The organism is Pseudomonas sp. H3(2019), assembly GCF_007713465.1.
Lineage (GTDB): Bacteria > Pseudomonadota > Gammaproteobacteria > Pseudomonadales > Pseudomonadaceae > Aquipseudomonas.
Map to the genome: position 1 here is coordinate 1 of NZ_VMSG01000018.1, position 57,671 is coordinate 57,671.

At 57.2% G+C, this 57,671-nt stretch carries 47 protein-coding genes and 3 pseudogenes (1 of these 50 running past the window's edge); 37 read left to right on the top strand and 13 right to left on the bottom strand.

All coding sequences use genetic code 11. The annotated features are described in order from the left end of the window. The first annotated feature begins 369 nt into the window (after positions 1-369). The 6 genes from FPT12_RS18245 to FPT12_RS18270 all read left to right on the top strand — a co-directional run bounded on the left by FPT12_RS18245 (position 370) and on the right by FPT12_RS18270 (position 6,718). Positions 370-963, top strand: coding sequence for a cytochrome b/b6 domain-containing protein (locus tag FPT12_RS18245; protein ID WP_145018136.1), 594 nt, complete (start codon positions 370-372; stop codon positions 961-963). 2 nt (positions 964-965) lie between these two features. Continuing rightward, the gene (locus FPT12_RS18250; RefSeq protein WP_145018139.1) at positions 966-1,739 is read left to right on the top strand and encodes a molybdopterin-dependent oxidoreductase; all 774 of its coding nucleotides are present in this window, start codon (positions 966-968) and stop codon (positions 1,737-1,739) included. 222 nt (positions 1,740-1,961) lie between these two features. Further along, positions 1,962-4,373 carry a heavy metal translocating P-type ATPase gene (locus tag FPT12_RS18255; protein WP_256676802.1) on the top strand — a complete coding sequence of 804 codons (2,412 nt, stop codon included), beginning with the start codon at positions 1,962-1,964 and terminating at the stop codon, positions 4,371-4,373. 47 nt (positions 4,374-4,420) lie between these two features. Then, positions 4,421-4,807 (top strand): zf-TFIIB domain-containing protein, encoded by a 387-nt coding sequence (locus tag FPT12_RS18260; protein WP_145018142.1) that lies wholly within the window; start codon positions 4,421-4,423, stop codon positions 4,805-4,807. Positions 4,808-4,989: 182 nt separating this feature from the next. Continuing rightward, complete coding sequence (locus FPT12_RS18265; RefSeq protein WP_145018144.1) at positions 4,990-5,904, top strand: cation diffusion facilitator family transporter; 915 nt, start codon at positions 4,990-4,992, stop codon at positions 5,902-5,904. Between the two features lie 292 nt (positions 5,905-6,196). Then, on the top strand, positions 6,197-6,718 hold the full coding sequence (locus tag FPT12_RS18270) for an ATP-dependent zinc protease (protein ID WP_145018147.1): 522 nt from the start codon (positions 6,197-6,199) through the stop codon (positions 6,716-6,718). A gap of 158 nt (positions 6,719-6,876) precedes the next feature. On the opposite strand, the gene FPT12_RS18275 is transcribed toward FPT12_RS18270, so the two are convergent. Next, positions 6,877-8,301: a heavy metal sensor histidine kinase gene (locus FPT12_RS18275; protein WP_145018150.1), complete on the bottom strand. Its 1,425-nt coding sequence runs from the start codon at positions 8,299-8,301 to the stop codon at positions 6,877-6,879. Then, the gene (locus FPT12_RS18280; protein ID WP_145018152.1) at positions 8,298-8,972 is read right to left on the bottom strand and encodes a heavy metal response regulator transcription factor; all 675 of its coding nucleotides are present in this window, start codon (positions 8,970-8,972) and stop codon (positions 8,298-8,300) included. The genes FPT12_RS18275 and FPT12_RS18280 overlap by 4 nt, the downstream gene beginning before the upstream one ends. Positions 8,973-9,468: 496 nt before the next feature. Here FPT12_RS18280 and FPT12_RS18285 point away from each other — a divergent pair, with 496 nt between their 5' ends. The 6 genes and pseudogenes from FPT12_RS18285 to FPT12_RS18310 all read left to right on the top strand — a co-directional run bounded on the left by FPT12_RS18285 (position 9,469) and on the right by FPT12_RS18310 (position 17,896). Beyond that, on the top strand, positions 9,469-10,686 hold the full coding sequence (locus tag FPT12_RS18285) for a TolC family protein (RefSeq protein WP_256676803.1): 1,218 nt from the start codon (positions 9,469-9,471) through the stop codon (positions 10,684-10,686). A gap of 50 nt (positions 10,687-10,736) precedes the next feature. Beyond that, the gene (locus tag FPT12_RS18290) at positions 10,737-11,948 is read left to right on the top strand and encodes an efflux RND transporter periplasmic adaptor subunit (protein ID WP_145018154.1); all 1,212 of its coding nucleotides are present in this window, start codon (positions 10,737-10,739) and stop codon (positions 11,946-11,948) included. A gap of 39 nt (positions 11,949-11,987) precedes the next feature. Continuing rightward, positions 11,988-15,143, top strand: coding sequence for a CusA/CzcA family heavy metal efflux RND transporter (locus FPT12_RS18295; RefSeq protein ID WP_145018156.1), 3,156 nt, complete (start codon positions 11,988-11,990; stop codon positions 15,141-15,143). 148 nt (positions 15,144-15,291) lie between these two features. Then, positions 15,292-15,492, top strand: coding sequence for a co-regulatory protein PtrA N-terminal domain-containing protein (locus tag FPT12_RS18300; protein WP_145018158.1), 201 nt, complete (start codon positions 15,292-15,294; stop codon positions 15,490-15,492). A 485-nt stretch (positions 15,493-15,977) separates the two neighbouring features. Then, positions 15,978-17,400 (top strand): annotated as a pseudogene (ltrA, locus tag FPT12_RS18305) (group II intron reverse transcriptase/maturase). 163 nt (positions 17,401-17,563) lie between these two features. Continuing rightward, positions 17,564-17,896: a DUF2790 domain-containing protein gene (locus FPT12_RS18310; protein WP_145018162.1), complete on the top strand. Its 333-nt coding sequence runs from the start codon at positions 17,564-17,566 to the stop codon at positions 17,894-17,896. Between the two features lie 373 nt (positions 17,897-18,269). Here the strand turns inward: FPT12_RS18310 and FPT12_RS18315 are convergent, their stop codons facing one another. Next, a complete protein-coding gene (locus tag FPT12_RS18315) occupies positions 18,270-19,595 on the bottom strand; it encodes an OprD family porin (protein WP_145018164.1) in 1,326 nt (441 codons plus the stop codon). Positions 19,596-20,134: 539 nt separating this feature from the next. Here FPT12_RS18315 and FPT12_RS28025 point away from each other — a divergent pair. Next, on the top strand, positions 20,135-20,428 hold the full coding sequence (locus FPT12_RS28025; RefSeq protein ID WP_256676806.1) for a group II intron maturase-specific domain-containing protein: 294 nt from the start codon (positions 20,135-20,137) through the stop codon (positions 20,426-20,428). 82 nt (positions 20,429-20,510) lie between these two features. Beyond that, positions 20,511-20,702: pseudogene (locus FPT12_RS18325) on the top strand (transposase domain-containing protein); the annotation flags it as partial. Positions 20,703-20,862: 160 nt separating this feature from the next. Here the strand turns inward: FPT12_RS18325 and FPT12_RS18330 are convergent. Then, positions 20,863-21,369: a hypothetical protein gene (locus FPT12_RS18330; protein ID WP_145018166.1), complete on the bottom strand. Its 507-nt coding sequence runs from the start codon at positions 21,367-21,369 to the stop codon at positions 20,863-20,865. A gap of 1,227 nt (positions 21,370-22,596) precedes the next feature. Here FPT12_RS18330 and FPT12_RS18340 point away from each other — a divergent pair. Genes FPT12_RS18340 through FPT12_RS18380 form a run of 9 tightly spaced genes read left to right on the top strand, consistent with a single transcriptional unit; the run spans position 22,597 to position 31,239 of the window. Further along, positions 22,597-23,604 (top strand): 3-oxoacyl-[acyl-carrier-protein] synthase III C-terminal domain-containing protein, encoded by a 1,008-nt coding sequence (locus FPT12_RS18340; RefSeq protein ID WP_145018168.1) that lies wholly within the window; start codon positions 22,597-22,599, stop codon positions 23,602-23,604. Then, positions 23,601-24,617, top strand: a complete 1,017-nt coding sequence (locus tag FPT12_RS18345) for an NAD(P)-dependent oxidoreductase (protein ID WP_145018169.1) — start codon at positions 23,601-23,603, stop codon at positions 24,615-24,617. The genes FPT12_RS18340 and FPT12_RS18345 overlap by 4 nt, the downstream gene beginning before the upstream one ends. Then, the gene (locus FPT12_RS18350; RefSeq protein ID WP_145018171.1) at positions 24,610-25,416 is read left to right on the top strand and encodes an MBL fold metallo-hydrolase; all 807 of its coding nucleotides are present in this window, start codon (positions 24,610-24,612) and stop codon (positions 25,414-25,416) included. Before FPT12_RS18345 ends, FPT12_RS18350 begins: the two co-directional genes overlap by 8 nt. Next, positions 25,413-26,696 carry a F390 synthetase-related protein gene (locus tag FPT12_RS18355; RefSeq protein WP_145018173.1) on the top strand — a complete coding sequence of 428 codons (1,284 nt, stop codon included), beginning with the start codon at positions 25,413-25,415 and terminating at the stop codon, positions 26,694-26,696. The genes FPT12_RS18350 and FPT12_RS18355 overlap by 4 nt, the downstream gene beginning before the upstream one ends. After that, positions 26,693-27,310: a phosphatase PAP2 family protein gene (locus FPT12_RS18360; RefSeq protein ID WP_145018176.1), complete on the top strand. Its 618-nt coding sequence runs from the start codon at positions 26,693-26,695 to the stop codon at positions 27,308-27,310. The genes FPT12_RS18355 and FPT12_RS18360 overlap by 4 nt, the downstream gene beginning before the upstream one ends. Then, entirely contained in the window at positions 27,310-28,449 is a 1,140-nt protein-coding gene (locus tag FPT12_RS18365) for a sterol desaturase family protein (protein WP_145018179.1), read from the top strand. The genes FPT12_RS18360 and FPT12_RS18365 overlap by 1 nt, the downstream gene beginning before the upstream one ends. Next, positions 28,442-29,548 (top strand): acyl-CoA desaturase, encoded by a 1,107-nt coding sequence (locus FPT12_RS18370; protein WP_145018182.1) that lies wholly within the window; start codon positions 28,442-28,444, stop codon positions 29,546-29,548. Before FPT12_RS18365 ends, FPT12_RS18370 begins: the two co-directional genes overlap by 8 nt. Next, complete coding sequence (locus tag FPT12_RS18375; protein WP_145018185.1) at positions 29,548-30,633, top strand: acyl-CoA desaturase; 1,086 nt, start codon at positions 29,548-29,550, stop codon at positions 30,631-30,633. Before FPT12_RS18370 ends, FPT12_RS18375 begins: the two co-directional genes overlap by 1 nt. Positions 30,634-30,687: 54 nt before the next feature. Beyond that, positions 30,688-31,239, top strand: a complete 552-nt coding sequence (locus FPT12_RS18380; RefSeq protein ID WP_145018188.1) for a metal-dependent hydrolase — start codon at positions 30,688-30,690, stop codon at positions 31,237-31,239. A gap of 185 nt (positions 31,240-31,424) precedes the next feature. On the opposite strand, the gene FPT12_RS18385 is transcribed toward FPT12_RS18380, so the two are convergent. Beyond that, entirely contained in the window at positions 31,425-31,655 is a 231-nt protein-coding gene (locus tag FPT12_RS18385; protein ID WP_145018191.1) for a hypothetical protein, read from the bottom strand. 162 nt (positions 31,656-31,817) lie between these two features. On the opposite strand from FPT12_RS18385, the gene FPT12_RS18390 reads away from it, so the two are divergent. Further along, positions 31,818-33,476 carry a SulP family inorganic anion transporter gene (locus tag FPT12_RS18390; protein ID WP_145018193.1) on the top strand — a complete coding sequence of 553 codons (1,659 nt, stop codon included), beginning with the start codon at positions 31,818-31,820 and terminating at the stop codon, positions 33,474-33,476. Between the two features lie 64 nt (positions 33,477-33,540). Here the strand turns inward: FPT12_RS18390 and FPT12_RS18395 are convergent, their stop codons facing one another. After that, entirely contained in the window at positions 33,541-33,726 is a 186-nt protein-coding gene (locus tag FPT12_RS18395) for a ribbon-helix-helix protein, CopG family (RefSeq protein WP_103314849.1), read from the bottom strand. Positions 33,727-34,362: 636 nt separating this feature from the next. Here FPT12_RS18395 and FPT12_RS18400 point away from each other — a divergent pair. The 5 genes from FPT12_RS18400 (at position 34,363) to FPT12_RS18420 (ending at position 41,236) form a co-directional block, all read left to right on the top strand. Continuing rightward, positions 34,363-36,105 carry an ABC transporter permease subunit gene (locus FPT12_RS18400; RefSeq protein WP_145018196.1) on the top strand — a complete coding sequence of 581 codons (1,743 nt, stop codon included), beginning with the start codon at positions 34,363-34,365 and terminating at the stop codon, positions 36,103-36,105. Between the two features lie 14 nt (positions 36,106-36,119). Continuing rightward, on the top strand, positions 36,120-37,442 hold the full coding sequence (locus FPT12_RS18405) for an AAA-associated domain-containing protein (RefSeq protein ID WP_145018199.1): 1,323 nt from the start codon (positions 36,120-36,122) through the stop codon (positions 37,440-37,442). A 43-nt stretch (positions 37,443-37,485) separates the two neighbouring features. Continuing rightward, positions 37,486-38,388, top strand: coding sequence for a LysR substrate-binding domain-containing protein (locus FPT12_RS18410; protein WP_145018202.1), 903 nt, complete (start codon positions 37,486-37,488; stop codon positions 38,386-38,388). A gap of 130 nt (positions 38,389-38,518) precedes the next feature. Further along, positions 38,519-39,142: a glutathione S-transferase family protein gene (locus tag FPT12_RS18415; protein ID WP_145018205.1), complete on the top strand. Its 624-nt coding sequence runs from the start codon at positions 38,519-38,521 to the stop codon at positions 39,140-39,142. A gap of 63 nt (positions 39,143-39,205) precedes the next feature. Beyond that, complete coding sequence (locus tag FPT12_RS18420; RefSeq protein WP_145018208.1) at positions 39,206-41,236, top strand: pyridoxamine 5'-phosphate oxidase family protein; 2,031 nt, start codon at positions 39,206-39,208, stop codon at positions 41,234-41,236. Positions 41,237-41,257: 21 nt separating this feature from the next. Here FPT12_RS18420 and FPT12_RS18425 read toward each other — a convergent pair whose 3' ends face one another. The 6 genes and pseudogenes from FPT12_RS18425 to FPT12_RS18450 all read right to left on the bottom strand — a co-directional run bounded on the left by FPT12_RS18425 (position 41,258) and on the right by FPT12_RS18450 (position 47,002). Then, on the bottom strand, positions 41,258-42,388 hold the full coding sequence (locus FPT12_RS18425; RefSeq protein WP_145018211.1) for a glycosyltransferase family 1 protein: 1,131 nt from the start codon (positions 42,386-42,388) through the stop codon (positions 41,258-41,260). Further along, positions 42,372-43,739: a glycosyltransferase family 1 protein gene (locus tag FPT12_RS18430; protein WP_145018214.1), complete on the bottom strand. Its 1,368-nt coding sequence runs from the start codon at positions 43,737-43,739 to the stop codon at positions 42,372-42,374. The genes FPT12_RS18425 and FPT12_RS18430 overlap by 17 nt, the downstream gene beginning before the upstream one ends. Continuing rightward, complete coding sequence (locus FPT12_RS18435; RefSeq protein ID WP_145018217.1) at positions 43,736-44,989, bottom strand: ABC transporter ATP-binding protein; 1,254 nt, start codon at positions 44,987-44,989, stop codon at positions 43,736-43,738. Before FPT12_RS18435 ends, FPT12_RS18430 begins: the two co-directional genes overlap by 4 nt. Then, positions 44,989-45,786, bottom strand: coding sequence for an ABC transporter permease (locus tag FPT12_RS18440; RefSeq protein WP_145018220.1), 798 nt, complete (start codon positions 45,784-45,786; stop codon positions 44,989-44,991). The genes FPT12_RS18435 and FPT12_RS18440 overlap by 1 nt, the downstream gene beginning before the upstream one ends. Further along, positions 45,787-46,037 (bottom strand): annotated as a pseudogene (locus FPT12_RS18445) (mannose-1-phosphate guanylyltransferase/mannose-6-phosphate isomerase); the annotation flags it as partial. Between the two features lie 44 nt (positions 46,038-46,081). Next, complete coding sequence (locus FPT12_RS18450) at positions 46,082-47,002, bottom strand: GDP-mannose 4,6-dehydratase (protein WP_145018223.1); 921 nt, start codon at positions 47,000-47,002, stop codon at positions 46,082-46,084. Positions 47,003-47,432: 430 nt separating this feature from the next. On the opposite strand from FPT12_RS18450, the gene FPT12_RS18455 reads away from it, so the two are divergent. The 7 genes from FPT12_RS18455 to FPT12_RS18485 all read left to right on the top strand — a co-directional run bounded on the left by FPT12_RS18455 (position 47,433) and on the right by FPT12_RS18485 (position 56,771). Then, the gene (locus tag FPT12_RS18455) at positions 47,433-48,998 is read left to right on the top strand and encodes a glycosyltransferase (RefSeq protein WP_145018226.1); all 1,566 of its coding nucleotides are present in this window, start codon (positions 47,433-47,435) and stop codon (positions 48,996-48,998) included. Beyond that, complete coding sequence (locus FPT12_RS18460) at positions 48,992-50,296, top strand: glycosyltransferase (protein WP_145018229.1); 1,305 nt, start codon at positions 48,992-48,994, stop codon at positions 50,294-50,296. The genes FPT12_RS18455 and FPT12_RS18460 overlap by 7 nt, the downstream gene beginning before the upstream one ends. Next, complete coding sequence (locus tag FPT12_RS18465) at positions 50,293-51,186, top strand: class I SAM-dependent methyltransferase (RefSeq protein ID WP_145018232.1); 894 nt, start codon at positions 50,293-50,295, stop codon at positions 51,184-51,186. The genes FPT12_RS18460 and FPT12_RS18465 overlap by 4 nt, the downstream gene beginning before the upstream one ends. Then, positions 51,180-52,019 (top strand): class I SAM-dependent methyltransferase, encoded by an 840-nt coding sequence (locus tag FPT12_RS18470; protein WP_145018235.1) that lies wholly within the window; start codon positions 51,180-51,182, stop codon positions 52,017-52,019. Before FPT12_RS18465 ends, FPT12_RS18470 begins: the two co-directional genes overlap by 7 nt. A gap of 93 nt (positions 52,020-52,112) precedes the next feature. After that, a complete protein-coding gene (locus FPT12_RS18475) occupies positions 52,113-53,321 on the top strand; it encodes an acyltransferase (RefSeq protein ID WP_145018238.1) in 1,209 nt (402 codons plus the stop codon). A gap of 116 nt (positions 53,322-53,437) precedes the next feature. Next, the gene (locus FPT12_RS18480) at positions 53,438-54,637 is read left to right on the top strand and encodes a DUF3142 domain-containing protein (RefSeq protein WP_145018241.1); all 1,200 of its coding nucleotides are present in this window, start codon (positions 53,438-53,440) and stop codon (positions 54,635-54,637) included. Continuing rightward, a complete protein-coding gene (locus FPT12_RS18485) occupies positions 54,624-56,771 on the top strand; it encodes a hypothetical protein (RefSeq protein WP_145018244.1) in 2,148 nt (715 codons plus the stop codon). The genes FPT12_RS18480 and FPT12_RS18485 overlap by 14 nt, the downstream gene beginning before the upstream one ends. Here FPT12_RS18485 and FPT12_RS18490 read toward each other — a convergent pair. Beyond that, entirely contained in the window at positions 56,768-57,397 is a 630-nt protein-coding gene (locus tag FPT12_RS18490) for a LysE family translocator (RefSeq protein ID WP_145018247.1), read from the bottom strand. The two genes, FPT12_RS18485 and FPT12_RS18490, sit on opposite strands and share 4 nt — an antisense overlap. A gap of 144 nt (positions 57,398-57,541) precedes the next feature. On the opposite strand from FPT12_RS18490, the gene FPT12_RS18495 reads away from it, so the two are divergent. Then, positions 57,542-57,671, top strand: the 5' end (the start) of a protein-coding gene (locus FPT12_RS18495; protein WP_054594814.1) for an Lrp/AsnC family transcriptional regulator. Its footprint extends 344 nt past the window's final position; 130 of the gene's 474 nt are visible here — the first part of the coding sequence; its start codon is at positions 57,542-57,544; its stop codon lies beyond the right edge, outside the window.

Below are 57,671 nucleotides of genomic sequence, written 5' to 3' on the forward strand. Positions count from 1 at the left end.
AAAGCCCGGCCAATGCTCAGGAGTGGGCGATGGCGACTATCAAGCGTGACGTCTATCTGTCGCAAGACGAAGGCAAAACCTGGAAAGCTATCGCACAGGCGGGGCAAACGTTGGAATAAGCCCCCTGAGCGACGTATCGCCTGGATCAAGCCGGCCAGCACTGATCAGGCTCTGCGCATCTGCACAAAGTGCCAGGATGAATAATGTAAAACAGCGTCTATAAGCCGATGCTAGTCTTGATAGATATGTAGCCAGGTCGGCGCTGTTTGCGACTCCATTGGAGTTGCTGGTTAACAATGGGGGATTGAGCCAACACATTTCGTGGTGGTCGGGGGGATTCGCCGGCACTGTACCGGCAGGATAGAAATGATGAGTAGCCCCCAAACTATTCACCCGATTTGGCTCCGGCTGACCCACTGGATCAACGTCATCGCAGTGCTCGTTCTGGTGATGAGCGGCTGGCGTATCTATAACGCCTCGCCAATTTTTTCCTTTCAGATTCCCGCCAGTATCACCCTGGGCGGCTGGTTGGCGGGTGCGCTGCTTTGGCACTTTGCAGCGATGTGGATATTGGTCATCAACGGCATTGTTTACCTGCTGCTGAATATCTTCTCCGGCCGCATCGTCTACAAGTTCTTCCCCATCCGCCCCACTGACGTCTTTCATGATTTCCTAGCGGCTCTCAGAGGCAAGCTCGCTCATGCGGACTTGCGGCAATACAACGCCCTGCAAAAGCTCGCCTACCTGTTTGTTGTGCTCGATCTCATTGTGCTCGTGCTGTCGGGACTGGTGATCTGGAAGTCAGTGCAGTTTCCTTTGCTGAGGGAGCTGATGGGCGGTTATGACTCAGCGCGCATCGTGCATTTTGTCTGCATGGCCCTGTTGGTCGCCTTTATCGTGGTGCATCTGGTGATGGTGACCCTCGTGCCGCGCACCCTGATTGCCATGCTGCGCGGGCACTAACCATGATCGGAGAAACGGGAAAAGGCGGGCTTGATGAGTCCGCCATCATCAAGTCGGTGGCGCAAGAACTTGATCTGCCCGCACGCAGACAGTTTCTTCGCCATGCCTGGACGCTGGGGGGGATTGTATTGCTGACGGGCTGTCGCCTGGATGACAGCGACTCGGTGGAGTCCATGTTGAAAATGGTCTCGCGCTTCAATGACAAGGTTCAGGCGGCGCTATTCGATCCGAGCAGACTGGCACCAACCTACCCTGAGTCGATGATGACGCGGCCGTTTCCCTTCAATGCCTACTACGACCGCAACAGCATCCCGAATATCGACGGTGATGGTTTCAAACTCGTGGTGGGTGGATTGGTTCAGGACAAGCACAGCTGGACCCTTGCCGAATTGAACCGGTTGCCACACACCAGTCAGGTCACGCGGCTGATTTGTGTGGAGGGCTGGAGCGCCATTGGCAAATGGGGCGGAGTGATTTTTTCGACCTTTCTGCAACGTGTGGGTGCCGATACCAGCGCCAGATATGTGGGGCTCAAATGCGCTGATAACTATTACACCAGCATCGACATGCCCACGGCTCTGCACGCGCAGACGCTGCTGACCCTGAGTTACGACGATCAGGTTTTACCGCCGGAATACGGTTACCCCCTGCGGCTGCGTATGCCAACCAAACTGGGCTTCAAGAATCCCAAGCATGTTGTGGAGATTTTTGTGACCAATGACTACCCCGGAGGTTATTGGGAGGATCAGGGTTACAACTGGTTCAGTGGCAGTTGAGCAATCGGCTGTCCTGAAAAACGGCGCGTCGCCACCTAGGGGCGTTTCAGGACCATTAGTTCCCTCTGATTGTCGAACGGACTAGAAAAAACGGCTCTACCAAAAACCATAGGGATCAAGGTATGAAACAGCTGTTTGCGTGCTTAGTACTAAGTCTTCGCTTGACCCTGTAGTAGGTACAGGCTGTTGAATGGCGCCATTGTTCTTACCGGTAGAAGCACCATGAGTCAGGAAAGCAAGGCTAAGCCGATCCTCCATCTTCACGTTCAGAAGAAAGACGATTGTTGTGGATCTAACCATCAGCATGCGGTCGCTAAGGCTGTTGAGCCCGCCCATCACAAAGCGCACCAGCATGATCACGCCGCGCATGTCCACGATCATGGCTCGCAAGCCACAGAAAATTTAGCGACTAGCAAGCACGATCACGCCGCGCACGATCACGATCATGCCGATGCGTGCTGCGCTCATGGTACTCAAGCAACAGAAGGTTTTGCGACCAGCAGGAGCAATCCAGCTCCGGAAGGGACTAGCAATGTTCGGTATCGCATCGACAAAATGGATTGCCCCACAGAGGAGCGCCTGATCCGTAACCGGCTGGAACCCATGTCCGGAATTGTCCGACTCGACTTCAATCTCTTGAATCGTGAGTTGACCGTGCATCACCGCTTGGATGATCCGCAGTCAATCGTCACCGCATTAGTCGCGTTGGATATGGGGCCGAGCCTGATTGAAGCCGGTGCCGCGCCATCGGCGATTCCCCCAGCGCTGAGTGCAAAATTGAAAGGGTTGTTGGCCATCAGCGGCGTGGCGGCTATCGCCGCTGAAGTCATTGCGTGGACAACCGGGCAAGAAGGCTCTTGGCCAGTGATAGTACTGGCTGCTCTATCTATCCTGAGCGCTGGTCTGCCTACACTTAAAAAAGGGTGGATTGCGGTCAAGAACTTCACGCTGAACATCTATTTCTTGATGTCGTTGGCTGTCGTTGGTGCCCTCGTCATCGGTAAATGGCCCGAAGCAGCGATGGTGGTTTTCCTTTTCGCCATTGCTGAAGCTATCGAAGCGCTTTCTCTAGAGCGTGCGCGCAACGCGATCAAGTCGCTGACCGCATTGGCGCCAGAAACCGCTGAAGTCATGACTGACGGCGGGTGGAAGGACCAGCCGGTGGCGAGTGTATTACTCGGTAGCCGCATTCGGGTTCGCACAGGTTCGCGAGTGCCTTTGGATGCCAGCGTCGACTCTGGTCGCGCAGCGCTGGATCAGGCTCCAATTACCGGCGAAAGCCTACCTGTTGATAAGCAGATCGGGGACCCACTTTATGCAGGCAGCATTGTTACCGACGGAGTGGTTGAAGCTACCGTGACTGCCGTAGCAGGGGAAAGCACTCTTGCTCGTATTGCTGCGGCCATACAAGACGCGCAATCTCAACGAGCACCTACTCAACGGTTCGTCGATCAGTTTGCACATTATTACACCCCCGCCGTGGTGGTTCTTGCCCTCATGGTTGCTGTATTAGGCCCTGTTCTGATCGGTGGAGCCTGGGGCGATTGGCTCTATCAGGCGCTGGTCTTACTGGTAATCGCCTGCCCGTGCGCCTTGGTTGTTTCAACACCAATTACTGTAGTCAGCGGGTTAGCCGCAGCTGCCAGACATGGCATCTTGATCAAAGGTGGTGCGTACCTTGAAAGCGGCCGACTGCTTAAGGTTGTGGCACTCGACAAGACCGGCACCTTGACACAAGGCAAGCCGGTATTGACCGATACCGAGCCGTTTGGTGATCTGCCCATCGAGACGGCTTTGCAGATCGCAGCTAGTCTCGACGAACACAGTACACACCCAGTGGCGAAGGCCTTGGTCAGCGGATGGAAATTACAGCAACCGGATGCAGCGACTCTGCCGGTTGAAGACTTCGGCGTACTCAACGGTCGTGGCGTCAAAGGCGTTATCGATGGCCAATCATGGCACTTGGGTAACCACCGCTTGGTTGAAGAGCTGGGCGTATGTTCCCCGGCCCTTGAGGCCCGATTGTCGCTGCTGGAAAACGCGGGCAAGACTGTAATCGTGCTCTGCGCAGCCAACGGCCCAGTGGCGATTTTTGCTGTAGCTGACACAGTAAGGCCTGAAAGCTTTGCGGCCGTGACCGCTCTGAAAGCACTGAATGTCGTACCTGTGATGCTCACGGGGGATAACCCAGCAACGGCCAAGTCAATTTCCGATCAGCTGGGCATACAGGATGCACGTGGAAACCTCATGCCGGAGGATAAACAAACCGCCGTCGCTGAACTCAAACGCCGTTTTGGTTCTGTTGGCATGGTGGGCGATGGCGTGAACGATGCTCCGGCATTGGCGCAAGCCGACATTGGTTTTGCGATGGGGGCTGCTGGGACTGCCACAGCGCTTGAAACGGCTGATGTCGCCATCATGGATGACGATCCACGCAAGATTGCTGATTTTATTAGCCTGAGTCGTCGATGTGCCTCTGTCTTGAAGCAAAACATCGGACTGGCCTTGGGCATCAAAGTTGTTTTTCTGGCGCTTGCGTTGTCCGGCCACGCAACGTTGTGGATGGCTGTTTTCGCCGATATGGGGGCGAGCCTGCTCGTCGTATTCAATGGACTGCGACTACTGCGTCGGTGATGCGAAAGCTGCATCGTCAATTGACTACTTACATAAGGAATTAAATTATGCAATGCCCCATCTGCAAAGATACAGCTCTGGTAATGACTGAGCGCCAGAGCATCGAAATTGACTATTGCCCACAATGCCGTGGTGTTTGGCTCGACCGAGGTGAACTCGACAAAATCATTGAGCGCAGCCAACAACAGGAGGCCGTCAGGTTTCTTCCACAGAACCTAACCTCACCTGTGCAAAGTCCTCCTCCAGCAGAACAACCTGGTTACAACCAACATGGGAATAGCCAAGCTCATGGAGATCAGCGAGGAAGTCACAGCGGCGGATGGAGAGATGGTGGCCATCAAAGCGGTCATCAGAGTGGCCATCAAAGTCAGGGTGGGCATCAGGGGCAACAGCCGTACCGCAAAAAATCGTTTTTGCAGGAAATGTTCGATTAAGACTGCGATTTCGCGCTTTTGATTGAATTCTACCTCAAACCAGTACCAACCCTGGAATGTAGTGTTTCATGACATGGAACGGTTTGGGGTATCAGCAGGTCTTTATATTCTGCAATCGACTCGTAGCAAGGGTGCTACCAGGATGGTTGGAGTTTCAGCGAGCGGCGTTTGGGGAAAAGGTCATGAGTTCAGGGCACAGTCACGGCCAAGTACGTGCGGGGCACGAAAAGATGTTGTGGATCGCACTTGCCCTGACGACAAGCTTTATGATTACTGAGGTTATCGGAGCCTTTGTCACCGGCAGCCTGGCCTTACTGTCAGATGCGGCGCATATGCTGACAGACGTTGCGGCTTTGGCGATATCCTTGGTCGCTATTCATATTGCCAAGCGCTCTGCGGATAGGAAGCGCACTTTTGGGTATGCACGATTCGAAATACTTGCAGCCACCTTCAATGCGGTCTTGTTGTTTTTAGTCGCTATATACATCGTGTATGAAGCGTATCTTCGACTTAAAGTCCCGGCAGAAATCCAGTCGACTGGCATGTTGGTCATTGCGGTGATCGGGCTCATCGTCAACCTCATTTCAATGCGCCTGTTGAGCGCTGCCAGCGGGGAAAGTCTCAATGTGAAGGGCGCTTATTTAGAGGTTTGGAGCGATATGGTGGGGTCTATTGGCGTCATCATTGCAGCTCTTTTAATCCGCTTCACCGGTTGGAGCTGGGTTGACTCACTTGTCGCAGCTGGCATCGGGTTCTGGGTGCTGCCCAGGACTTGGTCTTTGCTCAAGGAAAGCATGAACATATTGCTGCAAGGGGTTCCAGAGGGCATCGATATCGAGCAGGTAGAGGCGACGCTTTATGGCATTGAGGGGGTCAAGAATATCCACGATTTGCATATCTGGGCTTTGACCAGTGGTAAAATTATTATGAGCGTCCATCTTGTCGCTGACTCGGCTTCTCGCAGCGAGCAAGCTATTTTGTCTGAAGTAACCAGTCTTATGAGTGGTAAGTTCCACATCAGCCACACTACCGTTCAAATGGAAGGATCTGATTTCCACGACCAACTGGCTGACGATCATGAGGGTATGGTGCACTGACTTATTTGAAGTATCTGATTTTTAACTAATTACAAACCTGTACTCGCAGAGGGTTATGGTAGGTAATGAGATAAGCGATGCTCCACCCATGGGTAAATCGGTTTGCGATAGCTGCCGCCGGCGCAGGGATTGAGTTTGCTGGTCGCGTTCAATAGTTTTCGATTATGTGAAAAATAAAATATCATTCTAGAAGTCAATGTTCATTCGTTCGTTCGATAAAATGTTGGATGTGGCATCAAAAACTAAATGTGCCTTTACTTGTGTCTATTCGTCTATTAATAGGGGGCGCCCGATGATTTGGAAGGTTTTCAACTGGGCTGCACTACCGATATTTTTTGCTTTAGCAGCGTCACCTGCTTTTTCAGCAACCACCAAGACAGAAAAAGTCTTTGGCTGGGTCGAAGAAGGAATAATTTTACCGGAAAGTATTACCGTAAAAGTAAAGCTGGATACTGGCGCCCTTACTTCATCCATGGATGCGAAAGACTTGGAACGGTACCGGAAAGATGGAGAAGAGTGGGTGCGTTTCAAAGTCGAGGTCAAAGACACCAAAACTAAAAAACTGACTAGTGCACTCTTCGAGCGACCCGTCGAGAGAAACGTGAAGGTGAGAGGCGCCGGCGGCGCTGAACATCGCCCAGTCGTTACAATGTCAATGTGTATTGGTAATAAGGTGTACAGCGAAGAGTTTTCTTTGAGGGATCGAGGGAATATGAACTATCCAGTTCTGATTGGTCGTCGAACCTTAGAAGGCTTAGGCGCAGTTGATGTCTCGCGTACATTTACTCAAGAGCCAGAGTGTGTCACAGATTAAAACCTGGCTTGATATGATTTTGTTCATTGGCTTTCTCCTTAAAATGAAGATATGAAATACTAAACATGTACCTTGTGACGATCCAATTCTGGCTCTGACTCATAATGAAACTATGCCTCCGACTCCCCACCTAAGGGGCCGGAGGCACATTCATATTTCTATTTCTGACTTCTCCAAGTTGCTTGCCCGTCGATGCTTGGAAACATCAGCCGGAACACTGTGATACTGCCAGGCATACTTTGAACCTCTGCCGTTCCCTGATGGAGGCTCATGATAGATCGAACAATCGCCAAGCCAAGACCGGTACCACCTTCCGCACGCGAGCGGCTGGTATCGACTCGATAAAAGCGGTCGAACAAGTGCGTCAGATGCTGCGTTTCGATGCCTGCGCCAGGGTTGCCCACCAGCAGAGAGACTTGCTCAGCACGGTTTTCAATGATAATTGAAATGGATTGTCCTGCTGGGCAGTAGCGTATTGCATTAGATAACAGGTTTGAAATCGCTCGCTGAATCATCAGTCTGTCGCCAATGGTCTTTCCATTTCCGGTGACGCTCAGGCTGATCCGTTTCTCTTCCGCCGACAGCGAAAATAGATCGACGACCTTCAAGGCTTCGTCTTCTAAAGAAATGGTCTCGAACGGGACCAGCGCCGCCGGGTGACTGACCTGCGCCAGGAAGAGCATGTCCGAGACAATTCGGGTCACCCGACCCAGCTCTTCAGTGCAGGACTCCAACACCGCTTTGTACTCTTCTGTCGGGCGTTCCCGGGAAAGGGTCACCTGGGCCTTACCCATCAGGTTAGTAATGGGCGAGCGCAGTTCGTGGGCTAGGTCATCGGAGAATTGTGATAACTGCTGAACGCCATTGTCGAGTCGGTGCAGCATGAAGTTGATGCCATGGGCCAATTCACTGAGTTCCTGAGGCATCTTGACTACCGAGAGTCGATGGCTGAGGTCCTGAGCCGAAATCATGGCGGCGACCTTGCGGAACTCCCGAAGTGGCGCGAGGCCTCGTTGCACCACAGCCCAGGCACTGATTCCGATGAGGATCAGCAGCAGCGGCAACGCAATGATCGTCGAACTCAGGTAGGCGCTGAGCAGCGCTTCATCGTTGGCACAATCAATCGACAGCAATACGGGGACGCTCGTACCGTTCTTCAGTCGGATGAGCTTGGATGCGGTCAGGAAGTGCCGACCCTCTGCATCGGCGCTTTTGGAGTACGAAATTTTGTCGATGGCCGTCGTAGTAGCCTTCAACTCCACCCTCGGGTCTGACAAGCCAGAGCCAAACTTCAAGAGGGGAGTCCTCAGGTTTTCCAGGTCATAGATGGTCAGATTGAGGTTGTCATGACCCATCACTTGATCCAGCAATGAGTGCGGTTTGGTGTTGATGTCGCCCGGGTTTTCATACAGTGAAAGGCTGTGTTCGACCTGTTGCATTTTCGTGTCCAGGCTGGCTTTGGACAGCTTGTCCAACTCGTGCGTCAGCGCGATAAACGCCAGCACAGCCAGAAACACCACCAGCAATGCCCCCAGTATACTCACCGTCAAACCTAGTCGCATCGACAGGCTGGCCGGCTTCATTCTCGCGCCTCCAGCACGTAGCCAACACCGCGCAGGGTATGGATCAATTTGTTGTCGAAAGGGTCGTCGATTTTGGCTCTCAAGCGACGGATTGAAACCTCGACCACGTTGGTGTCACAGTCAAAGTTCATGTCCCAGACCAACGAAATGATTTGGGTGCGGGAGAGCACTTCTCCCGACTGACGCATCAGCAAGTGCAGCAGCGCAAATTCCTTGGTCGTAAGGTCGATGCGCTGCTCACCACGAAATGCACGATGGCGTCCCTGGTCGAGTTCCAGATCGGCGACTTTCAAAACCTGCGGCACTGGAATGTGCTCGCTACGGCGCATCAGGGTCCGTACCCGGGCCAGCAGCTCCGGAAACTCGAACGGCTTGACCAGATAGTCATCGGCGCCCAGATCGAGACCGCGGATCTTGTCCGACAGGCGCCCTCGGGCCGTCAGCATCATGACCCTCGTGTTGCTGCTTTGGCGCAGGTGCTCAAGCACCCCCCAGCCATCAAGTTCCGGAAGATTGACATCAAGTATCACCAAGTCGTAAACCTGTTGACGCGCCAGATGGAGTCCATCCGCGCCCGTCGCGGCCCGGTCAACTACATAGCCACTTTCAGTCAGGCCCTGGTGCAAGTATTCGGCAGTTTTAAGCTCGTCCTCGACTACAAGGATTCGCATGCTAGTTCACCTTTTAAATAATAAAAACAGTTAGCTTATTCAGAAAAGTTAGTTGTTGTTTTAGGGCTCTCTGACCGAATGCGTGGGGCGTTTTAAATTCTGCAATGAGCGCCACCGTAAAGCCTGTAGCTGCTACAGGGTCAAGCCAAAGCCTTGTTCTTGAGCTGTAAATTCGAGGTTAGCGACAACATGTCGCATGCTCAGAGGGTGGCTTGCAGGGTTGTGGTACTTCGACAAGTGCTGTTCAGCGGATAAGTGGCGGGCATTTGTTTCTTCATATTGCCTGTGTGGTTATTCAGTTTTTTCTCTTGGCTATGTTAGTGCAAAAAGTCCAGCCGGAACCTTGGATAACGTATTTGTAATGTTGCAGTCACCTTGTTGATAGCTGCGCAACTCTACATTGAGGCCATTGAATTATTAGTGCTTTAAAGGAAGTCTGAAAGTGTGCTGGCATCGAACGTTAATAGTTTCGTTGAATATAACCAGAGTCCTCGGTTTGACTTGCCTGTTGTCCTGGGCCGGTGCGAGCGTGGCCGCCGCTTCGGCTTCCCCGGCGCTGACCATGGACCAAGCCCTGCAAACGGCGTTTGCCAACAACCCCGATCTGGCAGCGGCGCAGTGGGAAATCGGCATTGCCCAGGGCGATCGGCAGCAAGCGGGTTTGATCCCCAATCCCGAGGTGTCCTGGGAGGCGGAAGACACTCGGCGCAACTCGCGAACCACCACGGTGAAGCTCAATCAGCCGATCGAACTCGGTGGCAAGCGCGGGGCCAGGATCGACGTCGCCAGCCGCGCCCAGGATGCGGCTGGCATTGAGTTGGAGCGCAAGCGCAACGTGTTGCGGGCCGATGTCATTCAGGCGTTCTACGGCGCTTCGACGGCGCAGCAACGCTTGCTGTTGTCACGCCAGTCGCTGGAACTCGCCGAGCGCGGTGTGCGCGTGGCGCAAGGGCGGATCAACAGCGGCAAGTCATCGCCGGTTGAAGGGACGCGCGCCGAGGTTCAGTTATCGGAAGTGCGCCTGGAACTCAGAAGAGCCGAACGCGACGAGGCCAGTGCCTGGCAGCAATTGGTCCAGGTCATGGGCGCACCGGTGCCTGACTTTGCGAGGGTCAGTGATTCCGCGCGCTCGATGCCCGCCGTGCCGCCGGCGTCACGCTTGCTGGCGCGCATCGAAGACACCGCCGAATTGCGCTTGGCCAAGCTGCAAATCGATCAGCGCGAAGCGTCTCTGGGCCTGGAGAAAGCCCAGCGGATTCCGGACCTCACGGTGAGTGTGGGCAGCCAATACAGCGAACTGGAGCGGGAGCGGGTCAACGTCGTCGGGCTGTCGATGCCGATCCCGCTGTTCAACCGCAACCAGGGCAATATCCTCGCGGCCGCGCGCCGCGCCGATCAGGCTCGCGACTTGCGCAACGCCAGTGAGTTGCGCCTGCGCACGGACATCCAGACCACCCTGGATCAATGGCTGACCGCCAACACGGAAATCCAATCGTTCGACCGCTCGATCCTGCCGGCCGCGCAAAGTGCCGTCGACACCGCGACCCGTGGTTTTGAGATGGGCAAGTTCAACTTCCTCGACGTACTCGATGCCCAGCGCACCTTGATCAGCGCCCGCGCCCAATACATCCAGGCGATAGCCGAGGCGACCGACGCCTGGGTGCGCATCGAGCGCATTTTCGGCGATGTCGAGGCACTCACTCGCAGCCGCTGAACTTCATTTTTTTATCGCTGCCCGGCCAACGGGACGGCGCAGGAGTCCCCATGGAAAAAAAACACCTGTTTGTCACCGCACTGACCCTCGCGGTGGGCATTGGCATTGGCTCATTTTGGCCGGGCAGCGCCACGGCACCGACCGCTGTCGCTCAGGCTCAGGATGAACCGGGCCATGACGATCACGCCGACGAAGGCGAGGCGAAGACCGCGCACGCCGAAGGCGAAACTGAAGAAGGGCACCTGACGCTGAGTGCCGAGCAGATCGCTGCGGCGGGTATTCAGTTGGCCGAAGCCAAGGCTCGGGACATTAGCCTTGCATTGCCGTTTCCCGGCGAAATCCGTTTCGACGAAGACCGCACGACGCATATCGTTCCGCGCGTCCCCGGTGTGGTCGAGTCGGTGCGCGTCAACCTTGGCCAGTCGGTGAAAAAGGGCCAGTTGCTGGCCGTGATCGCCAGCCAGCAGATCTCCGATCAGCGCAGCGAACAGGCCGCCGCGCAACGGCGTCTGGAGTTGGCGCGCACCACCTACGCCCGGGAGCGGCAACTGTGGCAGGACAAGATCTCTGCCGAGCAGGATTTCCTCCAGGCCCGCCAGGCGTTGCAAGAAGCCGAAATCGCTGTCGGCAACGCCCGGCAGAAAATCAGCGTACTCAGCGGCAGTTCGGTGGCCAGCGGCGGCAATCGCTATGAATTGCGGGCGCCGTTCGACGGCATGGTGGTGGAAAAGCACTTGGGGCTGGGGGAGGTGGTCAGCGAAACCACCAACGCGTTCACGCTCTCGGATTTATCGCGGGTGTGGGTGACTTTCGGCGTTTCCCCGAAGGATTTGAACAAGGTCCTTGTGGGCAAAACGGTCACGGTCAGTGCTCCGGAACTCAACGCCGAAGTCAGCGGCACCGTGGCCTACGTCGGCAGTTTGCTGGGCGAGCAGACCCGCACCGCCACGGTCCGCGTGACCCTGGCCAACCCGCAAGGCGCCTGGCGTCCGGGGTTGTTCGTGACCGCGCGGGTCGACACCGAAACCCGTCAGACCAAAGTCGCCGTACCTGAAACCGCCCTGCAAACGGTGGAGGACAAACCCACGGTGTTCGTCCGCACCGATGACGGTTTCAAGGCGCAACCGGTGGTGACCGGCAGCCGTGCCGCCGGGCTGGTCGAGATCACCGAAGGCCTGGCGGCTGGTGTCCAGGTCGCGACGGCCGGCAGCTTCATTCTCAAATCTGAACTGGGTAAAGCCTCGGCCGAGCACGCTCACTAAAGACGCCCACCGCTCCGTCATTGCCACGAGAAAGTCCTCATGTTTGAACGCCTGATCCAATTCTCCATCGAGCAGTGCATCATCGTGCTGCTCGCGGTTTTGCTGATGGCCGGTCTCGGCATCGCCAGCTATCAAAAGCTGCCGATCGACGCCGTGCCCGACATCACCAACGTGCAGGTGCAAATCAACACCGGTGCGGCGGGTTTCTCGCCGTTGGAAACCGAGCAGCGCATCACCTTTCCCATCGAAACCGCCATGGCTGGATTGCCGGCGCTGGAGCAGACCCGCTCGTTGTCGCGCTCGGGCTTGTCGCAAGTCACGGTGATCTTCAAGGAAGGCACCGACCTGTTCTTCGCCCGGCAACTGGTCAACGAACGCTTGCAGGTGGCCAAGGAGCAACTGCCCGAAGGGGTTGAGGCGGTTATGGGGCCGATCTCCACCGGTCTCGGGGAGATTTTCCTCTGGACGGTAGAGGCCGAGGAGGGCGCGCTCAAGGAGGACGGCAGCCCGTACACGCCGACTGATTTGCGGGTGATCCAGGACTGGATTATCAAACCGCAGTTGCGCAACGTGCCGGGCGTGGCCGAAATCAACACCATCGGCGGCTTCGCGAAGGAATACCAGATTGCCCCCGATCCGAAACGCCTGGCGGCCTACAAGCTAACCCTGACTGACCTGGTGACGGCGTTGGAGCGCAACAACGCCAACGTCGGCGCTGGTTACATAGAGCGCAGCGGCGAGCAGTTACTAATTCGCGCGCCCGGCCAGGTGGCGACCACCGACGACATCGCCAACATCGTCATGGCCAATGTCGACGGCACACCGATCCGCATCAAAAACGTCGCCACCGTGGACATCGGCCGCGAACTGCGCACCGGTGCCGCGACCGAAAACGGTCGGGAAGTGGTGCTCGGCACGGTGTTCATGCTGATCGGCGAGAACAGTCGCACGGTGTCTCAGGCCGTGGCCGGCAAGCTTGAGCAAATCAACCGTTCGCTGCCCAAAGGGGTGGTCGCGGTCACCGTGTACGACCGCACCCACCTGGTGGACAAGGCAATTGCCACGGTCAAGAAGAACCTGGTGGAAGGGGCGATCCTGGTGATCGCGATTCTGTTCCTGTTCCTGGGCAACATTCGCGCTGCGCTGATCACGGCGATGGTGATTCCGCTGGCCATGCTGTTCACGTTCACCGGCATGTTCACCAACAAAGTCAGTGCCAACCTGATGAGCCTCGGCGCGCTGGACTTCGGCATCATCGTCGACGGTGCGGTGGTAATTGTCGAAAACGCCATCCGCCGCCTGGCCCATGCGCAGCAACACCATGGGCGCATCCTCACCCGTTCCGAACGCTTTCACGAAGTGTTCGCGGCGGCCAAGGAAGCACGCCGACCGCTGATTTTCGGCCAGTTGATCATCATGGTCGTCTATCTGCCAATTTTCGCCCTCACGGGAGTTGAAGGAAAAATGTTCCACCCGATGGCCTTCACTGTCGTGATTGCCTTGCTGGGCGCCATGTTGCTGTCCGTCACCTTTGTTCCTGCGGCGATTGCCATGTTTGTGACTGGCAAGGTCAAGGAAGAAGAGAATGTGATCATGCGTGGGGCGCGTCGGGTGTATGCCCCGGCGCTGGAGTGGGTCATGAGCCATCGATCGATTGCATTCGCCGTGGCATTGGGTGTGATCGCGGTGTCGGGCGTGGTCGCCAGCCGAATGGGCAGTGAGTTTGTGCCGAGCCTCAGCGAAGGGGATTTTGCCCTGCAAGCCTTGCGCGTACCGGGCACCAGCCTGACGCAATCGGTAGAAATGCAGCAGCGCCTGGAAAAACTGGTGTTGGAAAAAGTGCCAGAGGTCCAGCGCATGTTCGCTCGTACAGGTACCGCAGAGATTGCCTCCGACCCCATGCCGCCGAATATCTCCGACAGCTACGTGATGCTCAAGCCGAAGGATCAATGGCCTGATCCGAAGAAATCCCGCGAGACGCTGATTGCTGATATCCAGAAAGCCACGGCGACGATGCCGGGCAGCAACTATGAGCTGTCCCAGCCCATTCAGTTGCGCTTCAACGAACTGATTTCCGGGGTGCGCAGCGACGTGGCGGTCAAGGTCTTCGGTGATGACATGGCGGTGCTTAACAGCACCGCTGCGAAAATTGCCGCGTCTATGCAGAAGATCAATGGCGCCTCCGAGGTCAAGGTCGAGCAAACGACGGGGCTGCCGGTGCTGACCATCAACATCGACCGTGACAAAGCCGCACGTTACGGCCTAAACGTGGGCGACGTGCAAGACACCATCGCGGTGGCGGTCGGTGGGCGTCAGGCCGGGACGATGTATGAAGGCGACCGACGATTCGACATGGTGGTGCGTTTGTCCGATGCCATGCGCAAAGACGTCGAGGGGTTGTCGACGCTACTGATCCCGGTGCCGGCGCTGCTCAATGGCAGTGCCGACCAGATTGGGTTCATCGCGCTGTCGGAAGTGGCCACCCTTGATCTGGTTCTGGGGCCAAACCAAGTCAGTCGCGAGAACGGCAAGCGTCTGGTGATCGTCAGCGCCAACGTGCGGGGGCGGGATATTGGTTCGTTTGTGCAGGAAGCCAGTCGCGCCATTGACCAGCAAGTGCAGATTCCTGCCGGTTACTGGACCAACTGGGGCGGCCAGTTTGAGCAGCTGCAATCGGCGGCCAAACGCTTGCAGATCGTGGTCCCGGTGGCTTTGCTTCTGGTGTTCGCCCTGCTGTTCATGATGTTCAGCAACCTCAAGGACGGCCTGTTGGTGTTCACCGGAATTCCATTCGCGTTGACCGGTGGGGTCATGGCCTTGTGGCTACGGGATATTCCATTGTCTATCTCGGCGGGGGTCGGTTTTATTGCCTTGTCCGGGGTCGCGGTGCTCAACGGCCTGGTGATGATCGCGTTCATCCGCAATCTTCGGGAGGAGGGGCGCTCGCTGAGCAGCGCGATCAATGAAGGTGCGCTGACGCGGTTGCGTCCGGTGTTGATGACGGCATTGGTGGCCTCGCTCGGCTTTATACCTATGGCGTTGGCCACCGGGACCGGAGCGGAGGTGCAGCGGCCACTGGCGACGGTGGTGATTGGCGGGATTCTGTCCTCGACGGCGCTGACGTTGCTGATATTGCCGGCGCTTTATCAGTGGGCGCACCGTCGGGAGGAAGACGAAGTTACACCGGCTGCCTAATTAGTTGAGGGTTAAAAGGCCCGCGACTGATAGTCAGTAGCGGGTTTTTTTACATCAGCCAAGATAACGAATATGTAATGTCAGCGCCACCGTCGTGACAGGATCGAATTGATACCCTGACATCGTCATTTATAAATGAGGTGTCAGAATGAAACTTACTCAAGTATGTGCTTTTTTAGGTGCTTTGATTCTTTCTTCCATTGCAATGGCTGAAGGGGGCGGCGATAGGACGTTCGACAGGATGATGGCGGCGAATGAGCAGGCTGTGCAGGCGTTTGCAGCCAATCAAGCGAAGAACGACTCGGTGGTATTAAATGATGCAAAGGATGATAAAACCAAAGAAATGTAACAGTGCTGCACACGAACAAGCCCGTCATCGAACTTCGATGGCGGGCTTTTTTATGGTGCGCCAGGCATGGCGCGTAGCGCCGTGACTGGCGCTGTTCGGCTCGTTATGGTGATGAACCGGACGACTTGGAGGTGAAAGTCCTCTACACACCCGGCAAGGGGAAGTGTTAGCCAGAGGCAAGGGTGTCGTGGGTGACCGCGAATCTGAAGGAAGCCCGAGGCAAAATGCTGGCCTGACGAACAGGAAGCGGATGAGGCGGCGCAGCGGGGTAAGACGGCCATAATCGTCAAAGCCCAGTACTTGCACGGAACGCTGTGACGTATATCCGACAGGCATAAGCAGGAAGGTCGCGCGAATTACCCTGGGAGATCTGCTCGTTTGCCACTGTGCTACCGAGCGTCGAGAGGCGCCGGGATGAACGTGCAGAAGTCAGCCGAGGCTGTAGTAAGTGGTGAATAACCGCGCCACCAAGGGCCGAACAGGTTATGCCGCCAGTAGGCGTCAGAGTCTCGTCGAATGTCGAAAAAGCAGAAATTTCTCCGCGGGAGAACTGTGACCCCTAGTTCCGGACAGAATCCGCGGGCGACGGCTGGCAGTGCACAGGCATCGGCGGCGTCTGTGGCGTGGACGAAAGCGGAGCCGGACACGCTGATGGAGCGGGTGCTTGCACCGGCCAACCTCAAGCGTGCGTATCACCGCGTGGTCAGCAACAAGGGTGCGCCGGGTGCCGATGGCATGACGGTCGACGAATTGGCGGGCTACGTGAAACAGTATTGGCCAACCCTCAAGGCGAGGCTGCTGGCCGGCGAGTATCACCCGCAAGGTGTACGCGCCGTCGAAATTCCCAAACCCAAAGGCGGCACTCGACAGCTGGGTATCCCCAGCGTCGTGGATCGCCTGATCCAACAGGCACTGCTGCAACAGCTCACGCCGATCTTCGACCCGCTGTTCTCGGATTACAGCTACGGTTTTCGTCCGGGCAGAAGCGCCCACCAAGCCATCGAAACAGCCCGTGCCCATGTGGCGGCGGGCCACCGCTGGTGCGTGGAACTCGATCTGGAGAAGTTCTTCGATCGGGTCAACCACGATGTACTGATGGCCCATGTGCAGCGTCAAATCGAAGACAAGCAGGTGCTCAGGCTCATTCGCCGTTACCTCGAGGCGGGTGTGATGTCGGGCGGGATCGCCAGCCGACGGCAGGAAGGGACGCCGCAAGGCGGCCCGCTTTCGCCGTTGCTGTCGAATATCTTACTCAACGAACTCGACCGTGAGCTGGAACGGCGGGGCCATCACTTCGTGCGTTATGCCGATGACGCGAACATCTATGTGCGTAGTCGTCGTGCTGGCGAGCGAGTGATGGCCAGAGTCGAGCGGTTCTTGAGGCAGCGTTTGAAACTGACGCTGAATCGAGAAAAGAGCCGCGTGGCACGGCCTTGGGTCTGCGATTATCTGGGTTATGGGATGAGCTGGCATCAACCGCCGAGGTTAAGGGTAGCGACAATGAGTCTGGGTCGCCTACGCGACCGACTCAGAGACCTGCTGCACGGAGCACGGGGCCACAAGATGGCGAACGTCATCGAGCGGATTAACCCTGTACTGCGCGGTTGGGCTAGCTACTTCAAACTTAGTCAGAGCAAGCGACCCCTTGTGGAGCTGGACGGGTGGGTGCGGCATAAACTTCGCTGCGTCATCTGGCGCCAATGGAAGCAGCCCTCTACGAGGGCACGCAACTTGATGCGCTTGGGGCTTAGCGAAGCACGCGCCTGCAAATCAGCCTTCAATGGTCGCGGCCCATGGTGGAACTCGGGGGCGCCTCATGTGAATCAGGCGTTACCGAAGAAGCTATGGGATCAGCTAGGGTTGGTCTCAATACTGGATACGATAAACCGGCTTAGCCGCATAGCCTGAACCGCCGTATACGGAACCGTACGTACGGTGGTGTGAGAGGACGGCGGATGTAAATCCGCCTCCTACTCGATGGTGGTTTATGACGTATTCGTAATGTCGGTGCAACGCCGTCGAAATGTTCGAGTTGATACTCTTGTGCTAGTTAATCTACGAGGTATTTGATATGAGATTTATTAATGTCTTGGGTTGTGTCGGGTTGCTGGCGATGTCTTCAAATGTGTTGGCGGAAGGGGGTGGAGACAAGGCCTTCGAAAGAATGATGAGTGCTAACGTTAAAGCCATGGAACAGTATGCCGTTAGCCAGGGCAAACGTGCTCCGGTCGTGAAAGAGTATGAGTACGGAATGAAGGTGGATGTGGTTAAAGTCGTGAGTGTTGTGCGACCTGAAAAGCTCTGCGCTGTAGTGCCGGCGGCAATGACCTATGAAGACTCGCAAGGGCAGCTCAATACTATCAAGTACACGGTGGCGGGGGAATGTCGTAAACGTGGCGGCTAGAAACTGCGTGTCTGTCAGACGGATTTATAACGTCCGATTCATCTTAATGTGTCGGGCATTTTTATGTATTCGGGTTTTGACAGGCATAAAAAAGACGTCCCGAGGGACGTCATAAAAATTCACATCTTCCAAAGGAGTAAAGGAGCTTCAAAAAGTGAATGTGTACTTCAACTGAGCAGCAATTAGTTTCAGACTTTCACAGACTAGCTACACGTCTGTAGCACACTAGTCAGATGCGCTGGCTAGAGTCCTATCAACTCCAGTTAACTATAAGGAACTCAAGCTAACGGGGAGATGATTGAAAAATTACATTTTTGAAATATTCCCAGCGAAAATGGGATGTTCGTCTATGATGAATCATCCCGTTCGGGTATTAAAGAATGGCTAATGGATACTCAGCAATCACACGAACTTCATCCAGATCCGACTCAAATGCGGTTGCGCGAGTGTTAGCTTGCCGTAGGCGGAAAGACATGTTTTTCAGGGAGCCTGTCTGAACGACGTATTTTACTTCAATATCGCGCTCCCAACGTTTCTGGTCAGTCAACGGATTCCCGTCCGCATCACGCCGCATGTATGTTGCGTTAGCGTTTGAATAGTCAGCGTCAGTACCACGACCATAACGTGTCATAAATGACAAGCCAGGCACGCCATATGTAGTCATGTCGAGGTCGTAGCGAACCATCCATGAGCGTTCTTTAGGCGAGTTGAAGTCGCTGTACTGGATTGAGTTGTCCAGAAAAATGGAATCCGACTGGCGCAGATAGTCGAAGTCGTCGTTACCATTATTCCTTTGGTGAGAAAGTGCAAGCGAGTGTGCTCCGTACTTCACGCCAATTTTAGCACTCCAAATATTGTTGTCGAACTCGCCCAGCAGTTTTTTTCCCTCGTCGACAGCTTTGTAGTAATTCAGACCGCCGAATACGGAAAGCTCATCCGACAATGAGTAGTTCAACGCTGTGCCCGCGTAGTATTGATTCCACGCGTCTTTAAGACGGCTGGAGTAAAGACTAAGGCTGACATTTTTGTTCAGATTATAGTCGCCACCAAAGTAGCCGACCCAAGGCGAGTTGACAGGTCCCGCATAGAAGGTCGCGAAGTTATCGCGCATATTGCTGGAGACTGGTTGACTCATGGCGTGAAGGCGACCACCCTGAACTGTTAAACCTTCAATGCTGGTATTGGTCGCCGTCACACCACGGAAACTTTCCGGTAGAAGTCTTGAGTCACCAGCTGCAACGACAGGGTTGGATGGAAATACATCACCGACCTTTACTACGGTGTCAAAAGCACGAATTTTTGCCGCGCCACCCACTTTGGTGTATTCATCCCGAGCCTCTCCGTCGCTATTGACGGGTAGTACGTCGAACGAACTACGACCACCATTACGACCATCACCAGTATCAAGTTTTAGCCCGATCATGGCGAAAGCGTCGACTCCCACACCGACAGTGCCTTGGGTAAATCCGGATTCAAACTTACTGATTATGGCGTGTGCCCAGGCTTCGGAATAACCATTGCCCGTCGGGCTTGACTGACCGTTGCGGTGATCTCGATTGAAGTAGTAGTTTCGGTTGAGTACCGTCAGGCTGCTGTCCTCTATAAACCCTCCAGCTTTTTCCTCCGCAAAAACCATGGACGGCCCGGAACTGACAACCACTGCCAAAGCGGCCATCGAAAATTTTGTATTGTTAACCATCAATCACTCCTTAGGTTCGGCAGAACTGGAACGCTTTTCGGCTTAAATTTTATTTTTCTATGGGAAGTGGATTGCCCTTCCGTAAGATCGCCGAGTTGTATCGTTGCAATCTGGAGATAACGTGAAGATGATTGGATGATTACAATTTTGTAATGAGGGATTTGCTTTTTTAAAATTAACTTACATTGATCGTGCTTGTACCATCGCAGGCCGATCCCATATGGGTAGCCCCTTGTATTTTAGTTCGTGTTAAGAGATGCAATTCAGAAAATGGCGTGACAGGCAGCTGTAGGAGTGCGTGCGGAACATATGCACTGGATTTCGCTAGGGTACCAATGTAAGTGGCATGATAGAGAGCGCATCAATATCGAGGCGTCCAGAAGTCGAAGATTGTCTACATCGACACATTCGAGCGGCACAACGTCGCGACGAGCTTCACCTTTCTCGGATATGACTTCAAGGTGCGAGCCCTGAAAAACTCCAAGGGCGAACTCTTTCGCAAGTGCATGCCGGGAGCGTCGATGAAGGCGATGCGTAGGATGGTGGACACGATCAAACACTGGCGCATCCATCGATCCACGACGGACGACCTGAGGGATTTTTCTCGCAGGTACAACGCTGTGATTCGAGGATGGATCGAATACTACGGTAAATTCTGGTACAGAAACTTCAGCTATCGATCGTGGAGCGCATTGCAATCGCGCTTGCTCAAATGGATGAAGAGCAAGTACCGAATCTCTATACGTCAAGCGGAGCATCGGCTGCGTCTTGTTCGAAGAGAAAATCCGGAGCTGTTCGCGCATTGGTATCTACTATGTGCATCGAATGTGTGATCAAGAGCCGTATGACGGGAGACTGTCACGTACGGTTCTGTGAGCAGCCGAGAGGTGAAATTCCCTTCGGCTGACTCGACTTGCAGGTTCTCTGCGCAGCGGCAAACGGGCAGCGGCGATAATGAGTTTGATCCAGTCGGCGCGGCTCAACGGCCATGATCCATACGCCTACTTGAAGGATGTGCTGACGCGACTCCCGACGCAGCGAGCGAGTGAGATTACCGAGCTACTGCCGCATAGGTGGGTGCCCGTTAACCTACCCAAGGCGAAATAGCCGGACGTTTTCTTTAGAGCAGTTAGTGCCAACCGATGACCATTAGCACCGTAGAGGCCCTACCAAGTCAGCCGCAAGCCATAGGTGAAAGCGCAAAGCTCAGGAGTACGCCCCGAGTTAATCGACAACGCACTCCGCGATCAAAAAAGCGAGCAAACATCTACTGTCCAGGCTTGGCCAGTGGCTGCCCCTGCATATAGTTTTGGTGCCACATCATGTGATCCATCATCATCTGTTGCATTCCCGTGTACCTGTCCATCATGTACTGGCGTTGACTCTTTTGCTCCGGGGTCAAATTCGAGTAGTCCTGCCACCCCATCATGCCACCTCCCATCATGTGGCCTCCCATCATGCCGCCTCCTCCGCAGCACCCCATCATTCCCGGCCCCCACATACCGTTCATCATGCTCATTCCATTTTGCATCGTATTCCAATGCTCTTGGAGGAGCTTCTGCCGCTGCTGGGGATCTTGGGTCTGCTGAATTTTCTCCATCTGGACCTGCATCTTCTGAAAGGTATCTTGCGCCTGAGCCATCTGCTTATCGAACTCGGCAACATTCGGAGTTTGTTGCTGCGTCTGTGCCACTTGAGATTGGTCTGCTGCTAACGCCCACATGGGGGTTAACGATGCGGCGAAGAAGAGCACGGCCAATTTGGTATTTTTCATGTCGAGCTGCCTTTGTGGGGTGGAAGCTGAACCAAATTCTGAATCAACCGATTGCGGTGCTTGCGTTCGCCCGCATTCGCCAAAATTATAGACTTCAGCATGACAATCGCCTGTTACCACTCAATGATTAGCAGAACGGTCAAAAACGACATTGACATATATCAAATGCTGAAGTGCTTCTGCACAGTTCGCATTTTGCACCGGACGCGAAAGAGCCCGCTGTGAACAGGCACAGCCCACGAATGAACACTCGACGACGTCAACAGCCCCCCTATCGCTGCAAGGGGTAGCATCTACGCGACCATGACGAGCAGAAAGGCCGCCGTGACCATCCCATCTGCACGTACAACGCACACGAATGTGCTCGATGCAAGGTAGTCATGACCGATGCAAATGGCTGGTCAGGTCGAATGCAAACAGGTGATCAGGTGAATGACAATGTGATGACTTGGGCGTCCGTTTAACTACTCAAGGTGAATTGGCTGGACTCTTACGACAGCTGGGACAAACTATGTTGTCGTCAACGAACCTATGGATTCGATCGAACCGAGGCCCGTGACAAACTATATTTCTGAAAAGGCGGGGGATAGGATGCGGCTTGACCAATGTTTTCGGGGTACCTTGAGACAAACTATGTTGTCGGCAACCAGCTCGTGGTTTTCAATAATTCACACGGGCATAGAATAATAACGTCTGACGTAGAATAATAACGTCTGACACAGTAGTCATTAAGCACGACACAATGGAGACCCTTTAAATACAAAGGGTTTTCATTTTTTTGGCCTCGCCGCTCATCAGGTTTCCGTCGCGCTGAGTACGATGCAATACGCTAAACACGCGGCTTACGGCTTTCTCTCCTACCAGAGATTTCCCAAGAGTTAATTAGAACATTTGGACATTCGAGAACAGTTCCCACTCTTTTCCGTGTCTGCACTTGAGGCAATCGCCTCGTCCTTGGCTTGTTAAGCTCCTTCGGTTTTATAAATACCCGCTGTCTCCTCAACAACTAACAAGCGCTCACACCATGGATGGAATCGATATGCTGGCTGGGGTCTTTTTCGTGGGTTCTAGTGGCCTGTGCGCTGCGCGCCGAGCGGGTGATCCACCGCGATGCCCTGAGCAAGACCTCGCTGAATGCCGGTTTTTCCTCCCTGTGCAGCAGCAACTTCGGTGCCGATGTCTGTCGGCCTTCCGTCCTTCATTGCTGAATTCAAGGTCGAATATTTAATGAAGTCACCTTTTTCATCGCCCGCATTGGTTCCTCTCAAGATCATCGCCACCGGCGTGGCGCTACCACCCAATCGCGTCGAGTCGGTCGACCTTGATCGGTTGTTGAACAAGCCTGCGGGCTATGTCGAGAAGCGTTCGGGCATTAGCTATCGCTATCATGCCTCGCATGATGCCAGCCAGGCGGAGCTGGCGGCAGCCGCTCTTCACGACGCCCTGGACCGCCAGGGTATCGACGCCGCATCAATCGACTTGCTGATCTCGGCTTCGGCGATTTCCGTGCAGGCATTGCCATGCACGGCGGTGCACATCCTAAAGGTCTCCCAGTTGGCGCCCGGCACCCCCGGTTTCGACATCAATAGCAGCTGTGTGAGCTTTATCTCGGCGCTACAGGTCGCCGCAGGGCTGTTAAATGCCGGCACCTACCGACGCATTGCGATCGTGTCGGCCGACCTGGCGTCACGCGGGATCGACTGGGACGATGAAGAATCCTCACTGATTTTCGGTGACGGTGCAGCGTGCGCCATCGTTGAACGGGGCGATGGCACCAGTGGGATCCTCGCCAGCCTGGTTGAAACCCATCCCCAGGGCAGCGGACTCTGTGAGATACGGGCGGGCGGCACACGACGCAATCCGCGCGCGGGCATGACCGACCGCGACTTCCTGTTCCAGATGCGCGGCAAGCAATTGTTCAGGCAAGCCTCGGCGTTGATCGAGGACTACCTGGCTCGTCTGTTGGGGGCGAGCGGGTTGACCCTGGAACAAATCGCCACGGTGGTGCCGCATCAGGCCAGCCATCTGTCGCTGGAGCATATGCGTCGACGCCTGAATGTCTCTTCCAGCGTGTTGGTGGATATCTACCGCTATCATGGCAACCAGGTGGCCGCATCGATCCCCACGGCATTGCACGCGGCGGTCACCAGCGGACGGTTTAATCGCGCCGAGCCGGTTATGCTCATCGGCACAGCGGCTGGTTTATCCTTGGCCGGCATGGTCCTGCTGCCATGAACGTACTGCTGACCGGCGCCACCAGCGGGCTTGGGCGCAACGCAGCGCAGTGGCTGCTCGACGCCGGTCATGAGGTACATGCCACCGGTCGCGACGCCCAGGTTGGTAACGCCCTGCGTGAGCTGGGCGCCGACTTTACGGCGTTGGATTTAACCCATGCAAGCCTTGAGCAATGCCAGCCATTGATGAGCGGGTGTGATGCGGTCTGGCACTGCGCCGCGAAGTCTTCGCCGTGGGGGCGCCGGGAAGATTTCTACCAGGCGAACGTGGTTGCCACGCAAAAACTGGCTGAGTCAGCGGGGCGTGCCGGTGTTCGGCGTTTTGTTCATATCTCCACGCCCTCGATCTACTTTGATTTCCAGCATCATCATGAAATCGTCGAGAGCTACCGCGCCCCACGGTTTGCCAACCATTACGCTGCCAGCAAGTACGCGGCGGAGCAGGGCATCCAGGCGCTGGTGCCGCGCTATCCGGACACCACCTACGTAATCTTGCGGCCTCGTGGCCTGTTCGGCCCACATGATCGGGTGATCCTGCCCAGAGTGCTGAGCCGACTTGAGCGCGATCGCGGCGTGTTGCGCCTTCCCGGCGGCGGCAACGCGCTGTTGGACCTGACCTTTGTGCTCAACGTGGTGCACGCCATGGACCTGGCGAGCCGCTGCAACCCTTTGCCTTCCGGGGCGGCCTACAACATCACCAACCACCAGCCGATGCGCTTGGCTGACATGCTGCATCTTTTGCTCCATGGACAGTTGGGCCTGCGCTATCAGTTGCAGGCGATTCCCTACCCACTCTTGCACGCACTGGCCGGCGGGCTGGAGCTACTGAGCTGCGCTACGGGCAAAGAGCCGCAACTGACACGCTACAGCGTCGCCGCGTTGAATTTCGATATGACGCTCAGCCAGGTGCGCGCCACTGAGGAACTGGGGTACTCGCCACGCTACACGATGGAGCAGGGGATCGAGCAAACAGGTGCCTGGTTCAGGCAACAGGGCGCGGTGGCTCATGGCTAAAGTCACCCAATTCGAGGTGGGCTACTGCACCCATATCGCCTGCATGGCACAACGCGGGGCCGGTCTGCGCGTGTGTAAGTTCCCGGCCCGGGCGTATCTGCTGGAGGTCGGCAGTCGTCGCTGGCTATGGGATACCGGCTACTCGACGCATTTCCAGGAGCAGACGCAGTCCGGCCTCTTTCGTGTGTACCGCCAGGTCACTCCGGTGTACTTCGACCCACGCGAGTCATTGGTCGAGCAACTGCGCAGCGCAGGCTTGGCGGGCAATGACATCGAGGGGCTGATCCTTTCGCATTTTCATGCCGACCATATTGCCGGGCTGCGCGATTTCAACCAGACCAATTTCATCTGCTCGGGCCAGGGTTGGCAACAAACCCGGACACTGCGTGGGTTTGCGGCGCTGAAGCAGGCCTTCATTCCCGGCTTGATCCCGGAGAGTTTTGAAGCACGACTGCAGTTTATGGAGAGCTTTGCACGGGTGGGCTTGTCTGAGCAGTTGGCGCCTTTCGATCACGGCTTTGAACTGCCGGGAAGTGAGGGGCAGATCTTCCTGGTGCCTTTGCCAGGCCATGCGGCGGGGCATATCGGCGCGTTCATTCTCACCGACGAAGGCTGGACGTTGTTGGCCAGTGACGCCGGATGGTCTGCCCAGAGCTATCAAACCTTGCGCGGACCCTCGGTATTGGCCAATTTGCTGATGGATGATTCCCGCGTCTATTACGACACGCTCCGCCGACTGAACCAGCTGTGGGCGGCCGGTCATGTTGACATCCGTCTGTGTCATGAGGGCGACCTATGATCCCGGTGAAGACCCTCTGGCACTACTTTCGTACCCAGCGCCGGATCTTCACCGATCGCGCGGTGCTGCAAGCCTATCAGGCAAAACAGCTGAAGCGCTTCGCTCGGCGGGTCCTTGCACAGAGTCCCTATTTTCGCCCTTACAGCGCGCTGTCGGTGACCGAGTGGCCGCTGATGGATAAGGCGCTGATGATGGCGCAGTTCGACCAGATGAACACCGCCCAATTGCAGCGCGATCAGTTACTGGCGTGTGCCCGACGCAGCGAAACCGAACGCGACTTCACCCCCACGGTCGGCGCCTACAGTGTTGGGTTGTCGTCTGGCACGTCGGGGCAGCGCGGTGTGTTTGTCGTCAGTGAGCGGGAGCAACAGGTCTGGGCCGGCGGCATGCTGGCAAAGATGCTGCCCGAAGGTATTTTTGCCGGTGAACGCGTCGCGCTGTTTTTACGTGCGGACAACAATCTCTACCACAGCGTGAACAACCGCTGGCTGAGCCTGGAGTTCTACGATCTGTTTGCGCCTTTCCCGGCGCAACTGCCGCGCTTGCAGCAGCAGGCACCGACGATCATTGTCGCGCCGGCCCAAGTGTTGAGGGCGCTTGCGCTCGCGGTCCTCGATCAGCAACTGGCCCTCAACGTCAAGAAAGTGATCTCGGTAGCCGAAGTCCTGGACATGCATGATCGACGGATACTGGAGCAGGTGTTTCCTGACATCGGTGAGGTGTATCAGGCCACCGAGGGGTTTCTGGCAGCTTCATGTTCCCACGGCACGCTGCATTTGAATGAAGAATTTCTCTACATCGAGCCCCAGTGGATCGATGAGCATCGCTTTACGCCGTTGATCACCGATTTCACCCGTAGCACACAACCCATCGTGCGCTACCGGCTCGATGATGTACTGGTCAGGAAGGCCACCCCATGCCCGTGCGGGCAAGCGACCATGGCCATTGAACGGATAGAAGGTCGATGCGATGACCAGTTGCTGTTGCTCAATCGCCAGGGGACGCCGCAGGTGATATTTGCCGATCTGTGCACGCGGGCCATTGCCAACGCGTTGCCGCTGACCAGTGATTACCGGTTGATTCAACAGGCCGAACATCGTTTACAGCTGGTTGCCGACTGTTCACAACAGGAGTTGGCACAGTGTCACGCGCAACTCGTGGCAGTGCTCGAGCAACAGGGGATCGCCACCGAACCACTGGAGTGGCAACTGACGGTACAGACCGTGATGCCAGCGTTCGATCAGAAAAGACGACGAATCATTCGGCAGGTGAATCCATGATCAAGGCAATCTTTCCAAGGTTGTGGCACATGCTGCTAGGCTGGGGATGTGTGGGGGTTGTTTACAACCTCACTGACCGTCTTCAAGACGCGGGGACTGTCATCTCGCCCTCATTGATTGATCGCCTGATCCCATTCAGCCCACACGCTATTTGGCTGTACCTGTCGTTCTTCATCATGATTCCGTTGGCTTACCTGCTTGCCCCGCTTGATCGGGTTAAATGGTTGGCCAGGGCCATGCAACTGACTGCGATAGGGGCGGGGGTCGTTTATGTGTTGTGGCCGACGACCATGGTCTATCCGCTCGATCACGGCACCACCCTCAGTTCTGATGTGTTGAGTGCATTGACACAGTTCGACTCAAAGCAAAATTGCTTACCGTCATTGCACATGGCACTGACGGTGCTGGCCGTATGGGCCGTTGGCGATGAAAGGCACAAAGTGAGAACGGTGTTGTTCATCCTATGGGCTGTGGCGATTGCCTTTTCGATCCTGCAGTTACGCCGTCACCTGTTGATTGACCTGGCCAGCGGTACGTTGTTGGCACTGGTGGCTGGATGGCTGGTGCGGTGTGTTGGTTTGATTCGCTATCGTGCGGTCAGAGGAGTGGCGTGATGATTGATCTGGCGTTCCCCATCCTGTTCATGTTGCTGGTGGTGATTGGCGAGATGCTGGTGGTGCAGTGGCGCCAGCGTGACGTGGTCAACTGGCATGACGTGATGTTCAACCTGAACTCCGGCCATCTCATGCTGTGGTTGTTCCGTGGGCTGGAAATCACCTGTTACGGCTATGTCGCCACCCACTTCAGCCTCTCGCTGTTTGAGTCATGGCCACCGGTGCTGACCTGGGTATTTGCACTGTTTGCCTGGGACTTCGGTTTTTATTGGTTGCACCGGACACACCACTACTTGCGTGTGCTGTGGGCGGTGCACGTGGTTCACCATCAGGGCGAGCATTTCAACCTGTCATTGGGGGTACGCAACTCTTGGTACTCGTCACTGACCTCTATCCCATTCTTTATGGTGTTGGCTGTGCTGGGTGTACCGTTGTCGGTGTTTGTCACGGTGTCCATCCTGCATTACACAATTCAACTGTTTAATCACAGTGCATTGACGCCCAAGTTGGGAGTCCTGGAGTCGGTGTTCGTCACGCCTGCCCACCATCGGGTACATCACGTCAAAGACATGGCCTACTCGAACAAGAACTTTGGCGGCAGTTTTATCTTCTGGGACAAACTGTTCGGCACGTTTTGTCCCAGCCTGCCGCAAGCGCCGTTCGACTATGGCGTGGGTGGCGCCAAACCGTCTGCAAACCCATTTTGGGCGAGTAATCTGCCATTGTTGCGCTACATGCACATGCCGGTGAGCGTGTCCGATGAAGGCGGACGCTGGCGTTGCTCGAACCTGACCGTTTTCAGTGGTGCGTTGCTGGTGTTTGTCGGGGTGATTGCCTATGTCTATGAATATGGCTACGGCTACACCAACGTTCATTGGCCGCAAGTCGCGCTGTTCACTTTATTGGCGCTGGGACCGGTGGCGCTGGCGGGCATGGTGCAAGGGCGCGTCTGGAGCGTAATGGGTTGGCTGGCAATTTCATTGGGGCTGCCAGTGCTGTTTCTCGGGCTGCTGAGGTGGTCACAGGGGTATTGGCAGGTCGTGCTTGTCTCGCTTGCGGTGCACGGAGTCGCGGTGCTGTGGTCTTGCACCCGGCGGCGATCCGACGCTGCGCCTGCGGTGGAGCAATCTCATGGCTGAGTCGCTCAGGCCCCTGGTCTTTCCCGCCGATGGCGAGCAGGCCTTTCATCAAGCACTCAAGCGCGCGGCTCGCGCCTATCTGGCGGATGACCACCGTTATGCCGATGGTTGGCTGCTCGCCAGGGCCTTGGTGTTGCTGGTGTTGTGCGCGGGGTTCTATGCCTTGAGCCTGATGCAGCACAACGCGTGGGCGTTTGTCGGTTGCTACTTCCTGTTTGTGATGATGGGAATGCTGTTAAACGTGGTGGTCAATCATGACGCCTCTCACAACGTCTTCTTCCGCGCACCTTGGGCCAACCGCCTGGTAGGGCGCTTGGTCACGCTGCCGTTGGGTGTGGATCCGGATTACTGGCGGGTGCGTCACGTCGATTTTCACCACGTCTACGCCAACGTCGAACATTACGACCTGGATACGGAAGAGAACGGCATCTTCCGACAGACTCCGTTCCAGCGTTGGCGTGCACACATGCGCTATCAACACCTTTACTGGCCGGTGATCGCGGCGTTGTCGCTGCCCTATGTCGCCTGGATATTTGACTGGTCGGATCGATTAGGAAAAACGCCACTCAAGTCAAAAGACGTGTTGCCGGGACGCCGGGGCTGGACGGTATTTGTCGTCAGCAAGGTCACCCATTTGCTATTGGTGCTGGGGGTGCCATTGACGGTTTGTCAGCTCAATGGCATCAGTTGGTCGACGGTGCTGCTGGCGTATGCCGTGAGCCAGATGTGTGCGTCGTTGTTGGTGGTTTACTTGCTGCTAGGTACGCATTGGGCACAGGCGCAGTTTTATCGTGCACCTGATACGGCGGTGATGCCCCATGGCTGGTATCGACATAATTTCTCTACGGCTTGCGACTGGCTGACCACGCCTTCCTGGCTGCGCCATTTCACCGGTGGGCTGAATTACCATTTGACCCATCATCTGTTCCCCGGCTGGAGTCATCGTCATTACCCCGCGCTGGCGGCGATCATTGAACAGTTGGCGGTGCAACATGGCATGGACTATCGCTGTATTGGCTATCGCGAACTGCTGAGGCAACAGCAACAGTTCCTGCGCCGGATGGGGCAGGAGACGTCCATGGACGGGGTGCCCCAATAATGAAACCGCTAGCGTTCCAGCGCGATGACGCTGATGTGCATAAAGCACTGATGCAGGCGGCCAGCGACTATCTGGCGGCGCACCATGATCATCGTTTCGCCGATACCTGGATGATCGTCAAGCTACTGGTGCTGGTGCTGCTATGTACCGGGTTTTACGGCATGAGCCTGGAGCAGTCCACAGGGTGGGCTTACTTGGGTTATTACTTCGGCTTCATTTTTACGGCCATGTTTATCACGGTCAACGTGGTCCATGATGCGTCCCATAATGCGTTTTTCGAACGACGCTGGGCCAATCGCTGGCTCAATTGCCTGGTCAGCATACCACTGGGTCTTGATCCTGATTGTTGGCGAGTGCGGCACGTTATTTTTCATCACGGGCACAATAACGTTGAGGGCTACGACCTCGATATTGAGCCCAATGGAGTTCTACGCCAGACCCCATTCCAGCGCTGGAAGCCCTTTATGCGAGTGCAGCGCTTTTACTGGCCACTGGTTGCGGCCATGACCTTCCCTTATTACATTTTTCTGTTCGACTGGTTGGACCGGGCGGGGCAAACGCCGGTTACCAGGCGAATGGCGCAACACGGCGTGCGCGGCTGGAGTGTGTTTGTGTTTGGCAAAGGCACGCACCTGGTATTGGCGCTGTTGATCCCGCTCTGGGTTTTGCCAGCGACCATCAGCGCGCTCGACATCGTGCTGGTTTACCTGGGCAGTCAAATGCTCTCCTCGTTGCTGTTCGTGATGCTGATCATCGGTACTCATTGGGCAAAGGCGAAGTTTTATCAGGCGCCGGAAAGTGGCGTATTACCCCACGGCCGGTATCGCCATGTGTTTTCTACCACCATTGACTGGCAGACAACGCCGCGCTGGCTGGGGTATTGGCTCGGCGGGGCCAACCTGCACCTGACACACCATCTGTTCCCGCACTGGAGCCACCGGCATTATCCGGCCTTAAGCCAGCTCATCAGCGAAGTTGCGCCACGTTTCGGCCTTGAATACCAGCGTATCGGGCCCAGTGAAATGCTGAGGCTCCAACAGCGGTTCCTCAGTGCGATGGGCGCGAACAAAGAGGCGGATGTTTAAACGTGAAGGACCTTCAGCCTTCACTCCCGCTATTACCGTGAGGAACAACGCTCCATGCCTAGCATTATCACCCATGCTGTCGTGCCCCTTATTGTTGGAGCGGTGATGGGGCGGCGCCACATCAGCGCCAGGTTATTGATCATGGGCGCGGTGCTGGCCGCGCTACCTGATGCCGACGTGATTTCATTCAAACTGGGCATTGCCTATACCGACACCTGGGGGCATCGCGGTGCAGCCCATTCGATAGCCTTTGCCTTGGCCATTAGCTGTCTGGCGAGTGTGTTTTATAAGTCACTGCATACGAGCCTTGGGCGGAGCATCAGCTTTCTCTTCCTGGCGGCCGTGTCTCATCCATTACTGGATGCCTGCACCGATGGCGGCCTGGGGGTTGCCTTGTTCTGGCCCTTCAGTGAGCTGCGGTGGTTCATGCCGTTCAGGCCGATCGAAGTGTCCCCCATCGGTCTGACGCAGTTTCTGAGTCAGCGCGGCTGGGCAGCGCTGCAGTCTGAGATTTTATGGGTGTGGCTGCCCACGCTGGGGCTGGCCGCTGTTCTCCTTGCTGGTCGATGGATATGGCCTGCCAAGAACAGCTCAGGGATAAATTAGATGAGGGGGGGGCTCTGCGCCACCCCGGACTCAGCCACCAAGAAGCGTCTCAGCGTATCGATCGATAAGGCAGAGGGTTTGTAGTTCCACAATGGATACTCATCCAGGCTGCACTCATCCGTGTGATCCGGCTGCCTCATCAGAGCGCTCGCTACCGACATGATCCCCCTCCAAGGGAGGGGCAGTCAGAAATGAATCTCAGCGGATTTGATGCCGATCTCCCGAAGCTCCTGGATCAGGTCATCCAGCTGTCGAAATGACTCGATTTCTTCATTGTCATTGACCAGAAAATAACTGCTTCCCACCTCTTTTTTAAACAGGATGATCCACTCGTGCGTGTTGGCCGGGTTGGCTATCACATGCGTGTCGAAGTGCATGCCTTCACCGTGTTTGGTTTTGACGTCTTCACGTTTCATGTGGATCTCCGAGCGTGGACTCATGTTGTCCACAAACATGATTCTGGATCATTCAACACTGGTTTTTTCAGCGTCGCGGATGCTGTGCAAAGGGTATTTCAGTGGTTTTGCTATTATCACTTCATGTAAATATTATGCACATGCCACCAGAGAGGGCTAGTCATGATTGCGATACGAGAAGCCTGGAAAGCGGGCCTGTTGAGGCCCGAACACTGGCTTCGAAATATCGTCTCCGGGGTCATCGTCGGCGTTGTGGCGCTGCCCTTGGCCATGGCGTTTGCTATCGCCTCAGGCGTAAAGCCCGAACAAGGAATTTATACAGCCATCATCAGTGGTCTTCTGGTTTCTCTCTTTGGAGGGAGCCGTCTTCAGATCGCAGGTCCGACAGGGGCATTCGTCGTCATTTTGTCTGGAGTGACCGCCAAATACGGCGTTGATGGCTTGCAGATCGCAACGATAATGGCCGGGGCGATTTTGCTTTTGCTCGGTATCACCAAGCTTGGCGCCATCATCAAGTTCATCCCCGACCCGGTGATTGTCGGATTCACCGCCGGCATTGGTGTGATCATTTGGGTCGGGCAGTGGAAAGATTTCTTTGGTTTGCCGAAAATCAGCGGTGAGCATTTCCATGAGCGACTCTGGCACCTGGTTCAGGCTCTCCCCAGCTTTCATGTACCCACGACACTGTTAGCACTCTCGAGTCTGGTGCTGGTGATCACCGCCCCCAAAATACCTGGCGTAAGGCGTGTTCCCGGCCCCTTGATCGCTATGGTCGTCGTGACGGCACTGCAGTCATATTTTCAGTTCGACGGTGTTGCAACGATCGGGAGTGCTTTCGGGGGGATTCCTCGAGGATTGCCTGCGGTCGGCCTTCCTGCAATAACACTGCCTCAAGTAATTGAGTTGATTGGCCCGGCGTTCGCCATCGCGATGTTGGGCGCTATCGAGTCATTACTGTCTGCTGTTGTCGCCGACGGTATGGCTGGTACCAAGCATGACTCCAATCAGGAGTTAATCGGCCAAGGCATCGCTAACCTGGTCACCCCTTTGTTCGGTGGCTTTGCCGCGACAGGTGCAATTGCTCGAACCGCTACCAACATCCGCAATGGAGGCAACAGTCCCGTCGCGGGTTTTGTACATGCGCTCACATTGATATTGCTGATTTTATTCCTGGCGCCGTTGGCTTCGGATATCCCGCTGTGTGCGTTGGCAGCGATCCTGTTTGTGGTCGCCTACAACATGAGCGAGTTGAAGCATTTCCAGCGCATGGTCAAGCGCGCCCCGAAAGCCGACGTGGCAATACTTCTAATCACCTTCAGCCTGACTGTTTTCAGCGACTTAGCGATTGCAGTGAACATTGGTGTCATTCTCGCGATGCTGCAATTCATGCGTCGGATGGCATCTTCTGTCGAAGTGCAGCAAATGGTCGAAAAAGAGCTTGAAGTTGAGTTACGGATCAATGGGCACGTTCGTCTGCCGCCTGGTGTTTTGGTGTACACCATTGAAGGGCCGCTTTTCTTTGGCGCAGCAGAAACCTTTGAGCGCGTTCTGGCCCAAACGCACACCGATCCGGGGACATTGATTATTCGTCTAAAGCGAGTGCCGTTCATGGACATAACGGGCTTACAAACGTTGCTCGAAGTTATTGAGCAATTACGCAAGCGCGGCATTGTCGTAAAACTGTGCGAAGCCAACGATAAAGTCCTTGGCAAGCTGGAGAGAGCGGGAATACTCCAAGCGCTTGGTTCAGAGCATTATCACGCCGACTTCAGTGGTGCATTGGGCAGTTTCGAGATCGACAAGGCGCCACGCCTCGGCTGAGCTGGAGCTTTAGTAGGCAGAGCGATGAGCGGGTTCCCGATGTGCCGGCTCCATGGCGAGTGAACTACTTATCATTGACCGCTATTTTGCTTTTGGTCGAGTAGGACACGCCATGTGTCTCCAGGTAGTCTCGAATAAGCTGACGGACGACCTGTGAAGGCGTCAGGTCCTGAGATGCACAGAGCTCCTCAAGGGCTTTTTTCTTGACGGGATCAATGAGCACAGTCAGTCGTGCAGTCTTATTTTCCATGGAGTTGCCAGTACCCTAAGGCGTTCGATGATAATCAAATTCTAATGGCCGAGGCTTTGTTTGTCATCGTTTAGGTAGGTAACGGCTCGCTGGATCAACTGTGCTCAATAAGTGGAGAGACGTTCCAGCCAATGGCATTGACCCCAGCAAAGGGATGGTGAGCATTCACAAATACGTAAAAAATACGTCAAGTTTATGTTTCTGTAACAATTTGAAACGTACAATCCGCCCCGGAAATGCAGCGCGTCGGCATCGATGTCGATTGCGCGTGCCGCAGGCAAACCTGCCGGCTGGATGACGTCGTGCTTTTCCCGTCCAAATGTCCTATTCACTCCCGTTCAGGAGACTCCAGCCATGGATCCTGCCCATTCTCGGCGGGCCACCCATTGGGATGCCAAGTGAGGCGCAGAGGGTAAACGGTGTGTTCAGATCCCCGGCGCTCTGGACCACTGAACCGTTTTCTGCATCGCCCCATAGCGTTCGTTTGTGTGGCCTCCCTCCGTCGTTTTATTACCCCGCTAGAGTGTACTTAGCTGTGCTCCAACTGTTTGTTGAGCCGTTCTGTGCGCGGTCGCTCTAGAACCTGTTGATCGGTAGTCAACGATCACCTCCAGAACGCTACTGGAATCACTGAACATGAATAAGGTATTGCGTCATTACATACCGGCCACGGCACAACGGTTGCTTCCCAACCGCTGGGATCTGATCGCCATGCCGTTGGTGATTGGCTTCCTGCTGTTTTTCTCGATTGGCGCGCACGAGACCTGGGCTCCCATCTCGACGTTGCAGACGCAGGTCATTTCGCTGGACCCGGCCGACTTGCCCGAATACGCGATCCGCACCACATTGCGCATGCTCGCGGCCATGGTGGCGGCGCTGATTTTCACCCTGGTTTACGGCACGTTGGCCGCCAAGAGCCGGCGGGCAGAGAAGCTGCTGGTACCGGTGCTGGACATTCTGCAATCGGTGCCAGTGCTGGGCTATATCTCGTTTACCGTGACATTTTTCCTGCTGTTGTTTCCAGGACGTGTGCTGGGCGCGGAGTGCGCAGCGATCTTCGCCATTTTCACCAGTCAGGCCTGGAACATGACGTTCAGCTTCTACCAGTCGCTGCGTACGGTGCCTCGGGATCTGGAAGAGGTATCCAGTAACCTGCAGCTTTCCGGCTGGCAAAAATTCTGGAAACTCGATGTGCCGTTCGCCATTCCGGGCCTGGTCTGGAACATGATGATGAGCATGTCCGGTGGCTGGTTTTTCGTGGTGGCCTCGGAAGCAATCACCGTGGGCGACAAGACCATCACCTTGCCGGGCGTCGGATCCTATCTGGCGACGGCCATCGAACAACGCAACATGCACGCCGTGGGTTACGTCATTCTGGCGATGATTGCGGTCATCCTGATTTACGACCAGTTCCTGTTCCGGCCGCTGGTGGCCTGGGCGGACAAATTCCGGATGGAAGACACGGCTTCACAGGCCGGGGCTCCCGAGTCCTGGGTACTGAATCTGATCCAGCGCACCCGCGTGGTTCAGCGCCTGTTGCGGCCTTTTCTCCGGGCCATTGTGCGTATCACCAACATGCGCCTGAGCTTGCCACGCTCCAAAGCGGTGGCCGTTCAGGCGAGTCCGAAGGTATCAAAGACTATCGATTGGATCTGGGGCGCGGCGATTGCGCTAATGACCCTGTACGCGCTGTATCACATCGTGATTTACGTTGGCAGCGAGGTGACGCTGGGCGAACTCTGGCATGTGATCGGTCTGGGCACCATCACCCTGCTGCGGGTAGCCCTGTTGATACTGGTGGCCTCGTTGATCTGGGTACCGCTGGGCGTGATGATCGGCTTGCGCCCGCATCTGGCGGAGAAAATCCAGCCGCTGGCCCAGTTCCTCGCGGCGTTCCCGGCGAACCTGTTGTTTCCGGTGTTTGTCATCGTGATTCTGCGCTATCAGTTGAACCCGGATATCTGGTTAAGCCCGCTGATTGTGTTGGGCACCCAGTGGTACATCCTGTTCAACGTGATTGCTGGTGCCAGCGCCTTTCCCAACGACTTCCGCGAGGCTGCGACCAATTTCCGCATTCGCGGCTGGCAGTGGTGGCGCAAGGTCATGCTGCCGGGCATTTTCCCGTATTACGTGACCGGTGCGATTACCGCCTCGGGCGGGGCGTGGAACGCCAGTATCGTGTCCGAATTCGTTTCCTGGGGGCAGGACAAGGTGGTCGCTCACGGTTTGGGGGCCTACATCGCCCAGACCACCGCGGCTGGCGACTTTCCGAAAATCACCTTGGGCGTGGTGGTGATGTCGTTCTTTGTCGTGGCGTTCAACCGCGTGCTGTGGCGGCCGCTGTACGCCATCGCTGAAAACAAACTCCGTCTGAATTAACAGGTGTCGATTTGATGAATAGCCAGACTGAAAAAACAGGCGCGCACTCCGAAATTTATGCACTGAAGAACGTCTGTCGAGGCTTCGGCAAGGGCAAGGACGAGTTGCAGGTACTCAGCGATGTCGATCTGACCCTGCGCGAAGGTGAAATCGTCGGCATGCTGGGTCGCTCCGGCTCTGGCAAGTCGACGCTGCTACGGATCATTGCCGGTCTGATCCTGCCCTCCTCAGGCGAGGTTCGCTATAACGGTTCGTTGTTGACCGGACCTGCCGAAGGCGTGGCCATGGTCTTTCAGACCTTTGCGCTGTTTCCCTGGCTGACTGTTCTGGAAAACGTCGAAGCCGGTCTTCAGGCGTTGCAGGTCGAACCCAAGGAAGCACGCAAGCGTGCACTGGCCGCCATCGACCTGATCGGCCTCGACGGTTTCGAAAACGCTTACCCAAGGGAATTGTCGGGTGGCATGCGCCAGCGCGTAGGTTTTGCCCGGGCGCTGGTGGTCAATCCGACTTTGTTGTTGATGGACGAGCCGTTCTCGGCGCTGGATGTACTGACGGCAGAAACCCTGAGAACCGACTTGCTGGACCTGTGGAGCGGCGGCCAGCTGCCGATCAAGTCCATCCTGATCGTGACCCACAACATCGAAGAAGCGGTGTTGATGTGCGACCGCGTGTTGGTGTTGTCGTCGAACCCCGGGCGGGTCGTGGCACAAATCCGTGTGCCGTTCGCCCACCCGCGCAACCGTCTGGACCCGGCCTTTCGCAAAATGGTCGATGACATCTATGCACTGATGACCAACCGGCGCAGTGCCGACGCCAAAACCGGCAAGGCTGAACTGCAATTGGGCAGCCCGTTGCCTGACGTGTCGACCAACCTGATGGCCGGTCTGATTTCGGCGCTGGCAGCCGAGCCGTATTTTGGCCTGGACAGTCTCTCCAATGTCGCCGAGCGTCTGTTGCTGGAGGTCGACGATCTGTTCCCGGTCGCGGAGATGCTCGAGCATCTGGGGTTTGCCGAACTCAAGGGCGCCGACATCAAGTTGACCGACGCGGGCAAGCTGTTCGATGAGTACGGCACCCAGGAGCGCAAAACCATTTTTGCCGACCATCTGCTCAGGTATGTGCCATTGGCCACCCGCATTCGCCAAGTGTTGCAGGAACGACGTGGTCACTGGGCGCCGCGGGTACGGTTCGAGCAGGAGTTGGGAGATTCGCTCACTGACGCCGCGGTAGAAGAAACGCTGGAGAACGTGATCAGTTGGGGCCGGTACGCTGAAATATTCTCCTATGACGACAACACCGAGACCTTCAGCCTGGAAGATGTCGAAGGCAGTCTGTAACCGGCTCACTCAAGGTCGGGCGCGACGATGCAATAGGTAGCTCATGGACAGACTCCAGGAAATGCAGGTATTCGTCGCCGTGGCGCAAGAACAGGGCTTCTCTGCGGCGGCGCGGCGTCTGGGGTTGTCGGCGGCCAGCGTGACGCGGGCGGTGGCGGCGCTGGAGGTGCGTATCGGCACTCAATTGCTGACACGCACCACGCGCAGTGTGCATTTGAGTGAGGCCGGTCAGCGTTATCTGGAAGACTGTCGACGCATTCTGGCGGACATTCAGGAAGCCGAAGCGTCAGTTGCCGGCAGTCATGCGCAGCCGCGTGGGCAACTGACGATCACTGCGCCAGTGCTGTTCGGTGAGTTGTTCGTGACGCCGGTGATGGTTGGCTACCTTGAGCAGTTTCCCGATATCAGTATCAACGCGTTGCTGGTCGACCGGGTGGTGAGCATGGTCGAGGAGGGCATCGACGTCGCCGTGCGCATCGGTGAACTGCCTGACAGCAACCAGCACGCCATTCTGGTGGGCGAGGTGCGGCGGGTTATCTGCGGGTCTCCCGATTATCTGAAGCGTCATGGCCGGCCAATGCATCCCAATGATCTGGGCCGAGCGCGGATTGTTGCCACCTCGTCCATTGGGCAGCAGCGAAACTGGCCCTTTAGCGAGGCCGGAGAGGTGTTGAGCATTCGCCCTGAACCGCGTCTGGTCGTCACGGCGAATCAGGCGGCAATCACGGCCGCGGCTCTGGGGCTTGGATTGACCCGGGTTCTTTCCTATCAAGTGGCCAGCAAGGTCGCCAGCGGTGAGCTGGAAATCGTCCTGCAAGACTTCGAACTGCCGTCGTTGCCCATCCATGTGGTGTATCAGGGCGGGCGCAAGGCACCGGTGCGGGTACGTAGTTTCGTGGACTATGCGGTGAAGGCATTACGTGAACATCCGGCATTGCGCGCCTGAGGTGTTATTGCGCTGGGTGAAATGATCGATTGTGTTTTCTGGTTATTCTGTTGTTTTGATGGCAGGTGGAAGATAACGCCACTTAGCGCGGTTCCCTCCTGAACCGCGCGATCCAGCCGCGGAGTCGACTATGCACGCCATCAAACTCTACAACTTCCCACGTTCCGGCCACGCCCACCGTGTGGAGCTGATGCTGTCGTTGCTTGAGCTGCCAACCGAACTGATCTTCGTTGATCTGGCGAAAGGCGCGCACAAACAGCCAGACTTTCTTGCACTCAATGCCTTTGGTCAGGTCCCGGTGATCGACGACCAAGGTGTGGTGCTGGCCGATTCCAACGCGATTCTGGTGTACCTGGCGCAGAAATACGGCAAGGGCCGCTGGCTGCCCGCCGACCCCGTCGGTGCGGCCAGGGTTCAGCGCTGGCTGTCGATAGCGGCCGGGCCGATTGCCTTTGGCCCGGCCATTGCCCGGCTGATCACGGTATTCGGTGCGCCTCACAACGCCGAAGAGGTGATTGCTCGTTCGCACAATCTGCTCAAGGTGATTGATCAAGAACTGAGCAAATCCACCTACCTCGCTGGCGATGAGCCAACCATCGCCGATGTGGCGGCGTACAGCTACATCGCCCATGCGCCGGAAGGCAACGTGTCGCTGGCTGACTATGCCCATGTGCGGGCCTGGCTGGCGCGGATCGAGGCCTTGCCCGGTTTTGTCGGCATGCCACGCTCCGTGGCCGGCTTACAAACTGCCTGAACGCTTACAGCCCGGTATTGCCGGGCCGTTTACACTGCGCCGGGTGCGCAGGGGAGAACCGTGATGGAGCTTTCACCTTGGCATGCCGGCGAGAAACAGTTGCAGGCTCATGCAGGGGTTGCCGAGCGTATGGAAGCGCACGGGCGCAAGGTGATCCGCCAGCAAATGCCGGATCAGCATCGGCAGTTCTATCGTCAGTTGCCGTTCATGGTGTTCGGTGCCGTGGACGCCGACGATAACCCCTGGGCAAGCATCCTCGAAGGCCAGCCGGGTTTCGCCCATTCCCCTGAACCTGCGCGGTTGCAACTCGACAGCCTGCCCACGTTGGACGACCCGGCGCAATTACACGCCGGGGCGGCGATTGGCTTGCTGGGGATCGAATTGCACACCAGGCGGCGTAACCGGATCAACGGCCGGGTCAGCACGATTGGCGCGCAAGGCCTGAGTGTCTCGGTCGAGCAGTCTTTCGGTAATTGCCCGCAATATATTCAATTGCGGCAGTTCAAATCGGTGCCGCTGGCCGATCCGTCGACCCGCATCGTACAGCGTCTGAATTCGCTGGATGATGCGGCCACAGCGATGATTCGAGGGGCCGACACCTTCTTTGTCGCCAGTTATGTGGATGTGGATAACTCACGCTCTGTGGATGTTTCTCACCGTGGCGGCCAGGCTGGCCTCGTTAAGGTTGAGGGCGACTGCCTGACCATCCCTGATTTTGCCGGCAATCTGCACTTCAATACCTTGGGCAACCTGCTACTCAATCCGCGGGCCGGGTTACTGTTTATCGATTTCACCTCGGGTGACTTGTTGCAGGTCAGCGGGCATACCGAAATCATCCTCGATGGCCCACAAGTTGAAGCCTTTCAAGGCGCCGAACGGTTGTGGAAGCTGCATGTGCAGCAGGTGGTTCGGCGACCCGCAGCATTGGTGTTGCGCTGGCGCTTCGATGGGGTTTCACCCAACAGTTTGATGACCGGCACCTGGGAGCAGACTGCCGCCAGGTTGCAGGCGGCGGCATTGGGCGATCGCTGGCGGCCATTGCGGGTGTCCCGGATTGAGCGGGAAAGCCAGAGCATTCGTTCGATCTATCTGGAATCGGCTGACGGCGCCGGGTTACCTCTGTTTCAGGCCGGGCAGCACTTGCCGGTGCGTTTCACGCTTGATGGCCAGGTGCATATCCGCACTTACAGTCTGTCGAGTGCGCCCTCCGATGAATTCTTCCGCATCAGCGTGAAGCGTGATGGATTGGTGTCTTCGCACCTGCACGAAGGGATTCGGGTCGGCGATCTGATTGAAGCTCGTGCACCGCAAGGGCATTTCACGGTGGCCGCCAATGAACAGCGACCGCTGGTGCTGTTGGCGGCCGGGGTCGGCATCACACCGTTGTTGTCGATGCTGCGTGAAGTGGTTTACCAAGGCCAGCGCACACGGCGTACCCGCCCGACCTGGTTGATCCAGAGTTCGCGTAGCCTGGCTGATCAGCCATTTCGCGCTGAGCTTGAGCGCTTGCTGGAGGGCGCGGATGACGCGGTGCAGGTATTACGTCTGCTCAGCCAGCCGGAACGCGAAGCCCTGGAAGGCGAGGGTTTTGACCTGACCGGGCGCATCGACCTCGCACTGCTTAAAACCATCCTGCTGGTGGAAGACTACGATCAGCTGGATTTTGTCCTCTGTGGCCCGAGCAGTTTCACTCAAGGGCTGTACGACGATTTACGCGGGCTGGACATCCGCGATGAGCGGATTCACGCCGAAAATTTTGGTCCTTCGACGCTACGTCGGCAGCCGGATCCGGAGGCGGTAGTCATCGAGCAACTTCCTGCGGCCACCACCCCGGTCGCGGTGGTGTTTCAGCGCTCGGCCATTGATGCGCGCTGGCAGCCAGACAGCGGCAGTTTGCTGGAGTTGGCGGAAAGTCGAGGTTTGCGGCCAGAGTTCAGCTGCCGCGGCGGCTCCTGCGGCACCTGCAAGACCCGTTTGATCAGTGGTGGGGTGAATTATCCACAGCCCCCGGCGGAATTACCCGGTGCCGGGGAAGTGCTGATTTGCTGTGCGGTTCCGGCTCAGGGCCAGCAACCGCTGGTGCTGGATGTGTAGGGGGTCATGGAGTACGTACATTCAACCTCCCAAAGCCTGACGGTAGGCGTGAGCTGTTATCGCCGCGCAACGCTCCCAGGAAAAAAGCTTCGCTTGTTGCAACCCCGCTTCTCGGCATGTCTGCCAATGCGCTTCATCCTCGACCAGATGGCTCATGGCCGCGCACAAACCGTGCAAATCATCAGACTCAATATAGTTTCCCGCAGCGCCCGCGACTTCCGGCATTGCCGAGCGTCGAGTCAGTATTACTGGCGTGCCACTGGCCATGGCCTCCAGCACCGGAAGGCCGAAGCCCTCATAAACTGACGGAAAGATCAGTGCTCGGGCGCCAGCCACCCACTGAGCGACATGCTCATCGGGTAAATACCCGAGCAGGCGAACATGACCGGCTGCCAAGGCGTTGTTCAGTTCATCGCTGAATTGGCGACGTTCCCATCCGGCCATTCCGATCACCAGTAAAGGAAAACGCTGGCGCAATGTCTCGGGCAGTTCAGTGTGGGCGCGCAAGGCCAGCGACAGGTTCTTGCGTGGTTCCTGGGTGCCAACACACAGGAAGTACCCCTGTGGTTTTACCCCATAAGGTTGCAGCACCTGCTGTAGCGATGCGTTGGAACGCGGATGAAAACGCGCCGCAGCCCCCAGCGGGGCAACCACGAAGCGCTCAGGTCCAAGGCCGAAATAATGCTGAGCCTCTTGGGCAACAAACTGCGAGTCGGTCAGGATCAGGCGGGCCTGCTGCACGCCCTGGCTCAGTCGGCGTTCTATCTCCCGCAACCGCGCTGCGGGCTGGGTCGACGGGTAGTGCAGATGGGTCAGGTCATGCAGGGTCATGATGGTCGGTCCCTTGAATGCCAGGGGCCACAGACTCGGTTCGTGGTAGAGGTCGATGGTCGCCGAGCGCCCTCGGTCGAAGCGTCGTTGCTCCAGCCAGCGCCGCGCCTGGTAAGAACCGGGGATTTGCCGTAGCAACGGTGTGAGCCGTGAGTAACCGGGCATCGTTGCCTTTGGCAGCGACGAACTCCAACCCCAACCGTGGAACAATGACAGTTCGAGGTCCGGATCATGGGCCAGGGCACTGATCAGCTCGGCCAGATAGTGGCCGATGCCGGTTCGGGGGGCCTGGAGAATTCGTGCGTTAAGGGCAATCTGCATGCTGCTTCTCAACGGTCACCGGGGACTGCTTCAGGTTGCGCAGAACGTGCTCAACCAATTGCTTACTGGCCTCGCGCCAACCGAGCCAGCGCCATTCGCTCACCTTGCGCGCGGCCGGGAAGGCTCCGGTGTTTTCCATGTGGGTGATCAGATCGACCAGGCTTTGCGGGGACGCGAGATCGAAGTAGGCCATGAATTCACCGCCAATCTCGCGGAACACGGGAATATCACTGCCCATCGCTGGCAAACCGCGTTGCATCGCTTCCACCAGTGGCAGGCCGAAACCTTCGACGTAGGACGGAAACACCAGTGCGCTGGCGTGGGAGTAGGCATATTCGAGGCTGGTGTCGCTCAGGTCGTTAAACATGAACAGCCGCTGGTTCAGCTCCGAATGTTCACGCACGCGGGCGAGCAGGGCATCGCACTTCCAGCCGATTCTGCCGGCAATGCACAGTCGGGCTTTGGAGCCGGCAGCCCAGGCAAGCTCGAAGGCGTCCAGCAGATAGTCGTGGTTCTTGCGCGGTTCAATGGTGCTGACCATCAGGAACACCGGTTCCGACGTTGTGAACAACTGGCTCAGACGCGGTTCCACGGCGGCGGTGGCTTCGCTCAGGTCCAGTTCAGAGCCGAGGTGGAAATAGTCGAACCACAATGTGTCGGCTTTCGCCGGGCCGACCCTGCGATGTACCTCCTCACGCACCTGATCGCGCACCGTGGCGGAAATCGCTACATAGCCGTCGGCGGTTTTGGTGATCCAGTCGAACCACTGGGTAAAAATCTGCACCAGCCGCGTGTCGTAGAAGTGCGGGTGGGTCAGGGGAGTCAGGTCGTAGATCACCGGAACGATACCTACGCCGTCGCGTTTGAGCTGTTCGGCCAACGGAAAGGAATCCGCGTGCCAGGATGAATCCAGCAATACCAGTTGATCCCCCGGCTGGTGTTGCAACGGTGAGCAACGCTTGGGCAGATGATATTGGTTGATCTGGTCAATCAGGCGCAACGGAACGCTGAAACCTGCCAGTGCCGTGAGGCGGTAAGCCACATACAGCGCTCGCCGGGTCCATCGCGAAGTGCAGCGTTTTTCGAAACGTTGGTGCAGTTGGCGGTAGCGGTGCGCCAGGCGCTCCAGGCGCCCGGCGAACTCCATTAGCCCATCGAACAACGGAATGTTCAAAGGGGCCAGCTTCAGCACTCGGTAGAGCTTGCCCTTGAGCATCACCACGGGAATGCATTGCACGCTGTCCACGGTTTCCGGCAACTGATTGATGACGTTGCGCACCACCCGCTGAATGCCCGAATTGATCTTGGGGTGTTGGAACACATGGGTACACTCTATCAACAGGCGAGTCATGGTGTAGTCTCCGAAATAATCTGTGCGGTTGTGCGAGTGATGGTGGTTTTCGCTCCCAGCCACGAGCAGCCGACGAAGTCCTCATGTCGGTTGTTGATGACATGGAACACCAGGCCGTAATCGCGCCATTCGAAATTGCGGTCCAGGTGCGAATCCAGTCGCGACAGGCTCAGTGCCACGGAGTAGTTGCCTTTGCCCAGGTGCATGGGGAAGGCAAACCGGTAGGTTACCCGTTCTCCGGTCCTCAAGTTGGTGAGGGCTTGGTCCAGGCGATGGGTATTGATGCCGTACATGGGTTGACCCAATCGATCCTTGATCATGAAACCCAGTACCAGGCGTTCGATATCCTGGCGAACCTCGACCTGAACCTCGAGTACCACCGGTTGGCCGACTTCGGTGACTTCGATCGAGCGTTCACGCTCGTCGAGCATGCGAACACTGAGAATGCCGGCTTCACCGGTTCCGGAAACGGTCTGTACCTGACCGGTGGCGAGCATTTCCTGGCGTACGATCTGACCTTCGCGCTCGGCTATCATGGCGTTGTAGTAGTCGAGCACCTCTTCCGGTTTTCCGTGCATGGCCATGTGGCCATCCTTTAGCAGGATTGCGGTGTCGCAGATCGACTGGATCGCCGAGCGATCATGGGAAACGATCAGTAGCGTAGTGCCTGCCCGGCGATAGCTGCGGATACGTTCGAAGCTCTTGTGCTGGAAGTAGGCATCGCCCACCGACAGCGCTTCGTCGACGATCAGGATGTCGGGTCTGCGGGCGGTGGCGACGCTGAAGGCCAGGCGCATTTGCATGCCGCTGGAGTAGGTGCGCACCGGGTGGTCGATGGCCTCGCCGATCTCGGCGAATGCTTCGATCTGTGGCATCAGCGCTTCGATTTCTTCTACCTGCATGCCCAGCAGTTGCCCGGCCATGAAGACGTTCTGCCTGCCCGTGAAGTCGGCATGAAAGCCCATGCCCAGTTCCAGCAGCGCCGCCACGCTGCCCTGTACTTCAATCTTGCCGCAGGTCGGCTGTGTGGTACCGGTGATCATCTTCAGCAAGGTACTCTTGCCGGCGCCATTGACCCCAACGATACCAACGGCCTGCCCCGGCGCGATTTCAAACTCGACACCTTGCAGGATCCATTGCTGGTGATGGCGCGGTTTCGAGAACGGAACAATCCATTCGTAGAGTCGGCTCCAGCGGTTTTGGTACTGCTTGTAGGCCTTGCCCAGGCCGGTTACGCGGATATGTCCCATCAGAGTTCGTCCACCATTTCACCCACTCGCTGGCGGAACAGCCGCAGGCCAATGGCACACAGCAGTAGCGTGATGACCAGCATCGGCAGCAACGAACTCCAGACCGGCCATTGGCCGTAGAGGAATACGTTCTGATAGCTGGTCATCAGCGCGGTCAGGGGGTTGAGCTCAAGCAAGCGCTGGATTGGCTGGGGCAGGATCGCAAGCGGATAGACGATCGGCGTGAGCCAGAACCAGAATTGCAGGCAGATGGCGAAGAGTTGCCCGACATCGCGAAAGAACACGTTCAACACCCCAAGAATCATCCCAAGGCCGGCACAGAACAGTATTTGCAGGGCAACCAGAGGTAACAGCGCCAGCAATGCCATGCCTGGCAGGCGACCGCTGATCAGCAGAAAACCGAGAAACAGCGCCATGATGATCGCGAAGTTAATCCCGGCATTGAACAGCACGATGACCGGCAGACAGATGTGCGGAAAGCTGATCTTCTTCAGCAGGTTGGCGTTTTCCAGAAACATGCCCTGGCTACGTAGGGTGATCTCGGAAAAAAAGCCCCAGGTCAGTAAGCCGGCGCACAGGTAGATGCTGTAGGCCAAACCGTCGTCCACGCCAGGCAATCGCGCGCGCATGATGTGGGAAAAAATCACCGTGTAGACGACGATCATCGACAGCGGATTGAGTACGGTCCAGAGCGCACCGAACAGCGAGTTGCGATAACGCGCTTGAAACTCCCGTTTGACGCTACCAAGGATGAAACCCCGGTAGCTCCACAGCGAGCGATACAAATTGAGCAACATTCAGACCGTCCTGCCGTATTGATCTTCGAAGCGGACGATATCGTCCCCCCCAGATACTCACCGCTTTGCACTTCAATGATCACCAGATCGATCACCCCCGGGTTTTCCAGACGATGCTTGTGCCTGGCGGCAATGAAGGTGGACTCGTTTTTGGCTATCAGGTGTGTCCCCGAGCCATTGTTGGTGACCTTGGCCATGCCTTCGACCACGACCCAGTGTTCGTTGCGGTGGTGCATTTGCAGTGCCAGCTTGGCCCCGGTTTGACCGGTGATCCCTGTGATCAGTGCACTTTTTGTCATTCTTGTAGTACCCGAGACTCCCAGTCGGAAAGGATCGCCCGCAAGGGCAAGGATTGTTGTGTTGTAAGTTCAGGCGCCCATCCTGTGGCATGGTGCAGCTTGGCATGGCTGCCACAGACACGGCGCTGTTCTGCACGGCGCAGGAGCGTCGGGTCTTGAATTAGTTGCATATCGATCTGGGCCAGATCTGTCAGTTGCTCGATCACGGAGCGGATGCTCTGCTCGACCCCGGAGCAGATGTTGTAGACCTGCCCGGGCGTACCGCACGCCAGCAATGCCAGGTAGGCCGATACGACATCGCGGACATCGAGAAAGTCGCGCGTCACGTCGATGTCACCCACTTCAAGTTCAGGCGCTTGCAAGCCGAGCTTGATCCGGCAGATCTGCCGGGCGGCGCTGGCGATGACGAAGCTGTCCAGCTGCCCGGTGCCGATGTGGTTGAAGGGACGCGCGACTAACACGGGCCAGCCTTCGGTCATGCCCCATTGCAGACACAGCATTTCCGCCGAGAGCTTGCTCACGGCATACGGGTTGCGCGGGCAGGGTGGCTGGCGTTCGTCGATCGGCAAGGCGCTTTCGCTGACCCCGCCGTAGACATCGCCGGAGCTGACATACAGGAAAGTACCGTTGAAGCCCCGCGCCTTGAGGGCTTGCAGCAGGTTCAGGGTGCCTAGCAGGTTGACCTGAAAAGTCTTAGCCGGGTCGCGAAAGGCTTCGGGGACGAACGTTTGTCCTGCCAGATGAATCACCGCATCCGGCATATGCGGCCACAGGCCGTCGAGGCTTTTGGGTTCACACAGGTCATAACGGGATGGGACGGGCGACAATTCCCAACCCGAGTCAGAAGAGTTCAGACGGGATTGGATGTGACGTCCTACGAATCCACTCAGCCCCGTAACGAACAGACGCTTCTTCAAGCAGCAGCCCCCTCAATGAGCAAACTTCGGCAACCCCAGTTTTGCTAGGTAAAACCGGAAAGCAAGAGGCTGCTTTCTCGGAAATGTCTGGTATGCGAAGTCGTTGTTGTAGTTGTTTGGTCGCCAATCTGTGCCAATTGCGCGGCAATTTCAATAAGTCCCACCGTGACCGGTCAGTTCTCGTTTGAGTCGCCTGATTTATTCTCGCCGGACGGTTCACGAATGCTCATCGGATATGTTTAGAATGCCCCTTCGTCACGATTGTCCAGGGTTCGGCAGGGGTGTTCTGAACCCCACGAAACTGACCACTAAAACAAGAACGTAGACAGGCAAGAAGACGATGGACGAGGGCCGGCAAATGCCAACTCGCTCCGTCGTTTTGCCGTCATAGAGTGAGACTGCCGGGACGGCAGTTTCATCGTGGGATGCCATGAATTTCATTCTTTACTCGGACGTCAACGACAGTTCCATCAGCCAGAGCCTCGGTCGTCCCGAATACAGTTACTACTTCGTCCTCAAGGCGTATCGCCCGGTGCTCGAAAGCCTTGGGCGGGTGCATGTGGTGTCCTCCACTGCCGAGGTCGACCTCCTCTATCGACAATTGCTTGCCGTCGGCGAAGACAGCTTGTTCCTGTCCTTCACGCCGCCGCAGAAAACCCCGAACGACCTTGAGTGCCCGACGATCTGTGTAGTGGCCTGGGAGTTCGACTCGATTCCCGATGAGCAGTGGGACAACGATCCGCGACAGGACTGGACGCAAATGTTCGCGCGCCAGGGGCGGGTGATCACGCTCTCCAGTCACACCGGCCGGGCGATTCGTCGGGCCATGGGCGAAGACTTTCCGGTGTTGGTCTTACCGACACCACTATGGGAAAACTTCGCGGCCATTCGTAGCCGCCTCTCCAGCAGGCCAGTCAACTTGGGCTCGACCCTCGACATCAAGGGCTGCATCTTCGATAGCCGCACGCTCGGGCTGTCTGCCGATGCGCTGATTCCTGTGCCGCTGACCGCCGAGCAACTGGCGGAACTGGAGGCCTTACGGCCGCCACCGCTGACGCTAAAGCGCCGTTTGATCATTGCTCGCCATTACCTGCGCCTGTGGACGCTGGATCTGGGCAAGGCGCAACCGGTGCCGGTCCATCGCACGCATTTCCTGAGCCAGTGGTACTGGGAGGGGATTCGCGATCTTTTATCGGACGCTGCCCATTACCGACTGGCGAGGGTCCTGCCGGCCATCGCCGGCCCGCAGTCGATAGTGGCACCCGAGCCTGCCCCGATCGATTATCCCGACACCACCGGCCAGGTCGAAACCGAGGTGGACGGCGTGATCTACGTCAGCGTGTTCAACCCTCAAGACGGTCGCAAGAACTGGCATCGGCTGATCTCGGCGTTCTGTTGGGCCTTCCGGGAAACCGAGGACGCCACGCTGGTGCTGAAGATTACCCACAACGATCTGTCGTCCTACTACACCGAACTGATGACCTTATTGGCGCAGCTGTCGCCGTTCGCCTGTCGGGTGGTGGTGATGCACGGTTATCTGGACGATCCGCAATACGCCCGGCTCTACGAAGCCGCCAGCTACTACGTCAACGCTTCACGCTGCGAGGGCCTGTGCCTGCCGCTGATGGAGTTCATGGCCAGTGGCAAACCGGTGATTGCCCCGGACCACACCGCCATGGAGGACTACATCGACGAGCACGTGGCGTTCGTGGTCGAGTCCAGCGAAGAGCTGACCATCTGGCCTCAGGACAGTCGCATCATCTACCGCACCCTGCGCTATCGGCCGGACTGGGGCTCATTGAAAACGGCTTACGAAAACAGCTATCGAATGGCCAAGGAGCAACCGCAGGATTATCAGCGTATGTCTCGCGCCGCCATCGAACGCATGTACGACTACTGCGCTTTCGCCCCGGTGCAACAGCGCCTGTCGGATTTTTTCGGGTTGGCACCGCTGACTTCGCAGGCAACAGCCGTGACGGATAACGCCTCATGCTGATCATCATTCATTCGGAAACCAACCAGCACACCATCGCCCAGAACCTTGGGCGCTCGGAGTACAGCTATTACTTCGTGCTCAAGGAATACCGGCCGGTGCTGGAGCGATTGGGGACGGTGGTGGAAGTCAGCGACCCGCAGACCGAAGTCGATGCCCTGTACCTCGACTGCCTGTCCCGCGGGGAAGACTGCGTGTTCCTTTCGTTCTCGCCGCCTCATCGCACACCTGTGCACTTCGCTTGTCCGACCCTGGCGGTGTTCGCGTGGGAGTTCAGTACCATTCCCAGCGAGCCATTTGCCGGTGATCCACACAATGACTGGCGTACCGTATTGCGGGCGTCAGGCGCGGCGATCACCCATTCCAGCTACACCGTCAATGCAGTGCGCGAGGCGATGGGCGCCGATTATCCGATCGTGGCAGTACCCGCGCCGGTGTGGGACCGTTTTGCCTCGCGGGGTGCACAGTTACAGCGCCAGCCGCTGGCCCGTCAGGTGCGATTGAAGATCAAGGGATTGCTGGCAGACAGTCGCCATCTCGACCTGCGTGCCTTTGGTCCTGCGCATTTGCGCGCCGGCAAAGGTATCGATTTCCAGGCGCCGGCTCGCGAGCATGATTTAGTCCTCGACGGAGTGATCTACACCTCGGTGTTCAACCCAAGTGACGGGCGCAAGAACTGGGAAGACATGCTCAGTGCCTTCTGCGTGACCTTCCGCGAGGTGGAAGACGCGACGCTGGTGCTCAAATTGACCCACCACGATGCTGAAGAAGCACTGACCGACATTCTTCACCACTTGTACAAAAACCAGTCTTATCGCTGCCGCATCGTACTGATTTATGGCTACCTCGCGGATGCGGACTACGAGCGTCTGGTTCAGGCTACCAGTTATGTGGTGAACACCTCCTACGGTGAAGGCCAGTGTCTGCCGTTGATGGAGTTCATGTCCTGCGGCAAACCGGCCGTGGCGCCACGCACCACGGCGATGATCGATTACCTGGACGTCGACAACGCTTTCCTGATCGATGCCACCGATGAGCTGACCGCCTGGCCTCACGACCCGCGAAGGGCCTTCCGCACCCTGCGTTACGTCACCAATTGGGCGTCGTTGTGCAGGGCTTACCGGGCTAGCTACGAGGTGGCCAAAGACGATCCCGGGCGCTACGCGCAGATGTCCGCCCATGCGGTGGCCAGTCTCGAAACCTTCTGCAGCCAGGCGACCGCGGAACAACGCCTTGAAGGTTTTTTTGCTCGGCTGTTCAAGGCCCGTCCGGTGTCTGCCGTGGAAACCTCCAAGGCATGATCCGCACACTGATGAAACGCCTGTTTCCTGCGGTGAAATCCGAACCGTTACCGATTGTGCCGAGCCCGGTTTCGCCCAGGGATGTGGGTCTGCACGACGCCGTGCTCGACGGCTGGTTTTCGGGTGACAGCGGTGAGTTGCTCAAGGGTTTCGCCATCACGACGGACGACACCTTGCTGGACGTCGGTTGCGGTGAAGGTGTGGCGACGTTGTTTGCGGTACGCCAGGGTGCGTCGGTGATCTTCACCGACAGCGAGCACGACAAGGTCCGCGACCTCGCCCGGCAAGTGGAAGCCCAGTCAGACAAGCCGAGCCTGGGGCTGGTGAGCAACAGCCTGCCGCTGCCCTTGGCCGATGGCTGTGCAAGCAAGGTCGTGTGCATGGAAGTGCTTGAGCACATCGATCAGCCCGAGCCGGTCATGGCCGAGCTGGTGCGCATGGGACGCCCCGGCGCGTTGTACCTGCTGAGTGTGCCGGCGCCGGTAGGTGAGCATTTGCAGCAGGGCATCGCACCGGCCAGCTATTTCCAGTCACCCAACCATGTACAGATCTTTACCCCGGAGCGCTTTGCCGCGTTGGTTGAAGACGCTGGGCTGGTGATCGAGCATCGTCAGGCCACAGGCTTTTTCTGGGTCATGGGCATGATCTTCTTCTGGGCCAGCGAACGTGCGGCCGGGCGTGACCTGGGCGGGGCGGTGCGTGACCGGATCACGCCGCCGTACTCACCGTTGATGGAGAGTTGGGCACGTACCTGGCAGGACTTGCTGGCGCAACCCGATGGGCTGGCGATCAAACAGTTGCTGGACGGATTCATGCCCAAAAGCCAAGTGATTATTGCCCGTAAACCCTACGCAAGCAGCGACCCCCACACTGGAGCCACCTCATGCTGAGCCTTCTGAAAAAACTTACGGCGGGCAAAAAAACCGCTCCGATGCAGGCAGAAGTTGCGGCACCCACCCCGCCCAAGGTCGACTCCTACCAGCTGGGCCTGGAAGATGCCATGCTCAGTGGCTGGTTCAATCAGCAAACTCACGAGCTGTTTACCGGGTTCGATATTTCCCCTGAGGACACGGTGTTGGACGTCGGTTGTGGGGACGGCGGCAACGTGCGTTATTGTGCGATGAGCGGCGCGAAAATCATTGTCGCTGACATAGACGCGGCGAAGATTGCCGCCACCGGTGAGCGCCTCAAGGACACCCCGGCGCGTGATGTCGAATGCTATGTCACGGACTGCAACCCGCTGCCATTGCCTGACGCTATTGCCACGCGCATTGTGTCCACCGAAGTGATCGAACACGTGGACGACCCGGCGCAGTTTCTCGCGGAACTGGTGCGGGTCGGCAAGCCTGGCGCCTTGTACTTGCTCAGTGTTCCCCACCCCAGCTCTGAACACCTGCAGAAGGACATTGCCTCCGAGCAATATTTCCAGAAGCCCAATCACATTCGGGTCATCGGCGAAGAGCAGTTCAAGCAGATGGTTGGTGATGCCGGCCTGGAAGTGATCAGTCACAGCCAGTTCGGCTTCTACTGGTCGATGTGGATGTTGCTGTTCTGGGAGACCAAGGTCGATCTCTACAATGCCGATCATCCGCTGCTCAATCACTGGGCTGAAATGTGGCGGCTGATCCTGGACTCCCCACGTGGTCCGCAGCTCAAGCAGGCGCTGGATGCGGCCGTGGCAAAAAGTCAGGTGATCATTGCCCGCAAGCCGCTGTCTGCCTAGCGCTGAGCAGCCAGGCGCCCGAATGACAAATGCCGGTCAATCAAGCTGACTGGCGGCCACAGATGAAAACCAATAATGAATGTAGAGCGTTCGATGAGTAGCAAGAAAAACCTGGAAATCGAATACCTGCGCGGCATGGCGATTGGCCTGACCCTCTTCGCGCATCTGTCGATGCTGCTGCCGTTCTACAAAGACTTTTTTTCCCGTGTGTTCAATCTGTTTGCCATGGGGTCAGGGGTGGATTTATTTTTCTGCATCTCAGGCTACGTTGTAAGCAAAAGTTATCTGGACTACTTCGACAAACACCGGCAACAGGGTAGCTACGGTCTTGCGACCTTTACCTTCTGGCTGCGGCGTGCGTACCGACTGCTGCCTACAGCTTGGCTCTGGGTACTGATTCCGCTGTTCTTTTCGATTTTCTATAACCAATCCAATGCGTTTGATTCCTGGTTCAACAACGTTCGCAGTTTCACAGCAGTTGCCACCTTCAGCGGTAACCTCGCGAATCAATATGGAATGTTGCTGGGTCCCAATTCCGTTTACTGGAGTCTGGCACTGGAAGAGCAGTTTTATTTCATTTTCCCCCTGTTCCTATTGTTGGTTACCTCGCAGCGCTGGCGAGTCATCGTGCTGCTGCTGCTGATTGCTGCGCAGTTCGGTCTTGATCGCAACATGTTCGCTCCTGCCCCGGCGGCCATGCTGTTTTCATTCCGTCTGGATGCCATGATGTGGGGCATTTTACTGTGCATGTTCACCCGCACCGACCTCTACAAACAGATGGAACCGATAGTCCTGCGCAGTAGCCTGCTCAAACGTCTGGGTGTGACTCTGTTCTTGCTTTACATGCTCGGTGCCGCGGGTGCGCAATTAAGTTCGACACCGATTGCATACGGCCTGGTCGCGATCGTGTCGGTCATTCTCGTTTGGTTGGCCAGCTACCAGAAAGGCTATGTGTTCAGCCCTTCGCCACTGTCTCTTGTGCTGGAATGGCTAGGCTCGCGCTCGTACGCACTGTATGTGATTCATGTGTTTGCCTATCACCTGAGCACTGAAATATGGTCGCGGGTTGCCACGGAACAAGGACTTACACTTGCTCAGGGTTTCACCACCGAACTGCTACTGACAGCGGTGGCAATCATGCTGGTATGCGCTGAGCTGAACTACCGCTTCATCGAAACACCCTTGCGCCGCCGGGGTGCGGAAATCGCCCGGCGCAAACTGGCACATCTGGAAACTGAGTCAGCCCCCCAACCGCCTCGCCCGTCAACGCCTGACATTCTCCCCGGCGCGGTGAAAGAGTGAGGCAGGCTCGACATCAGCTTGTAGCGAAAAAGCGATTCTGAGTGGCTAGTGTCAGTCAGTTAAGCGCAATCCATGTGGGGTCGGCGCACGGCCGTCCCCAAAAGTTCCATTCCTTAATGTCTGCGATATTCTTTGTCCGTTGCACGCTGGTACTAGCCGCTATGCTGCTCAACGGTTGCCAGCAGCAGGACGCGCCGCCGCTCGATCAACAACTTTACGTCTGGCAGCGGCAATGGAGCGATGCCCATGACGACGCTCTGGCTCAATCGCGCAGGGACTTTTCGACGTTGCGGGTGTTGGCCCTGCAGACTTATCCACAGGCTGGCTGGCGTCGTGCGCGAATAAACCCGGCGCTATTGAAAAGTGATGGTCGCCCACTGATTGCGGTGATTCGACTCGACGGCCAGCTCAAGTCGCTGGATCAAACCGAAGTCACGGCGCAGATCCAGCACGTAGTGGCCGATTGGCAGGCTCAGGGCCTGACGCTGGCTGGCATCGAGATTGACCACGATGCCGGCACGGCGCGCCTATCGGCCTACCGTGAGTTTCTCGCCGGGTTGCGCAACGTGTTGCCGGCCACGTTGAAACTGAGCATCACCGCGCTACCGGCCTGGCTCGACAGTCCCGAACTGCCGGGGTTGCTGGCAGTGGTCGACAGCAGCGTGTTGCAGGTGCACGCAGTGAGCAATCCCGAACGTGGCCTGTTTGATCCGGCCCAGGCGAAACAATGGGCCGGACGCTGGAGCCGGATCACTGCAAAACCCTTCTACCTGGCGTTGCCGGCCTACGGTATCGCATTGCTGCCGGGGGACGGCGGGGCGCCAATAGTCGAAAGCGAGGTGCCTTTAGAACGCGTTGGGCAGCGCCGTGAGTTGCTGGCTGATCCGCACCAGTTATCGAAACTCGCCAGCCAATTGCGCGCCGAGCCACCGCCCCATCTGGCCGGTTTGATCTGGTTTCGTCTGCCGCTCAAGGGCGACCGACGCGCCTGGAGCCTGGCGACGTTGCGGGCAGTGGCGCGGGGTGATCGGCTGGTGAGTCAGCTCAACTTGACCCTTTCCAGCCATGACGGTCTGTACGACATTGCCGTGAGCAATCGCGGCAACCTCGACGGTAGTCTGCCCGAGCGCGTGACGCTGGCGGTCACTGACTGCGATACGGTTGAAGCGGTCAACGGTTATGCCGTGAAACAAACATCCGGACAGCTCAGCTTTACCCGCCTTCAGGACGGTCGTTTACTGGCGGATGCCGAACGCCCCCTGGGTTGGGCGCGCTGCACAAAAATTGATCAAGGAAGCTCACATGTCTATCCGTAACTGGCCGCGTCAATTGCTCGCTTTAAGCCTCTGCATGCCGCTGGGCGCCGCGATGGCTTGTGGGCCTGATTTTCCGCTGCGCTTGCTCGGCGACCGGGCTCAGACCCTGGGTGAATTGCCGGAAGGCAGCTTCCGGTTCGAAGTGAACCGCCTGGGCAAAGCCATCGCCGGTTTGAAGCCTGCGCAGGTCATGACGGTCGACTACGTTTACGGCGCTGACAATGATCTGTATGCGCAGGCGCGAAACACGGCTGAACAGACGGGTTTGAGCGATGCCCAGCGTGCGCAGGTGACGCAGCTGCGAACGCTTCAGGATGCGCAACAGGTGCAAGCCGAGGGTGCGAGCCTGCCGCCCGAACTCAGCCTGTACACCGCCGGTGCCGTGGCCTTCAACGCGGGCGAACATGCCGTGGCGGCAGAGTATTTCCGCAAAGTGCTGGCGTTGCCGGCCGATCAGCGTGCGTTGCGCAGCACCTGGGCGGCTTACTCGCTGGGACGGGCCTTGTTCGCCATCAGTCAGGAGGCCAATGACCTCGACGAAGCTGGGCGTCGCGAGAGTCTGCGACAGGCCCGGCAGGCCTTTGTGCAGGCTCGCCAGTTGAGTATCGAGGGTTTCAGCGATCCTCAGGAGTTGGGCGTCGCCAGCCTTGGTGAAGAAGCGCGGCTGGTACGTCTGGCGGGTGACTGGAACACTGCCGTCGAGCTTTACGCGACCCAAAGCCTGCAAGGCTCGCAAGTCGGTTACAGCTCGCTCAAGCAGTTGATGAATGAACTGGGCGAGATGTCGGAGGCGCAGCTCAACGAGGTGCTCAAAGGCAAAGCGGTGCAGCAATTGGTCACGGCGGCGTTGATCAGCCATGTCGGCTGGTCGTACGGTGAACAACCGCCCGCTGAACAAAAAATGATCAAGTCGCTGGTCCAGAGCACCGTTGGCAGCCTGGATAACGCTGACCGCCTGGCGGCGCTGAATTATCAGATCGGTGATTACGCCACCACCAAAACCTTGCTCGAACATGCCGGTGACGGCGGCCTGGCCTGGTGGCTGCGAGCCAAAATGGCGTTGCGTGAGGGTGACAAGACGGCGGCTGCCAGCGCCTACGCCAAGGCGGCCAAAGCTTTCCCGCAGGATGAAAACTGGGGCGATCGCAGGGCGTCCAGCGGCGACTACGAAACGCTCAAACCCGGCTGCCGGGTCGACGGTGAAAGTGCGCTGCTGGCGCTGGAGCGTGGTGATTATCTGCAAGCCTTTGAGCAGCTGTATCGCAGCCAGGATCTCTACTGGGAGGACGCGGCTGTCGTCGCGGAGCGGGTGCTGACGGTCGATGAACTCAAACAGTTTGTCGACCGCCAGGTGCCGGCGCTCACGCCGTTGACCCAGCAGGAGCGTGAGCGCTATGTACCGGTACCGATCGCGGCACGTTTGCGCGACTTGCTCGGGCGTCGGTTGCTGCGTGAGGAGCGCTATGACGAAGCGTTGACGTACTTTGATAGTCCCAAGTTGCAAGCGTTGGCCAAAGAGTATGGCCTCCGGCGCCGGGCCGCCGAGTCGGGCTGGTGGCCGAGTCATAGAGCGAGGGACTATTTCATCGCAGCCTTGCTGGCTCGCGACCAGGGAATGGAGCTTTTGGGTTACGAAATGGCTCCGGATTACGCCACGTTCGACGGCAACTACAGCCTTGAGATGACTGAGCTAAAAGTCGGGCCGCTGATCACCGAAGGTGAGGTGCAACGCCAGCAGGCCAGCGCCGCCAAACCGGACGAACGCTTTCACTACCGCTATGTTGCCACGGGCCTGGCCAGTAAAGCCGCTGACCTGTTGCCCCACAGCAGTCAGGCGTTTGCGGCGGTGCTCTGCATGGCTGCAGGTATGGGCACCGGTCCTGAGGAAGAAAAGGCTTTCTATCAACGTTACGTCAAAGAAGGTCCGTATGTGGATTGGGCATTTCATTTCGGGCACCAATGCCCATTTCCCGACTTTCAGAGCGCCGATAAACGTTATGTAACCCAGGCGCTTGAGCCTGTGCGCTCAACCTTGCGGCCGTATAAAAAGTGGCTGCAGATGGGCTCTGTGGTGGTGTTCACGGCATTCGCCCTGTGGCTGATCAATCGCCACAAGCGCAAGGCCAATCGTTAAACCTGCTGAACGAACGTCAGGCGCAGTGCAAAACCGATCAGCAGGCTGCCAAACAGCCATTGCTGCACGCGTCGCGCCGAGGGGCTGCGTTCCAGCCAGCGCCCGAGCCAGGCACCGATCAGCGCGTAACCGCTGTCGAACAGCAAACCGGCCACCACCAGCAACACGCCCAGGGTCGCGAACTGCGTCAGCACCGGCCCTGCCTGCGGGTTGATAAACTGCGGCAACAGCACCGAGCAGAACAGCAGCGCCTTGGGATTGAGCAGGTTGGTCAGCAAGCCGCGCTGGATCGCCCCGCGCCACGCCAGCTTCGCAGCGGCTGTACCGTTGGCGTTCAGGTTCGGCAGCATGTTTGAGCGCAAGCATTGAATCCCCAGCCATAGCAGGTAGGCCGCGCCGGCCAGACGCACCACTTCAAAGGTCCAGGGTGCAGCCTTGAATAGCGTCGCCAGGCCCAGCGCCGCCAGCGCAACGTGGCAACCCCGGGCAATCGCCAGGCCGATGGCGGTGGCCAGCGCGGCGGCTTTGCCCTGCCTGGCACCGGTTTGCAGCAGCAGAATCATGTCCGGCCCGGGCAACAGGTAAACCACTGCCAAGGCCAAAAAGAACATCCAGAGCTCTGCCATGCTGCACCCCATTCGTTAGCGATTCGGTGATCAAAGTCTAGGGCCGATGGGCAGGGCAGGTGCTTGCGTAGTCGCTCTCGGAAACGGCTAGACTTGGCAGCTTCTGCCAATCAATGAATAAAAACAGTCGGGAACTGCCAAACCATGAAACTGGACGCCTACGACCGCCGAATCCTTGCCGCGCTGCAACGCGACGGTCGCCTGAGCAACGTGCAACTGGCGGACGAGATCGGCCTGTCGGCTTCGCCGTGTCTGCGCCGGGTGCGAATGCTGG

Coding starts and splice junctions, on each gene's coding strand:
- FPT12_RS18245 (WP_145018136.1), top strand. CDS start 370: ATGAGTAGCCCCCAAACTATTCACCCGATTTGGCTCCGGCTGACCCAC.
- FPT12_RS18250 (WP_145018139.1), top strand. CDS start 966: ATGATCGGAGAAACGGGAAAAGGCGGGCTTGATGAGTCCGCCATCATC.
- FPT12_RS18255 (WP_256676802.1), top strand. CDS start 1,962: ATGAGTCAGGAAAGCAAGGCTAAGCCGATCCTCCATCTTCACGTTCAG.
- FPT12_RS18260 (WP_145018142.1), top strand. CDS start 4,421: ATGCAATGCCCCATCTGCAAAGATACAGCTCTGGTAATGACTGAGCGC.
- FPT12_RS18265 (WP_145018144.1), top strand. CDS start 4,990: ATGAGTTCAGGGCACAGTCACGGCCAAGTACGTGCGGGGCACGAAAAG.
- FPT12_RS18270 (WP_145018147.1), top strand. CDS start 6,197: ATGATTTGGAAGGTTTTCAACTGGGCTGCACTACCGATATTTTTTGCT.
- FPT12_RS18275 (WP_145018150.1), bottom strand. CDS start 8,301: ATGAAGCCGGCCAGCCTGTCGATGCGACTAGGTTTGACGGTGAGTATA.
- FPT12_RS18280 (WP_145018152.1), bottom strand. CDS start 8,972: ATGCGAATCCTTGTAGTCGAGGACGAGCTTAAAACTGCCGAATACTTG.
- FPT12_RS18290 (WP_145018154.1), top strand. CDS start 10,737: ATGGAAAAAAAACACCTGTTTGTCACCGCACTGACCCTCGCGGTGGGC.
- FPT12_RS18295 (WP_145018156.1), top strand. CDS start 11,988: ATGTTTGAACGCCTGATCCAATTCTCCATCGAGCAGTGCATCATCGTG.
- FPT12_RS18300 (WP_145018158.1), top strand. CDS start 15,292: ATGAAACTTACTCAAGTATGTGCTTTTTTAGGTGCTTTGATTCTTTCT.
- FPT12_RS18310 (WP_145018162.1), top strand. CDS start 17,564: ATGAGATTTATTAATGTCTTGGGTTGTGTCGGGTTGCTGGCGATGTCT.
- FPT12_RS18315 (WP_145018164.1), bottom strand. CDS start 19,595: ATGGTTAACAATACAAAATTTTCGATGGCCGCTTTGGCAGTGGTTGTC.
- FPT12_RS28025 (WP_256676806.1), top strand. CDS start 20,135: ATGGTGGACACGATCAAACACTGGCGCATCCATCGATCCACGACGGAC.
- FPT12_RS18330 (WP_145018166.1), bottom strand. CDS start 21,369: ATGAAAAATACCAAATTGGCCGTGCTCTTCTTCGCCGCATCGTTAACC.
- FPT12_RS18340 (WP_145018168.1), top strand. CDS start 22,597: ATGAAGTCACCTTTTTCATCGCCCGCATTGGTTCCTCTCAAGATCATC.
- FPT12_RS18345 (WP_145018169.1), top strand. CDS start 23,601: ATGAACGTACTGCTGACCGGCGCCACCAGCGGGCTTGGGCGCAACGCA.
- FPT12_RS18350 (WP_145018171.1), top strand. CDS start 24,610: ATGGCTAAAGTCACCCAATTCGAGGTGGGCTACTGCACCCATATCGCC.
- FPT12_RS18355 (WP_145018173.1), top strand. CDS start 25,413: ATGATCCCGGTGAAGACCCTCTGGCACTACTTTCGTACCCAGCGCCGG.
- FPT12_RS18360 (WP_145018176.1), top strand. CDS start 26,693: ATGATCAAGGCAATCTTTCCAAGGTTGTGGCACATGCTGCTAGGCTGG.
- FPT12_RS18365 (WP_145018179.1), top strand. CDS start 27,310: ATGATTGATCTGGCGTTCCCCATCCTGTTCATGTTGCTGGTGGTGATT.
- FPT12_RS18370 (WP_145018182.1), top strand. CDS start 28,442: ATGGCTGAGTCGCTCAGGCCCCTGGTCTTTCCCGCCGATGGCGAGCAG.
- FPT12_RS18375 (WP_145018185.1), top strand. CDS start 29,548: ATGAAACCGCTAGCGTTCCAGCGCGATGACGCTGATGTGCATAAAGCA.
- FPT12_RS18380 (WP_145018188.1), top strand. CDS start 30,688: ATGCCTAGCATTATCACCCATGCTGTCGTGCCCCTTATTGTTGGAGCG.
- FPT12_RS18385 (WP_145018191.1), bottom strand. CDS start 31,655: ATGAAACGTGAAGACGTCAAAACCAAACACGGTGAAGGCATGCACTTC.
- FPT12_RS18390 (WP_145018193.1), top strand. CDS start 31,818: ATGATTGCGATACGAGAAGCCTGGAAAGCGGGCCTGTTGAGGCCCGAA.
- FPT12_RS18395 (WP_103314849.1), bottom strand. CDS start 33,726: ATGGAAAATAAGACTGCACGACTGACTGTGCTCATTGATCCCGTCAAG.
- FPT12_RS18400 (WP_145018196.1), top strand. CDS start 34,363: ATGAATAAGGTATTGCGTCATTACATACCGGCCACGGCACAACGGTTG.
- FPT12_RS18405 (WP_145018199.1), top strand. CDS start 36,120: ATGAATAGCCAGACTGAAAAAACAGGCGCGCACTCCGAAATTTATGCA.
- FPT12_RS18410 (WP_145018202.1), top strand. CDS start 37,486: ATGGACAGACTCCAGGAAATGCAGGTATTCGTCGCCGTGGCGCAAGAA.
- FPT12_RS18415 (WP_145018205.1), top strand. CDS start 38,519: ATGCACGCCATCAAACTCTACAACTTCCCACGTTCCGGCCACGCCCAC.
- FPT12_RS18420 (WP_145018208.1), top strand. CDS start 39,206: ATGGAGCTTTCACCTTGGCATGCCGGCGAGAAACAGTTGCAGGCTCAT.
- FPT12_RS18425 (WP_145018211.1), bottom strand. CDS start 42,388: ATGCAGATTGCCCTTAACGCACGAATTCTCCAGGCCCCCCGAACCGGC.
- FPT12_RS18430 (WP_145018214.1), bottom strand. CDS start 43,739: ATGACTCGCCTGTTGATAGAGTGTACCCATGTGTTCCAACACCCCAAG.
- FPT12_RS18435 (WP_145018217.1), bottom strand. CDS start 44,989: ATGGGACATATCCGCGTAACCGGCCTGGGCAAGGCCTACAAGCAGTAC.
- FPT12_RS18440 (WP_145018220.1), bottom strand. CDS start 45,786: ATGTTGCTCAATTTGTATCGCTCGCTGTGGAGCTACCGGGGTTTCATC.
- FPT12_RS18455 (WP_145018226.1), top strand. CDS start 47,433: ATGAATTTCATTCTTTACTCGGACGTCAACGACAGTTCCATCAGCCAG.
- FPT12_RS18460 (WP_145018229.1), top strand. CDS start 48,992: ATGCTGATCATCATTCATTCGGAAACCAACCAGCACACCATCGCCCAG.
- FPT12_RS18465 (WP_145018232.1), top strand. CDS start 50,293: ATGATCCGCACACTGATGAAACGCCTGTTTCCTGCGGTGAAATCCGAA.
- FPT12_RS18470 (WP_145018235.1), top strand. CDS start 51,180: ATGCTGAGCCTTCTGAAAAAACTTACGGCGGGCAAAAAAACCGCTCCG.
- FPT12_RS18475 (WP_145018238.1), top strand. CDS start 52,113: ATGAGTAGCAAGAAAAACCTGGAAATCGAATACCTGCGCGGCATGGCG.
- FPT12_RS18480 (WP_145018241.1), top strand. CDS start 53,438: ATGTCTGCGATATTCTTTGTCCGTTGCACGCTGGTACTAGCCGCTATG.
- FPT12_RS18485 (WP_145018244.1), top strand. CDS start 54,624: ATGTCTATCCGTAACTGGCCGCGTCAATTGCTCGCTTTAAGCCTCTGC.
- FPT12_RS18490 (WP_145018247.1), bottom strand. CDS start 57,397: ATGGCAGAGCTCTGGATGTTCTTTTTGGCCTTGGCAGTGGTTTACCTG.